The organism is Streptomyces sp. P9-A4, assembly GCF_036634195.1.
Lineage (GTDB): Bacteria > Actinomycetota > Actinomycetes > Streptomycetales > Streptomycetaceae > Streptomyces.
On sequence record NZ_JAZIFY010000002.1, the window covers coordinates 1 to 57,054 of the forward strand.

The 57,054-nt window shown below is 69.6% G+C and carries 48 protein-coding genes and 9 pseudogenes (1 of these 57 only partly in view); 27 read left to right on the forward strand and 30 right to left on the reverse strand.

Annotated features, from left to right (window positions below):
* Positions 1–86: 86 nt before the first annotated feature.
* Positions 87–470 (forward strand): barstar family protein, encoded by a 384-nt coding sequence (locus V4Y03_RS30690; RefSeq protein ID WP_332437308.1) that lies wholly within the window; start codon positions 87–89, stop codon positions 468–470.
* A gap of 13 nt (positions 471–483) precedes the next feature.
* On the opposite strand, the gene V4Y03_RS30695 is transcribed toward V4Y03_RS30690, so the two are convergent.
* The 3 genes from V4Y03_RS30695 to V4Y03_RS30705 form a co-directional block, all read right to left on the reverse strand.
* On the reverse strand, positions 484–1,692 hold the full coding sequence (locus V4Y03_RS30695) for a tyrosine-type recombinase/integrase (protein ID WP_332437309.1): 1,209 nt from the start codon (positions 1,690–1,692) through the stop codon (positions 484–486).
* 426 nt (positions 1,693–2,118) lie between these two features.
* Positions 2,119–2,433 (reverse strand): helix-turn-helix domain-containing protein, encoded by a 315-nt coding sequence (locus V4Y03_RS30700; RefSeq protein WP_332437310.1) that lies wholly within the window; start codon positions 2,431–2,433, stop codon positions 2,119–2,121.
* Positions 2,430–3,494, reverse strand: a complete 1,065-nt coding sequence (locus V4Y03_RS30705) for a tyrosine-type recombinase/integrase (RefSeq protein WP_332437311.1) — start codon at positions 3,492–3,494, stop codon at positions 2,430–2,432. The genes V4Y03_RS30700 and V4Y03_RS30705 overlap by 4 nt, the downstream gene beginning before the upstream one ends.
* Positions 3,495–3,639: 145 nt before the next feature.
* Here V4Y03_RS30705 and V4Y03_RS30710 point away from each other — a divergent pair.
* Positions 3,640–3,789 (forward strand): annotated as a pseudogene (locus tag V4Y03_RS30710) (ATP-binding protein); the annotation flags it as partial.
* A 111-nt stretch (positions 3,790–3,900) separates the two neighbouring features.
* Positions 3,901–4,119 carry a hypothetical protein gene (locus tag V4Y03_RS30715; protein WP_332437312.1) on the forward strand — a complete coding sequence of 73 codons (219 nt, stop codon included), beginning with the start codon at positions 3,901–3,903 and terminating at the stop codon, positions 4,117–4,119.
* A gap of 617 nt (positions 4,120–4,736) precedes the next feature.
* Here the strand turns inward: V4Y03_RS30715 and V4Y03_RS30720 are convergent.
* On the reverse strand, positions 4,737–5,477 hold the full coding sequence (locus V4Y03_RS30720) for a hypothetical protein (RefSeq protein WP_332437313.1): 741 nt from the start codon (positions 5,475–5,477) through the stop codon (positions 4,737–4,739).
* Between the two features lie 237 nt (positions 5,478–5,714).
* Between V4Y03_RS30720 and V4Y03_RS30725 the strand changes: the two genes are divergently transcribed.
* Positions 5,715–6,532, forward strand: a protein-coding gene (locus V4Y03_RS30725) for an IS5 family transposase (protein WP_443079898.1) whose coding sequence is annotated in 2 segments (ribosomal slippage) — positions 5,715–6,062 and positions 6,065–6,532 — 816 coding nt in all. Because the reading frame shifts where the segments join, the coding sequence is not laid out codon by codon here.
* 115 nt (positions 6,533–6,647) lie between these two features.
* Here the strand turns inward: V4Y03_RS30725 and V4Y03_RS30730 are convergent.
* The 6 genes and pseudogenes from V4Y03_RS30730 to V4Y03_RS33970 form a co-directional block, all read right to left on the reverse strand.
* Positions 6,648–6,941, reverse strand: coding sequence for a hypothetical protein (locus V4Y03_RS30730; protein WP_332437315.1), 294 nt, complete (start codon positions 6,939–6,941; stop codon positions 6,648–6,650).
* 558 nt (positions 6,942–7,499) lie between these two features.
* Positions 7,500–7,916: pseudogene (locus V4Y03_RS30735) on the reverse strand (NUDIX domain-containing protein); the annotation flags it as partial.
* Between the two features lie 101 nt (positions 7,917–8,017).
* Positions 8,018–8,827: a phosphotransferase family protein gene (locus V4Y03_RS30740; RefSeq protein ID WP_332437316.1), complete on the reverse strand. Its 810-nt coding sequence runs from the start codon at positions 8,825–8,827 to the stop codon at positions 8,018–8,020.
* Positions 8,828–8,846: 19 nt separating this feature from the next.
* A complete protein-coding gene (locus V4Y03_RS30745) occupies positions 8,847–9,752 on the reverse strand; it encodes an aldo/keto reductase (RefSeq protein WP_332437317.1) in 906 nt (301 codons plus the stop codon).
* Positions 9,749–10,957 carry a cupin domain-containing protein gene (locus V4Y03_RS30750; RefSeq protein WP_332437318.1) on the reverse strand — a complete coding sequence of 403 codons (1,209 nt, stop codon included), beginning with the start codon at positions 10,955–10,957 and terminating at the stop codon, positions 9,749–9,751. The genes V4Y03_RS30745 and V4Y03_RS30750 overlap by 4 nt, the downstream gene beginning before the upstream one ends.
* Before the next feature lie 397 nt (positions 10,958–11,354).
* Positions 11,355–11,723: pseudogene (locus V4Y03_RS33970) on the reverse strand (DUF6415 family natural product biosynthesis protein); the annotation flags it as partial.
* 103 nt (positions 11,724–11,826) lie between these two features.
* Between V4Y03_RS33970 and V4Y03_RS33975 the strand changes: the two are divergent.
* The 3 genes and pseudogenes from V4Y03_RS33975 to V4Y03_RS30760 all read left to right on the forward strand — a co-directional run.
* A pseudogene (locus tag V4Y03_RS33975) lies at positions 11,827–12,135 on the forward strand (helix-turn-helix domain-containing protein); the annotation flags it as partial.
* Between the two features lie 243 nt (positions 12,136–12,378).
* Positions 12,379–13,365: a DNA-binding protein gene (locus V4Y03_RS30755; protein ID WP_332437319.1), complete on the forward strand. Its 987-nt coding sequence runs from the start codon at positions 12,379–12,381 to the stop codon at positions 13,363–13,365.
* 52 nt (positions 13,366–13,417) lie between these two features.
* Positions 13,418–14,634: pseudogene (locus tag V4Y03_RS30760) on the forward strand (dihydrofolate reductase family protein).
* A gap of 78 nt (positions 14,635–14,712) precedes the next feature.
* Here the strand turns inward: V4Y03_RS30760 and V4Y03_RS30765 are convergent.
* Positions 14,713–15,099, reverse strand: coding sequence for a hypothetical protein (locus V4Y03_RS30765; RefSeq protein WP_332437320.1), 387 nt, complete (start codon positions 15,097–15,099; stop codon positions 14,713–14,715).
* 98 nt (positions 15,100–15,197) lie between these two features.
* Here V4Y03_RS30765 and V4Y03_RS30770 point away from each other — a divergent pair, with 98 nt between their 5' ends.
* The 3 genes from V4Y03_RS30770 to V4Y03_RS30780 all read left to right on the forward strand — a co-directional run bounded on the left by V4Y03_RS30770 (position 15,198) and on the right by V4Y03_RS30780 (position 21,469).
* A complete protein-coding gene (locus tag V4Y03_RS30770) occupies positions 15,198–19,934 on the forward strand; it encodes an RHS repeat-associated core domain-containing protein (protein ID WP_332437321.1) in 4,737 nt (1,578 codons plus the stop codon).
* A 15-nt stretch (positions 19,935–19,949) separates the two neighbouring features.
* Positions 19,950–20,630 carry an Lsr2 family DNA-binding protein gene (locus V4Y03_RS30775; RefSeq protein WP_317873695.1) on the forward strand — a complete coding sequence of 227 codons (681 nt, stop codon included), beginning with the start codon at positions 19,950–19,952 and terminating at the stop codon, positions 20,628–20,630.
* 227 nt (positions 20,631–20,857) lie between these two features.
* Positions 20,858–21,469, forward strand: a complete 612-nt coding sequence (locus tag V4Y03_RS30780; RefSeq protein WP_332437322.1) for a hypothetical protein — start codon at positions 20,858–20,860, stop codon at positions 21,467–21,469.
* 355 nt (positions 21,470–21,824) lie between these two features.
* Here the strand turns inward: V4Y03_RS30780 and V4Y03_RS30785 are convergent, their stop codons facing one another.
* Together V4Y03_RS30785 and V4Y03_RS30790 are read right to left on the reverse strand one after the other, a co-directional pair.
* Positions 21,825–22,289 (reverse strand): hypothetical protein, encoded by a 465-nt coding sequence (locus V4Y03_RS30785; RefSeq protein ID WP_332437323.1) that lies wholly within the window; start codon positions 22,287–22,289, stop codon positions 21,825–21,827.
* Between the two features lie 169 nt (positions 22,290–22,458).
* Positions 22,459–23,670 (reverse strand): hypothetical protein, encoded by a 1,212-nt coding sequence (locus V4Y03_RS30790; RefSeq protein ID WP_332437324.1) that lies wholly within the window; start codon positions 23,668–23,670, stop codon positions 22,459–22,461.
* Positions 23,671–24,171: 501 nt separating this feature from the next.
* On the opposite strand from V4Y03_RS30790, the gene V4Y03_RS30795 reads away from it, so the two are divergent.
* Entirely contained in the window at positions 24,172–24,570 is a 399-nt protein-coding gene (locus V4Y03_RS30795) for a hypothetical protein (RefSeq protein WP_332437325.1), read from the forward strand.
* Positions 24,571–25,153: 583 nt separating this feature from the next.
* Here V4Y03_RS30795 and V4Y03_RS30800 read toward each other — a convergent pair.
* Together V4Y03_RS30800 and mobF are read right to left on the reverse strand one after the other, a co-directional pair.
* Positions 25,154–25,501: a hypothetical protein gene (locus tag V4Y03_RS30800; RefSeq protein WP_332437326.1), complete on the reverse strand. Its 348-nt coding sequence runs from the start codon at positions 25,499–25,501 to the stop codon at positions 25,154–25,156.
* Positions 25,498–27,257: pseudogene (mobF, locus tag V4Y03_RS30805) on the reverse strand (MobF family relaxase). Before mobF ends, V4Y03_RS30800 begins: the two are co-directional and overlap by 4 nt.
* A 219-nt stretch (positions 27,258–27,476) precedes the next feature.
* Here mobF and V4Y03_RS30810 point away from each other — a divergent pair.
* The 3 genes from V4Y03_RS30810 to V4Y03_RS30820 all read left to right on the forward strand — a co-directional run bounded on the left by V4Y03_RS30810 (position 27,477) and on the right by V4Y03_RS30820 (position 28,766).
* Positions 27,477–27,671: a hypothetical protein gene (locus tag V4Y03_RS30810; protein WP_332437327.1), complete on the forward strand. Its 195-nt coding sequence runs from the start codon at positions 27,477–27,479 to the stop codon at positions 27,669–27,671.
* A 158-nt stretch (positions 27,672–27,829) separates the two neighbouring features.
* Positions 27,830–28,342 carry an NUDIX domain-containing protein gene (locus V4Y03_RS30815; RefSeq protein WP_332437328.1) on the forward strand — a complete coding sequence of 171 codons (513 nt, stop codon included), beginning with the start codon at positions 27,830–27,832 and terminating at the stop codon, positions 28,340–28,342.
* Between the two features lie 253 nt (positions 28,343–28,595).
* Positions 28,596–28,766, forward strand: coding sequence for a hypothetical protein (locus tag V4Y03_RS30820; protein ID WP_332437329.1), 171 nt, complete (start codon positions 28,596–28,598; stop codon positions 28,764–28,766).
* Positions 28,767–29,346: 580 nt separating this feature from the next.
* Here the strand turns inward: V4Y03_RS30820 and V4Y03_RS30830 are convergent.
* The 3 genes from V4Y03_RS30830 to V4Y03_RS30840 form a co-directional block, all read right to left on the reverse strand.
* Positions 29,347–31,518: a hypothetical protein gene (locus V4Y03_RS30830; RefSeq protein ID WP_332437330.1), complete on the reverse strand. Its 2,172-nt coding sequence runs from the start codon at positions 31,516–31,518 to the stop codon at positions 29,347–29,349.
* 29 nt (positions 31,519–31,547) lie between these two features.
* Entirely contained in the window at positions 31,548–32,213 is a 666-nt protein-coding gene (locus tag V4Y03_RS30835) for an ABC transporter ATP-binding protein (protein WP_332437331.1), read from the reverse strand.
* 108 nt (positions 32,214–32,321) lie between these two features.
* Positions 32,322–32,654, reverse strand: coding sequence for a hypothetical protein (locus tag V4Y03_RS30840; RefSeq protein WP_332437332.1), 333 nt, complete (start codon positions 32,652–32,654; stop codon positions 32,322–32,324).
* Positions 32,655–33,171: 517 nt separating this feature from the next.
* On the opposite strand from V4Y03_RS30840, the gene V4Y03_RS30845 reads away from it, so the two are divergent.
* The 10 genes and pseudogenes from V4Y03_RS30845 to V4Y03_RS30890 all read left to right on the forward strand — a co-directional run bounded on the left by V4Y03_RS30845 (position 33,172) and on the right by V4Y03_RS30890 (position 43,614).
* Complete coding sequence (locus V4Y03_RS30845; RefSeq protein WP_332437333.1) at positions 33,172–33,357, forward strand: hypothetical protein; 186 nt, start codon at positions 33,172–33,174, stop codon at positions 33,355–33,357.
* Entirely contained in the window at positions 33,354–33,743 is a 390-nt protein-coding gene (locus tag V4Y03_RS30850; RefSeq protein WP_332437334.1) for a hypothetical protein, read from the forward strand. Before V4Y03_RS30845 ends, V4Y03_RS30850 begins: the two co-directional genes overlap by 4 nt.
* 407 nt (positions 33,744–34,150) lie before the next feature.
* A pseudogene (locus V4Y03_RS30855) lies at positions 34,151–34,724 on the forward strand (SPFH domain-containing protein); the annotation flags it as partial.
* 152 nt (positions 34,725–34,876) lie between these two features.
* Positions 34,877–35,683 (forward strand): annotated as a pseudogene (locus V4Y03_RS30860) (serine/threonine-protein kinase); the annotation flags it as partial.
* Between the two features lie 318 nt (positions 35,684–36,001).
* Positions 36,002–36,673: a hypothetical protein gene (locus V4Y03_RS30865; protein WP_332437335.1), complete on the forward strand. Its 672-nt coding sequence runs from the start codon at positions 36,002–36,004 to the stop codon at positions 36,671–36,673.
* A gap of 574 nt (positions 36,674–37,247) precedes the next feature.
* Positions 37,248–39,251 carry an ATP-binding cassette domain-containing protein gene (locus tag V4Y03_RS30870; protein WP_332437748.1) on the forward strand — a complete coding sequence of 668 codons (2,004 nt, stop codon included), beginning with the start codon at positions 37,248–37,250 and terminating at the stop codon, positions 39,249–39,251.
* Positions 39,248–39,436: a hypothetical protein gene (locus tag V4Y03_RS30875; protein ID WP_332437336.1), complete on the forward strand. Its 189-nt coding sequence runs from the start codon at positions 39,248–39,250 to the stop codon at positions 39,434–39,436. Before V4Y03_RS30870 ends, V4Y03_RS30875 begins: the two co-directional genes overlap by 4 nt.
* Positions 39,433–39,957, forward strand: coding sequence for an NUDIX hydrolase (locus V4Y03_RS30880; RefSeq protein ID WP_332437337.1), 525 nt, complete (start codon positions 39,433–39,435; stop codon positions 39,955–39,957). Before V4Y03_RS30875 ends, V4Y03_RS30880 begins: the two co-directional genes overlap by 4 nt.
* A gap of 307 nt (positions 39,958–40,264) precedes the next feature.
* Entirely contained in the window at positions 40,265–40,537 is a 273-nt protein-coding gene (locus V4Y03_RS30885) for a GNAT family N-acetyltransferase (protein WP_443079916.1), read from the forward strand.
* Between the two features lie 1,187 nt (positions 40,538–41,724).
* Positions 41,725–43,614, forward strand: coding sequence for an SGNH/GDSL hydrolase family protein (locus tag V4Y03_RS30890; RefSeq protein ID WP_332437338.1), 1,890 nt, complete (start codon positions 41,725–41,727; stop codon positions 43,612–43,614).
* On the opposite strand, the gene V4Y03_RS30895 is transcribed toward V4Y03_RS30890, so the two are convergent.
* On the reverse strand, positions 43,580–44,185 hold the full coding sequence (locus V4Y03_RS30895; protein WP_332437340.1) for a hypothetical protein: 606 nt from the start codon (positions 44,183–44,185) through the stop codon (positions 43,580–43,582). The two genes, V4Y03_RS30890 and V4Y03_RS30895, sit on opposite strands and share 35 nt — an antisense overlap.
* Positions 44,186–44,544: 359 nt before the next feature.
* On the opposite strand from V4Y03_RS30895, the gene V4Y03_RS30900 reads away from it, so the two are divergent.
* Positions 44,545–46,068: a ricin-type beta-trefoil lectin domain protein gene (locus tag V4Y03_RS30900; protein WP_443079899.1), complete on the forward strand. Its 1,524-nt coding sequence runs from the start codon at positions 44,545–44,547 to the stop codon at positions 46,066–46,068.
* Positions 46,069–46,226: 158 nt separating this feature from the next.
* Here the strand turns inward: V4Y03_RS30900 and V4Y03_RS30905 are convergent, their stop codons facing one another.
* The 5 genes and pseudogenes from V4Y03_RS30905 to V4Y03_RS30925 all read right to left on the reverse strand — a co-directional run bounded on the left by V4Y03_RS30905 (position 46,227) and on the right by V4Y03_RS30925 (position 49,056).
* The gene (locus V4Y03_RS30905) at positions 46,227–46,352 is read right to left on the reverse strand and encodes a hypothetical protein (protein WP_317874051.1); all 126 of its coding nucleotides are present in this window, start codon (positions 46,350–46,352) and stop codon (positions 46,227–46,229) included.
* The gene (locus tag V4Y03_RS30910) at positions 46,349–46,543 is read right to left on the reverse strand and encodes a helix-turn-helix domain-containing protein (RefSeq protein WP_332437751.1); all 195 of its coding nucleotides are present in this window, start codon (positions 46,541–46,543) and stop codon (positions 46,349–46,351) included. Before V4Y03_RS30910 ends, V4Y03_RS30905 begins: the two co-directional genes overlap by 4 nt.
* 68 nt (positions 46,544–46,611) lie before the next feature.
* Positions 46,612–47,370 (reverse strand): annotated as a pseudogene (locus tag V4Y03_RS33980) (DJ-1/PfpI family protein); the annotation flags it as partial.
* A 43-nt stretch (positions 47,371–47,413) separates the two neighbouring features.
* Complete coding sequence (locus V4Y03_RS30920) at positions 47,414–48,604, reverse strand: peptidoglycan recognition protein family protein (protein WP_332437344.1); 1,191 nt, start codon at positions 48,602–48,604, stop codon at positions 47,414–47,416.
* An 8-nt stretch (positions 48,605–48,612) separates the two neighbouring features.
* A complete protein-coding gene (locus tag V4Y03_RS30925) occupies positions 48,613–49,056 on the reverse strand; it encodes a hypothetical protein (RefSeq protein WP_332437345.1) in 444 nt (147 codons plus the stop codon).
* Positions 49,057–49,400: 344 nt separating this feature from the next.
* On the opposite strand from V4Y03_RS30925, the gene V4Y03_RS30930 reads away from it, so the two are divergent.
* Positions 49,401–49,937 carry an NUDIX hydrolase family protein gene (locus V4Y03_RS30930; RefSeq protein WP_317874047.1) on the forward strand — a complete coding sequence of 179 codons (537 nt, stop codon included), beginning with the start codon at positions 49,401–49,403 and terminating at the stop codon, positions 49,935–49,937.
* A gap of 81 nt (positions 49,938–50,018) precedes the next feature.
* Here V4Y03_RS30930 and V4Y03_RS30935 read toward each other — a convergent pair whose 3' ends face one another.
* The 6 genes from V4Y03_RS30935 to V4Y03_RS30960 form a co-directional block, all read right to left on the reverse strand.
* Entirely contained in the window at positions 50,019–50,609 is a 591-nt protein-coding gene (locus V4Y03_RS30935; RefSeq protein WP_332437347.1) for a L,D-transpeptidase, read from the reverse strand.
* A gap of 74 nt (positions 50,610–50,683) precedes the next feature.
* The gene (locus tag V4Y03_RS30940; RefSeq protein ID WP_332437348.1) at positions 50,684–51,034 is read right to left on the reverse strand and encodes a hypothetical protein; all 351 of its coding nucleotides are present in this window, start codon (positions 51,032–51,034) and stop codon (positions 50,684–50,686) included.
* Between the two features lie 298 nt (positions 51,035–51,332).
* The gene (locus V4Y03_RS30945) at positions 51,333–52,541 is read right to left on the reverse strand and encodes a peptidoglycan-binding protein (protein WP_332437349.1); all 1,209 of its coding nucleotides are present in this window, start codon (positions 52,539–52,541) and stop codon (positions 51,333–51,335) included.
* Positions 52,542–52,845: 304 nt separating this feature from the next.
* Positions 52,846–53,823, reverse strand: a complete 978-nt coding sequence (locus V4Y03_RS30950) for a hypothetical protein (protein WP_332437350.1) — start codon at positions 53,821–53,823, stop codon at positions 52,846–52,848.
* Positions 53,824–53,961: 138 nt separating this feature from the next.
* Positions 53,962–54,642, reverse strand: a complete 681-nt coding sequence (locus tag V4Y03_RS30955) for a DNA alkylation repair protein (protein ID WP_332437352.1) — start codon at positions 54,640–54,642, stop codon at positions 53,962–53,964.
* Positions 54,643–54,936: 294 nt separating this feature from the next.
* On the reverse strand, positions 54,937–56,046 hold the full coding sequence (locus V4Y03_RS30960) for an acyl-CoA dehydrogenase family protein (protein ID WP_332437752.1): 1,110 nt from the start codon (positions 56,044–56,046) through the stop codon (positions 54,937–54,939).
* Positions 56,047–56,421: 375 nt separating this feature from the next.
* On the opposite strand from V4Y03_RS30960, the gene V4Y03_RS30965 reads away from it, so the two are divergent.
* Positions 56,422–57,054, forward strand: partial view of a lamin tail domain-containing protein gene (locus tag V4Y03_RS30965; protein WP_332437353.1) — the start only. 711 nt of this gene lie beyond the right edge of the window; 633 of the gene's 1,344 nt are visible here — the first part of the coding sequence; it begins with the start codon at positions 56,422–56,424; its stop codon lies beyond the right edge, outside the window.

A 57,054-nucleotide genomic window follows, 5' to 3' on the forward strand; every position in this document is an offset into this window, starting at 1 on the left:
CCGGCGAACCTGTGCCAGGCAGCGGCTGAACAGCACAGGTTCAAAATGGAAGGGCAAGCCGCCGGTCCGGACGTATCCTGCGGGCTGTGACGGTCATATATGTGTTGGATGGCACCCAGGTCAGGACGCTGGAGGATTTCTGGCGTGTCGTTGGCGAGAGCGTCGGCTGCGGGGGTTACTTCGGCCGGAACCTCGATGCCTTCGCTGACTGCCTCCGCGGTGGCTTCGGAACGCCGGATGACGGCGACTATCTGATCGAGTGGCGTGATCACGAAGTCTCCCGTCAGAATCTCGGACACCCCGAGACTGCGCGTCAGCTTGAGCTGATGCTCGGGCGATGTCATCCGACGCACAAGGCCAGCATGGGCGTCAGGCTTGCAGAGGCCCGTGCCGGACGTGGCCCGACCGTTTTTGATTGGCTGGTCGAGATCACCGAAGAAGAGCTCCCGGGCGGGCTGCGTCTTCGCTAGCTCGGCTACTCGGTCACCGGGCTGGCAGTCGCCCCTCGTCGACGTGGTCGGCGAGATAGATCAGCGTGGCCTGCGGGTCCATGCCGAACGCGGCTGCGACGAGCTTGGGGTCCAGAGTGTTCACCAGGTCGACGAGACGGGTGCTGCGGATCGTCCGGGGCGGGAATCCGCAGTCGTCGAGGACGTGGGAGAGATAGGCAGTTGAGGCCGGGCTTCGCCCGGCCTTTGTTCCTTTGGTGACCAGGACGTGCGGGTTGTCGGTCCGCCAGGCCTCGCGGTGGGCCAGGCACCGTTGCAGCACCGTCCAGGAGGCAGGGTCCAATGGAACAGGGTGGGGTCGCTTGCCGAGTCGCACCGTCTGGGCGATCAGATCCACGTTGGTGATCTGCAGCATGCGGACCTCCGAGCTGGAGGCTCCGTGCAGCAGGGCAAGCATGCCCACCAGTGCCTCGTGGGGGTGGACGTGCTCGTCGGTCGTCCAGCGGCGGAAGAGTTCGCGCTGCTGGTCAAGGGTGAGGGTCCTGCCGCGGAAGCCGTTCGATTCCTTCACGGTCAGGTTCCGGGTCGGGTCGACGAGCACGATGTGCTGGGAGCGGGCGAAGCGGAAGAACTGCCGCAGCACGGTCAGCCGTCGCTTGCGGGCCTTGGGCAAGGTGGCCAGGAACGCTTCGGTGTCGTGGACGTCCACCAGGGCCCAGTCGTCCTTGCCGCAGTGAGTCATGAGGAAGAGGGCCAGGTCACGCATGATGGTCAGGGCCGTTTCCAGGGTGTGATTGGTGCGGGGCCGGGTTCCGGCCCGACGGGCTCGGCCCTGGGCCCGCATGCGAGAGGCGTCGAAGTCCGCGATGGCTTGCCTCAGCGGCTCTGGGACCGCGTCGACGCGGCGGCGCCGTCGGTTCACGGCGAGTCGTTCGGCCTGGTCGGTGGGCAGGGCGAGCCCGCGGAGGGTGAAGAAGTCCTCGAGCGCGCGGGCGAAGGAGCCCATTGACCGTCCGGGCCTGCGGGATCGCTCGAGCAGTGCCTGGGGCGAGTTGGAGTGCTCGTCCTCCAGTAACCGGCCCAGGTCGGAGATGAAGCCGCAGGCTCTGGCGACGCAGTGGCGGGCCGCAACCTGGGCGACGAAGTCCGTGAGCCACGGGGGCGGGTCGGCGAGCCGGTCGTGGAGGTGTTCGCCTCTGATGAAGGGGCGGCCGGGGTGATTTTGCCAGCAGGCCGAGCACATGCCCAGTCCGGAATGGCGTCGCAGCTGCCCGCACTCGCGGCAGGTCCGTGGCGGGTGTTTCGGCGATCCCGGGTGGGAACAGGGCCCGCACCAGCCGGTTTCCTCGCGCAGATAGCCAGGCTTGCCGCAGCGGGGGCAGGGCTGCTGGGCTGCCAGCAGGTCGGCCTTTCGCCGGCAGTCCCGGCACAGCCGGTTCTGCGGTGATCGGACCGGGTGGCCGCACTCTTCGCAGACGCGCGAGCAGATCACGCACCGGCCTGTGTCCTGCTGCAGGACGCGATCGCGGCGGCAGGACGGGCACGTGGCTTTGGCGGTGTCTTCCTTCAGACGCCGCCAGCAGCGGCAGCAGTGCTGCCGATCGAGATATCCGACGGGGGCTCCGCAGGTGACGCAGTCGCGTTGTTTCTTGCCCATTTCGGTCGCGGGTCACAGGGGCGGCATCGACCGGCCCCGGGCCGAGGCGGCTTGCGGGAGCTCTGCGACGGGTCGGGGCGGGGCGATCGGCCTCTCAACGGGGGTGGTATCCACCTCAATCAGGTCGTTGGGCGTGCACTCGAGCGCGGTGCACAACGCGACCAGGGTGGTCATCTTCACCTGCGAGGGCTCCTTGGTGAACAGCGCGGACACCGACGCCGAGGACAGTTCCAGGCCGGCCTTCTCAGCCAGCAGTCGTCGCAATTCGGTGCCGGTCCAGACCTCGCGCTGGGCGGCGGCCATCCGCAGCCTCCATTGGATCTTCATGCGCTGGAGTCCTTCCCGGTCAGCTCGGCCAGGGTGCTGGCAACCGCCCTTTGATAGGCGTCCTCGATGAACGTTGCGGAGGGCCGGACATATCGCATGGTTGAGCTGACCGTCCAGTGACCGAGCATCTGCTGGATCGCGACGAGGTCAACGCCGCGTTCGTAGTTGTGGGTCGCGCAGGCCCGCCTGAGGGCATGCGGGCTGAACCGCTCGGTCACCGGGCGGCCTTCGAGTTCCATCAGATAGCGGAGCCGGTTGCGGATGGTTCCGCGATGGAGGCTGCCGCCGGACTCGTCGGCGAAGAGGACGGGTGAGTCGGGGAATTTGGGCCGTACGTCTTCCAGGAACCACCGCAGTACCAGGTCGAGGTTGTCGAGCATGGGCACCCATCGCGGTCGCGGGCCGGAGGTGTGGGCGCCTTTGCCGAAGCGGACGTGGAGTTTGCCGAACGAGCCGCGGGTGAAGTGCAGGTCCGGTCGCTCCAGCAGCGATGCCTCCTCCGAGCGGAGCCCAGCGTGATACAGCGTCCGGAACATCGCGTAGTCCCGGGCTGCGGGTCCGTACTTCCTCGCGGTGGCGATCCGCTGCTTCATGAAGTCGAAGAACTCGCTCACCCGTTCCGGGGTCGGAGGCGGCAGCAGGGCTGGCGAATCGTCCCCGACATGCCGTGAGGCATTGAACTCGTCGACCGGGCAGACCAGGCGGACGCCGAAAGCGGCTTCGATCTCGACGGACTTGCGGGCCTGGAGGAAACGGTGGAAACCCTTGAAGATCTGCACGTACTCGCGCCGGGTAGAGGTCTTGCGGCCCTGGACCGCAAGGTCACCGACCACTCGGTCGATGTCCTCAGGGGTTACCTCCCACGCGGGCCGGCCCAGCGCCGTCAACGTCCGCTCCAGCAGCCCAGTGTCGTTGTCGATCGTCACCGGGCTGAACCCGCGGGCCCGCCACGAGGCCACGAACGCCTCGACGCATAGCGACTGGAACTGCCACGGATCCCTCGTCGGCATCTCCTGCGGGACGGCCCCGCCCGCGATGACCTGCAGTCTCACCTCGCTCACCGGCACACCTTCCTCGCACCTGAATGGTCAAGGCAGCACCTTGAAAACACGGCAGCCACCGCGAGAACCAACGAGGACCGCAGGAGAGGGATACGGCCAGGTGGCAGCGGCAACCCGTGTGAGGGAACAAGTGCCAGCCCCAGATGGCTGGACCAAGACCTTCACCGACCCCCGCCTCTGCGCTGCCATCGTCGACCGCCTCACCTTCAACGGCACCATCATCGAGACCGGCACTGACTCCTACCGTCTCGCCAGCACCCGAGCCCGAGCCGAGGAACCAGTCAAGGCCAGCTGACATACGGCCGAATGATCGCCTGCAGGTCCGGCGGATCAGGGCAGGAACGCGTCGCATGTGTTCTGCGAGCTCTACGATCGTCCACGTCGTTCCGACGGTCAGGGGGGCTCGATGAGGCAGAAACTCGTAGAGCACATGCGAGGCTGGACCGCACGACGAAAGATCTTGGTCTATCTGATCGCGCAGTCGGTTCTGCTCGGTCTGATCATCATGATCGTCCACGCTTGGAACGCCGATGTCGCCTCTCTCGCCTATCTCGGTCCGTGGCTCGGCGCAGTCGTCGGCGGACTGATCGGCATCATCCTCGGATCGAAGAGGCCATCCCCGTGACCGCTCAGCCGCGCTGATCTCAGTAGCACCGGTCGAGCCACGCAGCTACATGCTCAGAAACATGCCTCGACGGCCAGCCGCCCAGGCAGTGCCGTCACTTCTCGTCGACATCCACGACTCTGTTGATCACCAACTGACTCCCGAACGCGTCGACAATCGCTGTCCCTAGAGATGAACGAAGCCAGCGCGGTGAACAACCGGGGCCTCGCTGCTCAGGTCGAGTACCTGGCAGGCAGGTGCGCCGACGTGCACGCTCTGAGAGACCTACTGACCGACCTCACCGCTTGATACCCGCACGGCCCAGCCCTCTGTGAGGGGCGAGGCCCTTCCGCCCATGCCTGAGCCCTCGGCGTCGCGGCGGCGACGCCGAGGCGACGCGCACCGGCGGAGTACTCAGGGCGGTGGTCACCTGGAGAGCTGCTGCCAGGGTCAGGTCGGCGGAGACATCCCCGGAGGCGAGGACCCTGGCGTACGGCCCCTGCCCGTAGGCGGCCAGGGCCGCCGCGAGTGTCACCACGGCCGTATCGGCCGGCCCCGCGCCCCAGTGGCTGATGCGGAAGACGCGTGAGTCGGGGCTGCTGGCGCCGTGGCAGTGACCGTCAGCTTTCGTCGGAGGGTTAGGGGCTGGCTTCGTCGGTCGTCGTCTCGTCGTCGATCAGCCCGTAGGGAGGCTGGTCCTCGTTGCGGCTGTACCGCACCACGACGTTGTCTTCCACGAGCGTGGGCGGGCTGTTGTCGACGATGATCACCTGGGCACCGGTCCCCCGTTCAGCCAGCCAGCCGGTTAGGTGGCGGTAGAAGTCGTCGATGGCAATTGCGTCTGCGATCACCGCGTCCCGGGTGCCGCCGTGGCCGAGGTTCTTCTGCGGGCTGTCAATCATGAGGAATCCGGGGTGGGCGGCCGACGTTTCGACGGCCACCTCGAAGACGGCCAGCTGCCAGGCCAGAGTAAGGAGCGTCCGGGCACCGGACGATGCCTCGCGGTAGGAGTCGCCGCGCACGTGCGGAACGAGGTTCGTGTCGATCATCGGCTGGCTGAGTTTCGGGTAGCGCCACTGCCGCAGCAGCTCGCTGTACCGGCCGCTGATACGGCCGACGACCAGGTCCCGGTCCTGCGCGGCATCCCCCAGCCGATCGAGTTCCTCCCGCAGACGCTCGATCTGCGCCTCCTGCCGTTCCACCAGGGCGGCGCGCTTCTCCCGGCCGGCCTGGAGCTTCGTCGCGTTCTCGGCCTGCTGGAGATGACGGAGGACTTCCCTGGGGCACACCGAGGAACCCCACAGCAGCACCGCACTCGGCAGCCCGGAGGACACCAAGACGGCGCGCTGCGACGGCGATGAACCGCCATCCAGCGCCACCCTCGTCCGCTGACGTTGCCGTCAACTACTGCCGTCACCCCACGCAGAAGCCCCGCCAGGACGCACCTGGCGGGGCTTCAGTTTGCTTCTGTCACCCAGCGAAGAAGGCGTGGCATCGGGCAACGAGGCTCACACCGAGCCAGCGCGAGAATGGCGCGACGCTCCGACAGTTCGGAGCTAATCACCTTTAGAGGATGTCTCACGTGGTGCTTCGGTGGTGCGGCATGATGCTGCACTGTGAGGGTTGATCTGTCGCGTCGGCTGGTTCCGGACGAACTGTGGGAGCTGACAGCTCCGTTGTTGCCGAGGTTCACGTCGCGTCCGCAGGGCGGTGGCACTGTTCCGGTGGACGAGCGGGCGGTGTTCACGGCCGTGGTGTACGTGCTGACGAGCGGGTGTGCGTGGCGGTATCTGCCGGAGTCGTTCGGTGTTTCGCCGGCTACTGCGCACCGTCGGTTCACTGCGTGGACCGAGGCCGGGCTGTGGCGCAGGCTGCACCGGGCGGTGCTGGACGAGCTTGGTTCCAGGGGTGAGCTGGACTGGACGTCCGCGATCGTCGATGCCGCGTCGGTGCGGGCGAAAAGGGGGGCTCGCTGACGGGGCCGAATCCGGTCGATCGCGGTAAGAAGGGCAGCAAATTGCACGTGCTGTCCGAGGCCCAGGGGCTGCCGCTGGCCGTCGCGGTGTCCGGTGCGAACCTGCACGACAGCCAGGCGTTCAAGCCGTTGATCCTCGGTATCCCCGCCGTCCGCTCCCGGCGCGGACCACGCCGGAGGAAGCCGACGAAGGTCCGCGCGGACAAGGCGTACTACTCCGCGGAGCACCTCCGCTGGCTCCGCGGCCGGAACCTCATCGCACGGATCGCCCGTCCCGGTATCGAGTCAGGCGAGCGGCTCGGCCAGCACCGCTGGAAGATCGAGCGGTCGATCTCCTGGCTCTTCGGCTACCGCCGCCTCACGGTCCGGTACGAGCGAAAAGGCAGCCACTTCCTTGCCTTCCTCGGCCTCGCCGCAGCTCTGACCTGCTACAAGAGACTCGCGAAACTCACCACGTGAGACATCCTCTTAATTCTCTGCCGACAGGGGAAGTTACCCCTGCCACACATTTGGCCACTCATCCTTTGCGAGCGCGGCACTGGCGAACGGGATAGCTTGCAGGAATCAAGTCAAGTTAATCACCGGAGATCCACAAATATCCTCTGCGCCTGACCAACCCGTCTAGAATTGACTTAAATTCCGCCGCATCGCTCTTTGCGACGAAATTTCGCTCAATCAAGAGGTCAATTTCACCAATTACCCGCATCAACTGAGGAGAGTTGAACATTGTGTCACCATGAAGATGAACTCCCGCCAGAAGGGTATCGGCATCAACGTGCGGCAAGATCGCTTCAAGGTAAGCCCCCGCCTCCCTACCTGCATGCACCCGCTGATGATTCTGATCTTCGATGTAGACCGCAAGGCCCATTAAAACTCCCACTCTATTTCGTGGGGTCGACTCGCAAAAGACCGAGCCGACCCCACGAACAATCACCTAGGCACTGCCGGCTTCGGAATAGGGTGCATTGTGATCACGCCGCCGTACTTGTCTTGGACGACTCGATACCACGTCGTGGGCAGCCCACCGGCATCGTCCGATAGGCGGCCGATCACAGTACCCGCATTGGCGTCGCGCTCAAAGTTCCCGTTCGCATTCGGGCCATGACACTTGCATCGATTTGCGTTATCCACCAGGTCGTCCAGGTCCACGTCCGAATTGAAGACGCTCTTGTCAGAAGTGACCTGACGCCCTCCGGGCATGTGCTTACCCCGCACGTACGCCTCAGAGGCATCATCGAGCATCGCATCAATACAGTTTGCATTGTGAACGAGTACCGGTGTGGCCCCTGCCAGCACATAGTACGTGTGCTGCGCGGACCCCTCTACCTGCTTTTTCGCAGGTCAAGTGCGGTTTGCTGGTCCGGTGAAGTGCGTGGGCGTCTGTGGTTGTGCGGGGTTGTTGCCGTCGCTACTGCCGTCAGGCGGTTCAGCCCAGGTACGGTTTCTCGCGCTGTTCCAGGAAGTGCTGGAGCCTGAGTCGTTGGGTGTGGTGCATCGGCAACTGCTCGATCTCTTCCGGCGGCACGAACCGGAGCTCACTGGACTCGTCGGAAATCTCCAGCCGACCGCCGGTGATACGGGCGGTGAAGCAGACGTTGAACTGTCGCCGGACCTCGCCGTCGGCATAGGCAATGATGTGTTTCGGGTCGGTGTAGGTGCCGACCAGGCCAGTGATCTCCACGTCGAGGCCGGTCTCCTCTTTGACCTCGCGCACGGCCGTGCCTGGCAGGGAGTCGGTGAGGTCCATGCCGCCTCCGGGCAGGGCCCACAGGTCGTTGTCGCGGCGGCGCTGGAGGAGGATGCGCCCGTGGTCGTCGGTGACGACGGCGGAGGCAGCGACGACTGAAACCTCACTAGGCCGTACTCTCGCTCGACGAGGCCATCTCCAGCTGGCGCATGCCCCTCGCGCACCTTCCCCGTGACGACCACGGCTTCTGAGCCCTGTCACTCTGAGGGGAAGGCGAACCTGCTGGTGATCTCGTCGACAAGACGGTGCAGCGGGGCGGTGAGGTCGGGGTGGTCACCACGCGAGGCAGCCTGGAGGAGATCGGCGGCAACAACGAGGAGCGCGGTGCGGCCGGTGTGAGTATCGAGAATGCCAGCGAATGCCTCTCGGATGCGGGCGGCGGTGGCCGGTGTGAGGAGTGCGTAGGAGTACAGGAGCGCGGCGTCCCAGCCTCGGGGCGCGAGGCCGAAGCCTTCCCAGTCGAGGATCGTGGCGCCGGCCGTGAGGTTGGCGGTGTGGAGGTCGCCATGGGCACAGGTCCAGTCGGTGATCTGGGGCGCGGAGCGTCGGGTGAACTGAGGGACAGCGCGGTCGATCCATTGCTGGCGGACGCTGACCCGGTCGGTCGCTGTTGCGGCGACAGCACCGAGGTCTTCACGGATCTTCTTGAACCAGATGTCGGGCAGGTCGAGTTCGTGGTGGAGGACGGGGCCGTTCGGGGAGAGGACGGGTTCGTCGACGAAGGTGGTGAGCTCGGCGCGGTAGGCGTGTGCGTCGGCGGTGGCGTCGTGAATCGAGTGCAGGGTGGGCTTTCGGACGGTGGGGAACAGGAGCGCTGCCTGTTCCTGTCCGGTCCAGGTTCGACCGCCTTCCTTCCCGTCGGGGGCGGCCTGGAGACGGAGCCAGCAGGCGCCGTAAAGGGGGTGGTCGGCGCGGCGGCCGAGAGTGCGCCCCTGATGGCCCCAGGCGGGTGGGCCAGAGACGGTGGTGCCGAGGGCGGCCGCGGCCCGGGCGTGGGCGGCGGTCATGCGCTTCTCGTCGGTGGGGTCAGGCGGTGGCGAGTACACGAAGAACGCTCCGCAGGGTGGTGGCCGGTACGGGGTCGTGAGCGAGCGCCGTGAGGGCGCGGTCCCAGTGTCGCGGATCGGCAGTGGACACAAGGACGCGTTCGATGCCGGGGCAGGAGGCGACTGCGGCAAGCGCTGCTTCGGCGATCGTGGTCCCGGGGCGGATGAGTCCGGCGAGTTCGGCGCCGCCGTCGAGTCGGGCGAGCTCGCCGCCGTGCAGGGGTGCGGAGGCGTGCACGTGCCAGCCGTGGTCGACGGCGTGGGCAATCGGTCCGCGCCCCAGGAGTGCTTGTGCGAGGGCGGTGGCCTCGATGAGCGAGACGGGGAGCTGGATCGTCGTCAGGTGGTGGTCGTGGCTGCCGGCCGCAATCTGGGCGAGGCGGTTCAGGGTGGCGACGGTGAAGCGGCCGTCGGTGAATCCGTTCCAGACGGCGACGCCGTAGGAGGCGATCCGTCCGCAGGCCACCTTCTCCTCCAGGATGGCGAAGGCGTCCCGTAGTCCGGCCGCGAGCTGGTCGTCGGGGAGGTGCTCGGAGTTGTGGACGAACATGGTGTCGAGCCGGGCCCGGCCAAGTTCCGCGCGGGCCCGTTCCACCTGCCAGTCCACCACGGCGGGATCAAGGCTGTGCCGGGCGTCGGCAGGTATGGGGATGCCGTCGGCGGCGGCCGCTCGGATCTCCTTGGGGGTGAGGTAGCCGGTCTTGGTCGCAACCCGCAGCCGCGGGTGCGCGGCCAGCGCCGGGGCGAGGAGCTGGTGGGCGGTGCCGTCGCAGTAGTTGGGGGCGGTGTCGACCCACGGCATGGGGGCATTGGCGGCGTGTTCGGCGGCCTGGTTCATCCGGTTGGCGGGGACGCGGTAGGTGCCCAGTGCGAGGGTCGCGGTCATCGGCGCTCCCCCGGGCGGACCGTGGCCGCCTGCGCGGTGAGGAGTTCCTGGACGACGAGCGCGACGTCGCCGACCGGGAGCCGGCTCGCGGCGGCAAGGTCTCCGAGCGGCGTCCATGCCGGCATGGCGGCGAGGAGCATGTCGAGGAGCGGGTGGGCGGCCGGGTCGAGGTCGATCTCGTTGCCAGCCGCGGTGAGCCGGACCAGGCTCTCGCCGTCGGCCATGACGCAAGTGGTGCGGGCGCGGGCGGTGGTGAGGCGTACGAGCAGACCGGGTTCGGCGGGCACATAGTGGATGTGCGGAAGCCGCGGAAGCGAGGGGCGGAGCCGTCCGAGGTCTTCGGCGTCCCGGGCGGCCGTGTAAGCGTCGAGGAGGCCGGGGGTGGCGAAAAGGGTGTCGAGTTCCGTGCGCAGGTCGGTGAGGTAGTCGGCCTGGTCTTCGGCACTGGCGTGGAGAGGAAGGTCGGTGCGGGCCGTCGTGCTCGCACGGAGCCGGTCAGCTGCCCAGGTGATGAGGTCGGCGCCGGTGTGCGGGGCGAGGCCGCACGTCAGGTGTAGGGATGCCTCGCCCTGGTCGGCGGTGACCGCATGCCACCAGCCGCGCGGTACATATAGCACGTCTCCCGCGCGCAGGGTGAGATCGGCGAGTGGCCGTTCGGGCGGGGGTTCGGGGGTGGTGACATCCCGGTACATCGGGCGCTCGCGGGTCGGCCCGAACAGGCGCCACCGCTTCGCGCCGGCGATCTGGATAATGAGGGTGTCGTGGTCGTCCCAGTGGGTGCCGAAGCCCTCAGTCGGCGTCCAGGAGGCGTAGGCGTTGACCTGGACATGAGTGCGCAGGTGTTTCTCCAGGGCGGCGGCAAGGTCGCCGACCGGCTCGTGGAGTTCATCGACCGCGTCGAGGACGAGGGAGGCGCCCTCGGCGAGCCGCTCGTGGAGCTCCGCCGGGTAGATCCGCTGCCACACGGTGGCCCGGCGGCTCGTGACCGGTACGGCGTAGCGGTGTGCCGGGAGGGTCTCGCCATCGGCGGACAGTCGCAGTCGCGGGGGCTCCAGGCAGTGGGCGGCGATGAGGTCGCTGAGTGTGTCGTAGGAGAACAGGGCGCCTGGGTCCGTGACGGCGCCGTGCAGGTGCAGGTAGTCGCGGGTATACGTCTGGGCCAGGAAGCCCTGGCCCAGACGTTCCGCGATGAACGGGACGGTCATCACGCGGTGTGCGGCCGGTGCCGCCGCCGTCCGACGGGATCACGCCCCGGCTGCGGGCCGCGGCGATCGCGCGGCGCGCACGGACCAGACCGCCCGGCTGCCCGTTCTCGCGGGGCTGCGGGGTGTTCGAGCTCTTCATCTCGATCGGCCTCCTTCGTGGGTCGTGCGGACTTCCCGACCGCGGGCAGGCACACCGCCTTGTAAGGGGATCGGTGTGCGGGAGTGTGTGGATGGGCCTCGCCCCTGCCTGGCGGGTCTGGGGCCCAGGCGCCGTTCCCCCGTTCCCCCCGGGGGCTATGTCTTCGCCGGTACAGAGTCGGGCCGGGCGGCGAGAGCGCGGTCGAGTGCCCTGTGCAGGGCGCGCACGAGGCGGGCCGTCGATTGCGCGGCGGTGAGGGGGGGCACGGGGGCGGTGTGCCGTGTCGAATCGGCGTACGGCCTCGGCGCAGGACGCGTATGCAAGGGGTACGGCCGGGTCGGTCTGCGGCAGGTGCCCGCACGCGGCCTTGGTCTCCCGGATCAGGAGACGGCCGTAGCCGGTGAGCTGGAGGGTGATCTGGTCGAGGTCAGCGGGCGGCAGGATGGTGGTGTTGCGTCGCCAGGTCAGGACGGCGTCGACGAGCCGTTCGTGCACGTCCCGGTCGAGCGGCACGGAGCCGTCGAGAAGTGTCTGGGGGTCGTGGACGATGCCGGCATGCGGGCTCCTGTCCGATCCGCCCCGCCCGGCGCGGGCGGGACGGGTGGAGGGGGTGGCCGGTTCGGTCACGTCGGCGCCTCCAAGTCGGTTAGCTGTAGTGGGTGTTCGGATACGGTGTGACGGCTCGCATCACCCATCGAAGCCGTGGGCAGGCGTGGTGGCCATGCGCGGCATGGGGCCCGGTGTGCTGGCCCCGCTGGCCCCATCGCGGTCATGGCGAAGACGCCGGGAGCAGAGCATCGGGGCAGGTGGCTCAGGGAAGGGGCAGCGGCCGAAGCAGCTGACGCCCGGGGCCGGCCCGTGGCACCGGTGGGGACACGAGTTACGGCAGACCCGCATCGCCCGCGGGCTCTCCCAGCAGGAGCTGGCCGCACGCGCTCTGATCGACCGGTCGCACCTCGCGCGCCTGGAGCGCGCCGAGGGGCCCGTCCCCCGTGAGGTCGCGGTCGCCGTCGACCGGGCCCTGGATGCCTGCAGGGCACTGGTCCGGCTCTGGGAATGGGCGCAGCGGCAAGCCTCCCACTCCCCCGCTGTCAGCGTGCCAGAGGACTTGGGGCTCGGGATGTCCAGAGCTGGGGTTCGGGGTCATGGGGCCAGTCGCGCAGCGGATGGGGCCACGTCCCTCGATGATCTGGTCGCAGGCTTGTCCGGGCAGGCAGGCTCCGATCATGGCGACACGGACACGGTCGTCGTGCCCTGCCGTATCAAGGGAAGGATCCTGTTCGTGCCTGTGCCCCGCCGCGTCGTCCTGGCTTCCGGGCTCGCCGGCCTCGCCTCGACCGCGCTGCCCGCCACGACGGCGTTCGCCGGTACGCTCCCGGGTGACATGGGATCGCCTGTCGAGCACTATGCGCAGCTGCGGCGTGTGCTGATCCAGACGGACAACCTGATCGGTGCCCGGCACGTCCTGCCCGCGGTCCAGCAGCACCTGGCCCAGCTCATTGCGCGCCGCCGCACCGCCGGGGGTACGGATGCGGTGCGGTTGTTGTCGCTCGAGACCCGCTTTGAAGAACTCGCCGGGTGGCTGGCCCAGGACATCGGTGACGAACGCTCCGCTCACGGCCACACCGCCCGAGCGCTGGATGCTTCCCACATCACCGGCGACAGCGCCCTGACCGCGTACATCCTGGGCCGCAAGGCTCAGCTCGCCGTCGACACCGGGCACCCCTCGGATGCCCTTGGGCTGGCGGCCGCCGCCCGGCGTACCGCCCGCCCTGGCAGTCGGGTCGAGGTCATCGCCGTCATGCACCAGGCGCATGCGCACGCCGTTCTCGGTGACGGGGCACGGGCTCTCGGGGCTTACGACTCCGCGCTCGCGCTCCTGGGGAGCGCGGAGGTGGACGGGGTGTGGGGCTCGTGGCTGGACGAGGCTTACGTCCACACCGCCCGTGCCCGCTCGCTGGCCGCCCTCGGATGCTTCGAGCAGGCCGCGCGGGGATTCGACACGGCGATCGCCGAACTGCCCGGCGCCTACCGGCGCGACCGCGGCGTCTATCTCGCCCGCGCGGCCCGGGCCCATGCAGGAACCGGCAACATCCCGCTCGCCGCCCGGATCGGCCTGCAGGCCGTGGGGGTCGCCGCGGAGACCGGATCGGCCCGCATCATCGGCCAGCTCGACCTCCTCGACCACGCCCTGTCCACCACCGCCGGCGAGCAGGGCGTCGCCGAGTTCCGGGACGCGCTGGACCGGATCGTCCTCCACCCCGCCTGACACCCATCCACTCGCACCGCTTTCCCACCCCGCGCCGTACTGGAGCCGCCCCGTGTCACCCCGCCCTTACGTCCTGCTGTCCGCCGCCGTCTCTCTTGATGGCTACCTCGACACCCGGCCGGGCGAGGACCGGCTGATGCTCTCCAACCCGGCGGACTTCGACCGCGTCGATTCCGTGCGCGCGTCCGTCGACGCGATCCTCATCGGCGCCGGAACACTGCGCGCCGACAATCCCCGGCTTCTGGTGAACTCGCCTCAGAGGCGCGCCGACCGTCTCACCGCCGGCCTTCCCGAGTACCCGCTGAAGGTCACGATCACGGGCACCGGTGACCTCGACCCGGAGTGGAAGTTCTGGCACCACGGCGGCGAGAAGCTCGTGCTGGCCGTCGGCAGCCAGGCAGCGGAGAAAGCCGGCAAGGCTCTTGGCGGCCTCGCCACCATTCAGGGCGTTCCGCAGGATGCCACCTGGCCGGTCGCCCTTGACGTCCTCGGCGAGGTGTACGGCGTGCGGCGGCTGATGGTCGAGGGCGGCGGGACCATCCACACCCAGCTCCTCAAGGATCATCTCGCAGATGAGCTGCAGCTCGTCATCGCCCCGCTCCTGGTCGGGCAGAGCGACGCCGTGCGCATGCTCGGCCCCGCCCACTACATGGGCGGACCCTCCGCACGTCTGCGGCTCCTGGAGACACGGCAGATCGGCGACGTGGTACTCCTCAGGTACGCCCCCAAGGACATCAGCACGGAGCCCCGATGACACCCATCCCCACACCCGACCCGGCCCCCGGCCCCACCGGCCACGGTCGGCCCGGTGCCGGGCACGAAGCCACCCCTGCGGACCGGGGCTGGCTCGCGCTCGCCTGCGAACTCGCCACCCACTGCCCGCCGTCCAACACGGCCTTCAGTGTCGGAGCGGTCATCGTCGCCGCTGACGGAACCGAGCTCGCCTGCGGATACTCACGTGAGAACGACCCCAACGACCATGCCGAGGAAGGCGCCCTCGCCAAGCTTCCTGCGGGCGAGCCGCGTCTGGCCGGCGCCACCGTCTACAGCTCGCTGGAGCCCTGCGCGAAACGCGCCTCGCGGCCCAAGCCGTGTGCCGAGCTCATCAAGGATGCCGGGATCCGTCGTGTCGTCACCGCCTGGCGCGAGCCCGATACCTTCGTCCCCGGCGCCGACGGCACCGAACTCCTCCAGCACTCCGGCGTCACCGTCGTCGAATTGCCCGAGTACGCCGACGCGGCGAAGGAACCGAACCGGCACCTGCTGTAGACGGCCTGGGGAGGCGGTAGCGGGGGGCAGGGCCGGCGGATCAAAAAGATCTTGTGGTGTCTGTTAACAGGCATCGGTTCAGCCGCACCTCGATGAGAACCCTGCTGACGCTTCGGTAGGGCCCGGCAGGTGGGGCGTGGGCCAGGCCGGGTTCCACCGCCAGGCCGCCCACCGGTCGGCGTCTGCGAAGATGCCGGTGCGCGAGGCCAGCATCCCGAGGACCTGTTCACGGGCGGTATCGACGGCTTGGTGCTCGGTGTCGGTGATGATGCCGAGCCGCCGCACGTGCGCGTATTCGTCCTCGTCCTTCCACTCGTAGTGGTCAGGTCCGGCGTCGATGAGCAGGTCACCTTCTGGGGGGCCAGTCGCATGTGCGACGACGTTCACGGTTTGCTGCGCAGGTCCCGTGGGATGCGCAAGCGTGTGACCTGTTTCGTTCATCGGACCGCGGATGTTTTGCGCCATCCATCCGGACAGGTTGCTTTAGCGGATTACACGTCATCCAGGCGCCGTGGTAGGACTGTTTGGCTGGCTGATCATCATCTGACGGGGGATTTCACGTCATGGCTGTCACGGTGCCGGACTGGGCTGACACGCTGCTCGACCTGGTGGGGGTCAACTGGCCCAACGTCGACGAGGACGCCTACCGGGAGATGGCCGACGCGCTGCGGGAGTTCGCGGACGACCTGGCCGATGACGGTCAGCTCGCCAACAACCACATGGAGCGCCTGCTGTCGTCGGGGCACGGCGAGGCGATGGACGCTCTCAACGCTCACTGGACCAAGGTCAAGGGCAAGCACCTCAAGGACATGGTCTCCGCGGCCCGCACGATCGCGGACGCGCTCGACCTGGCGGCGGGCGCGATCGAAGTCATGAAGGGGAAGGCAGTCGTCGAGCTGGGGGTGCTTGCTGGCCAGACCGGTCTCGCCATGGCGCTGATCCCGGTGACCGGTGGTCTGTCCGCACTGCTCGGCGCCGGAGCCATCGCGTTCACGAAGAAGCAGCTGCTGAAGCTCATCACGGCCGCGATGGAAGAGGCCGTCGGTCACATCGTCTCGGTGATGACCGAGCCGGTCGTGGCGGCGCTTGAGAACATGGCCGCGGACCTGGTCGTCCAGGTGAGCATGGACGCGCTGGGCGTCCAGAACGGTGTGGACCTCGACCAGACGAAGCAGGCCGGCAAGGACGGCTTCGACGACGGGGTGCAAGGCGCCAAGGAGGGTCTGAACCTCGCCTCCGCCGGAGGGGGTGGCGGCGGCGGCCCGGGGGGCAAGGGCTTCCACATCGAGCATGACGAGCACGACAACGCCGGTACGAAGCTGAACGGCGTGAGCGTCGGCATCCATGGCAAGACCGCCGGCAAGCTCACCAAGGCGAAGGGCGCCCAGCGCCGCAACAAGGGCCGCGACGACATCGCCGACGCCCTGGACCCCGTCATCGAGAAGGCCATGGGCGCTCTCGTGAAGTCCGCCAAGACCATGGGCGACCATGTCGGCGAGACGCTGCCCAAGGCCGTGAAGCGGATCTCCACTGACCACAAGAACAACGACGACGCCATCCGCGACCGTCTCGCGCGGCAGCGCAAGGGCGGACACGATGACCGGGATCGGGGTAAGAATCCCGGCGATCGTGGTGGCAGGGACAAGGACGCGCGTCTGAAGCCTGATTCGCTGCGCGAGGTGAAGTCCGACCCGCGCCGTCATGGGATCGAGCTCGGTAAGAAGAAGTGCGCGAACGACCCGGTCGACGTGGCGACGGGTGAGATGACTCTGCCCCAGACCGACCTGTCCCTTCCCGGAGTCCTTCCCCTCGTCCTTCGCCGCACCCATCTGTCCGAGTACCGCTTTGGCCACTTCTTCGGCCGCAGCTGGGCCTCCACCCTCGATGAACGCCTCGAGCTCGACGTGCCCGGTGCCGGGGCGATCTGGGCACGCGAGGACGGTTCCACCCTGGTCTATCCCCGTCTCCCCCTCCCGGACGGCACCCCGGTCCTGCCCGTGGAGGGCCCCCGGATCGCCCTGGTCCATGGCGGTCAGAGCGAGGACGAGACCACCTACGTGGCAACCGACCTTCACACCGGGTTGACCCGCTCCTTCACCGGTAGCCCCTACCGCGCCTCTCCCGCTTACTGGCTGACCAGGCTGACCGACAGAAACCACAACCGGATCACCTTTTCCCGGCGCCCGGACGGAAGCCCCACCGCGGTCACCCACGACGGCGGCTACACCGTCCAGCTCAGGGCCGAAGGCACTCGTATCCGCGAACTCTCCCTGCGCACCGCCGAAGGCCCGGTCACTGTCCTGGGATACGGATACGACAGCCTGGGCAACCTCACCGAGGTCACCAACTCCTCCGGCCTGCCCATGCGATTCACCTACAGCCCGGAAGGACGGATCACTTCCTGGACCGACCGGAACGAGGCGACGTTCCGGTATGTCTACGACGCAGAGGGTCGCGTGGTCCGTACCGCCGGCCCCGACGGCTATCTGTCGTCGGCGTTCGCGTACGGTGTCCACCCGGAAACCGGCGACCGGGTGACCCGGTACACCAACTCGCAGAGCGCGACGACCACGTACGTCGTCAACGGTCTTCTCCAGATCACAGCCGAGATCGATCCTCTCGGTCACGCCACACGTTTCGAGTTCGACGCCCACGACCACTTGCTGGTCCAGACAGACGCTCTCGGGCGCTCCACCCGCTTCGAGCGTGATGAGCACGGCAATCTCGACGGGCTTGTCGCGCCGGACGGCGTGCGGACCACCGCCACCTACAGCAAGCTGCATCAGCCTGAGGTGATCACCGAGCGTGCCGGGGTTTCCCGCTCCTACGGCTACGACGAGCGTGGGAACCTCACCGTGTCCGTGGACCCGGCCGGCGCGCGCACGGAGTACGCGTTCACCCCCCGTGGGCACCTGTGTCTCGTGCGGGATGCGCTGGGAGCCTCCACGCGCATCACGACAGACGCCGCCGGACTGCGCCTACAGCTCACCCGGCCCGATGGGTCGACCGCTTCGTGCACACGCGATGCCTTCGGACGTGTGGTCGAGGTTGTCGACGCTGAGGGCGGAGTCGTCCGGCAGGGTTGGAGCGTGGAGGGCAAGCTCACCTGGCGTGAATTGCCGGACGGCAGTCGCGAGGAATGGACGTGGGACGGCGAGGGCAACCTGGTCTCGCACACGGACCGGATGGGCCGGACCTCCACGCACTCCTCCGGTCCTTTCGACCTGCTGCTCGGTACTCAGACGGGCGAGGACAGCAGTTACCGCTTCGCCCACGACACAGAGCTGCGGCTGACTGCGGTCACCAACGCCGACGGCCTGGTGTGGGAGTACAGCTATGACGCTGCGGGCAGGCTCGTGGCCGAGAAGGATTTCGACGGCCGCATGCTGACGTACGAGCGCGACCCCTGTGGCCGTATCGTCCGGCGGACCAACGCCGCGGGCCAGAGCCTCAGCTTCGACCGCGACGTCCTGGGCCGAGTCACTCGCATCCAGCACAGCGACGGTTCAGCCTCGCACTTCGACCACGACGAGAGCGGCCGCGTCGCACAGATCGTGAACGCGCACTCCCGCATCCGGCTGGAGAGAGATCCTCTGGGACGCGTCGTCTCAGAGACGGTCAACGGCGCCACCCTGTCCTTTGCCTACGATGCCCTCGGTCGCCGCGTGGCCAGGCGCACGCCTTCCGGTGCTGAGAGCCGCATGGAGTACGCACTGGGTGGCCTCGCCTCCTACACGGCCGGGGACCATGTCTTCCGGTTCGAACGCGACGCACTCGGACGCGAGACCGCGCGGTTCGTCGACGATTCCCTGGAGATGCGGCAGGACTGGGATCCGGTCGGCCGGGTCACCCACACGGCGTGGGACAGCGGCCGGTCGCCTCTGTTGCGCAGAAGCTACACCTACCAGGCCGACGGCGTGCCGACGAGCATCGAGGACAGCCTGACGGGGCGCCGCACCTTCGCGTTGGATGCCGCCAGTCGCGTACGTGAGGTCCAGGCCCGCGGCTGGACGGAGCAGTACGCCTATAACGCTGCCGGCGACCAGAGCCGCACCGCTCTCTCCGCCCAGGCACCGGGTCAGGCGGCCGCCGGCGGCCGACACTACGAAGGCACGCGTCTGGCTCGGGCGGGACGCACGCGCTACAGCTATGACGCGCAGGGCCGTCTCACCCTCCGGCGAACGAAGACGCTCAGTGGCGCAACGCTGACCTGGCATTTTCAGTGGGACGCGGAAGACCGGCTCACCCAGGTACAGACACCCGAAGGGGACCGCTGGCGCTACCTCTACGACGCTCTCGGGCGCCGCCTGTCCAAGCAGCGCCTCGGCCGGAACAACGAGGAGGTCACGCAGACCACGACGTTCTGCTGGGATGGCGCGCAGCTGGCCGAGCAGCGGGATGAGGACGCGACCCTGGTGTGGGACTACGCCGGAGCACAGCCCCTCGGCCAGCGTGAGACGAAGACCGACGGCACGCAGCGGGAAGTCGACCGTCGTTTCTTCGCGATCGTCACCGATCTCGTGGGCAGTCCCACGGAGCTGGTCTCGCCTGACGGGTCACTGGCCTGGCGTGCCCGTAGTACCGCCTGGGGAGCCACCCAGTGGAACACGAACAGCACCGCATATACCCCGTTGCGGTACCCGGGCCAGTATTTCGACCCCGAGACAGGTCTGCACTACAACTTCAACCGCTACTACGACCCCGAGGTAGGCCGGTACCTGTCGCCCGACCCTCTGGGTATCGCTCCGTCGATCAACCACTACTCCTACGTCGTGAACCCGTTCGTACTGTCGGACCCTCTGGGCCTGGCAGCCTGCGAGCCGGATCCCACGTGGGGAGGCCAGGTCAGGTGGGTCCGCGACGAGCACGGGCGTCCCTACGAGATGCACGCGGTGATCACACGCAACATGCTCGACGAGGGCACGCACGCCCGGAACTCGATCATCCCTCCCGGGTACCAGTCAGACAAGGGACAGGCCCGCGGGCACATGCTGGCGCGGCAGCTCGGCGGGTCCGGCGACCACGACGACAACCTGTTCACGATCTCCCAGAACCCGACGAACACGCCGGAAATGAGCATGTTCGAGCAGCGTGTGTACGACGCTGTCTACGACCACGACGTCGTCCAGTACAGCGTGTACCTGGAGTATGCAGATGACGATCCCGATTCACCTCCCTCGCTCATCCAGGTCGAGGCGTTCGGCACGAAGAAGGACCGCGACGGAAACCTTCTGTTCGACGATGGAACCTTCTTCGACAACCCCGCCCACCTCGAGCCCCGCCCCAGACGCCGTCCTTAGCCAGCGAGGAAACAGATGACTTCTCTCACCGCGCTGACCGCGCTGTGCCCGCCTCCCGCTGTCGTTCCTCCTGCTCCCGACTGGCCACAGGTCGAAGACGCGCTGGGGAAGGGGCTGCCCCAGGACTACAAGGAGCTCATCACCACATACGGGCCCGGCCAGTTCTGCGGATTCATCACCCTCTACCAGCCACATGCCCCCAGCGAATGGGCCGATCTGACCGGCCCCATGCCGACGCGTCTACGGGGACAGATTGAGGAGGTCCGGCAGGCTGCCCGACGCCCCTGGCAACTGCCGCACTCCCCCGAGGACCTTCTCGCCATGGGAGTCACCGGCAACGGGGACTACCTCTTCTGGGTCACCCAGCCGGCCGGCACCCCGGACGACTGGACCGTCGCCGTCAACGAGGCCCTGCGCGCACCTTGGTTCACCTACAACGGCTCCTTGACCGAGTTCCTCGTCAGCGTTCTCAGGGGGACCACAAGCGTCCCCATGTTCCCCAAAGATCTTCTCGACCGCGGTCCCGCCTTCACCCCGTCGACTCTCGAAAGCAACGCACCGGCCGCAGCCGCCCGGACGTCAGTCAGCACACGCGCCGTCCGCGACTGGGCCAACGCCAACGGATACGACCTGCCCGAACGCGGACGCGTCCCGATCGAGATCATCGAGGCATGGAAGCAGGACAATCCCAGCTGACACACGCCGACCCGGCCTCCTTGCCGTGACAACCACGCCCTCTACGCCCGGATCAATTGGGCAGGAACGTGACTCCGGTGGTGATCTCGTCTGCAAGGTAATGGGGACTGCGGCCCATGGGGCCGGTCCCCATTCCTGTCGCACGTGCCAGCGCTCAGGTGGGTCAGCCGATCTTGCGCCATGTGCAGGTCCTTGCGGTGGTCGTACAGTGCACGTATCCCCGGAGCGTGGCCATACGACCGCGTCGTCACTCGGCACCCGACGGCCTGGCGGCCCTGGCACGCGAACTGCTCTGGGAAGAAGCTGCGCAGGCGCTGTCAGGGTTCCGCGTACTACTGGCCCACCAGGAAGGGTCCGATCGCTCGGCGGAGACGGTGCATGACCTGCACACTCTCATCTCCCTGATCCGCAGTGCGGATCCCACCAGAGCCAACCCAGAAGTCGAGCAGCGCATCCTCCATCTGGCCCACATGGAGCACCTGCCGCACACAGACCGCATGGACCCGGCCGACGAGCTCGCCCGACGCTGGGACGAATTCTCCTGCTACCTCCAGTTCATCGGCGCCCTGCCCGAAGTCTTTGCACGCCGCAACTACGCCGCCCGCAAAGCCGCCTACACCGGCCCCACAAAACCCCACGGCGACCTCCAACGACTCGCCGAGGCCCGCCTGGAAATGACCGTGTCCCCACACAGCGCCCGCAAGATCCTCCAGCAGTTCCGAACGCAATGGGCGCTCCGGCCCGCAACCATCCCTCCAGCCACGCAGCACTCCACGCTCCTCGTGACAGGGCTCCAGCCCGAAAGTCGCGTCATCGTCCCCAGCAGCAGGACACCATGACCGGCGTCCTCTCCGGGTCGGAGACCCTGCCGGCAGTCGGTAAAAACTCTGCCCGGGCAAGGACCCGACGAAAAATGCACTGGAACTCTTCCATAGCTGCCATGAGGCCGGCAGGACAGGTTCGACGGCCTGCCCACCATCCTCGAAGGCCGCGCGACGCGGTCGTCTGCGCCCACCCCGAGGTCGACTGGGAGCAGCTGCGCACAGTGGAGAAGGGCCGACGCTCTCCCCTCGCGGCGCTGCGCCCGGAGCCGGCACCCGTACCGGCGTAAGCCTCCGAGGTCCTTGCACCCGCCCGCGCCCCACGCCGTCCGGAAGGGCGGCCCGGGACGCGGGCGTTCTTCTTGCGTGGCGCTCACGCGTGCCCGGCAGCAGGCTCCCACAGGGGTCGGGCGAGCCCGGTCCCGTCGCAGTGGAAGCACCGGCCGCCTCCCGGCGTGCTGCGGGCACCGATGGTGCGGGCGGCGTGGCGGAAGAGCCGGGTGAGGCCCGCAGTGTGCGCCGCGTGGAGCGGGAGTTCCTGCCGTCTGCCGAGGGTGACTTCCAGCGCGACGCCGGGACCGGAGAAGTGGGCCTGGAGGCCGCCGGTCATCGAGCGCAGCGTCTCGTGCAGTTCGTGCATCGTCACCGCCCCGGACAGCTGGACGCGGGCCGCGAGGATCGTGTCGGCGGCTGCGGCGAAGGACAGGAGTCCGGCCGGGCGTGCGAGCGGCCCGACGCGGCCCACGGGGTCGGGATGGGTGTGCTGGAGCTGGGCCAGCGCGTGCCACAGGCTGCCCGGCAGATCCTGGGGCGCGGTCTCTTCTCGGGTGCGTCTCATGAGCCTGTCTATGGCCTGGGACTGGCGTGCAGCCGGGTTCGGTCTTTCCGTCCCGTACGGCGACGTCCCGACTTCACGGACCGTCCCGCCGGGCGGGCGGGGCGGGGCCGGGGCTGGGCAAGCCACCCATCGGGGCGGCTTGCCCGGGCTCCCCTTGGGCTTGCCCGGGTCAGGTCCGCCGGCGGAACCAGCCGCGGCCCCGGTCCGGCTCGGGGCCGTCCTCCGGCTCCGGCGGCGCGGCGGCCTGGAGGCGTGCCGCTTCGGCGGCGGCTTCCTCGCGGGCGACGTCGTCGGCGTGGCACGGGCCGCACACCGACTTGTCCCCGGCCCGTACGGCGGTCCGGTGCACGGTGATCTCCTCCCAGCGTTCGTCGGTGACCTTCCGCCCGCACCGCGTGCACACCGGGCGCTCCGCCTCCCGCTGCGCGGCGCGGCGCCGCTTGTCCTCCGCGTCGGCGCGGGCCTCCTGGGCTCGGTAGAGGTCGTGGCCGTCGGGGTTGTCGAGCGCGTCCGTCAGCGTCTGGTCACCCGTGCGTCCCAGCCGCCGCCACACCGCCGCGTCGGCGCCGTGCTCCTGGAGCTGCTCCAGGGTGGTGACGACGACGGGCACCGCCTGGCGGTAGTCCCGCGCGGTGACCGCCTTCTCGTAGAGGGAGTCGTACCGGCGTGGTACCCAGTAGCGGCGGCCGGCCTCCTCCAGCGCGGCCACCGCGTTGTCGACCTTCGCCTCGGTGGTGTCCGCGAACACGAACGCCACCGGCACCAAGCCCTCCCGGCCGGTCGGCGGGTAGACCCGTCGCCACAGCCGCTTCTCCTGGTCGACGTGCTCGATCGCGTCCGGCCGCGAGCGGACCGGGTCCACGGTGCGCTTGGTCGCGTCCTTCGGCAGCAGCCGGCCCCGCTCCCAGTACCGGTGCAGCTTGACCACCAGGTCGTGCGCGTCCTCGCTGCGGCGGTCGATCTCCAGCAGCAGCACCGGCACCCCGGCCTCCGGCGCCCGCACCACCAGGTCCGCCCGCTGCACGTAGCCGGTGCCGAGCCGGTGCCCGATCTCCGTCTGGAAGCCGAGCCGGTGCCCGATGCCTGCGACGTGCAGTTCGGCGGCGGTCGAGGTGACCGCGGCGGCGTGGTCGTCGTAGCTGGCACCGAGCAGCTTCCCGGTGACCGGGTCGTACTTCTTCTCGCGCAGCGCCGAGACTCGTATGCCCTTCGGCTCCAGCAGCTGCTTCGCCTCGCCGTGGCCTCGCTTGGTCAGCACCCACACCTGCCGTTGGTCGTCCCGGACCAGTTCGGGCCTCACCAGGTGGTGGTCTTCCAGATCCAGGAGGTTGTCCCGTACGAGCTTGTCGTGCTTGTTGTCCGGACGGGTCAGCTTCCACAACTGGTCGGGCGTAGCCCTCTGGAAGATCCCCAGCGCTTGCAGCAGCTCCCGGCGTCGAGGTCCGGTCGAAGTCCTCCGGTGCTCAGGACGCCTTGCTACATCTACATGAGGGATGTCGGCGCTGCGGCGACCCCCTTTCCGCCGGGCCTGACCTGCGAAAACGCCCGGCCCTTGGCGTCGGGGCGCGGAGGGGGTCATGGAGGGGTCCACGGAGGGGGCCTCTCCGGTCTGGTCAAGGTGCTGCTCGGGGTCGTCTGCGGACACAGGATGCTCCTGAAGGTGGGGCGGGCCTATCTCGCCATTCACCTTCTACTGGTTGGAAATTCGGGCTTCGTGTGACGCCGACCTCGGAAAACCCCTCCGCCGTGACCGCATCGTGATCAACCGGGAGGGGGAGAGTTCTCCCCCGTCAGCGGCCGGACTCTGTCCACAGGGCCGCCATTCGAGGGTGTCTTCGAGGCCGCCGCGATCAGCAGGGCGGCCCGAACGTGAGGAGCCGTCATGCCCGAGAACACCGTCACCACCCCGCTCGCCCCGATGGATCCGCAGGACATCGCCGACGCCTTCGCCTACATCCGGGCGTTGCAGGCCAGCGACATCGACACCGCCTGCGCGGTCGCCAAAGACACGGGCCCGGAGCTGCACCGGCTGCTCCTGGACGTCGCCGCGCGCGTCTTCATCCCCATCACCGCCGCGGACGACCACGACGGGGAACCCTGCGCGCACTCCTTCCTGGCAGCGGCACTCGGCCGGCTCCTGCTGGAACTCCTCTGCCATAGCGTGTGCCTGGCCAACGCGCCGGGCATCGCCGACACCATCACCCGCTTCACCAACAACATCCTCACCGAGGACACGGCGACGTCGCCGACGTCCTGCGCCAGCTGGAGGCCGCGGGGATGAAGCAGGCGATGGAGGCGCACCCGCCGCACCGCACCACCGCGTAGCCGCACCTCCGGGACGGCGGTGGTGCGGTGCGGCGCGCATCCCCGGCGCACCACCGCACCACCGTGGTGCGCTCCACCGGCGCCACCGAACCGCGCCGGGGCGCGCCACGGCCGGGCAGGCTCCTCTATCACACACCCCCTTGACCGCGACCTGATCGCGAGCCGAAACCGGCGATGTCAAGGGAAAACGTCGCGGTAGCAGAGCTGGACAAGGGGGTGTAGCGGAGCCGGACAAGGGGGCGCGCGCGTCCGGCCGCACCCGGACAAGGGGTCGCCGGCGGCGGGGCGCACCGGTGCGGTGCGGAGCATCGAGTGCGGCGCACCGGCGCGCGCGAGAGTGCCGGGCATCGTCGGAGTGGTGCGGTGCCGGACGCGGTGGCGCACCATCGCGGTGCGCACCACGGTGGAGTCCACTCAGTGGAGCCCACCGGGTGGGACCCACTCAGTGGAGTCCACCACGGTGGAGCCCACCCGATGTCGTACATCGCCACTGGATGCAGAACATCGTGGCTCCACTCAGTGGACGATGCCCGGCACCGTCACCACAGCCAGGCGTTGGAGTGCCGCACCCGGGACAGGGCGCGGGCGTCGCGGCGGGCGGCGGCGTTGCCGATCCGGTTCTGCCGGGGGCGGAGCCGGCGCGACTGCGAGGCGGCGAGTCGGCGCTTGGCGGCTTCCTGGAGTCGCTTGCGGTGCTTGCGCAGTTCCTCCTTCTTCGCGGCCTTCGACTTCGGCTTCCGGGGTCGCTTCCAGATCGGCTGCCAGCCCTGGAGCTCGTCGGGGCGCAGCTCCTGGTCCTCGGTGAGCGCAGCGGCCATCTTCTCGCGGGCGGCGCGGGCGCGGGCAAGCGCGTCGTCGGGGTTGGGGCGTTCTTCCGGGGTGTTCACGTGACTCCTCCTGCGGTTCGGCCCGGCGTGTGCTGGGTGCCGGGTTGCTGGGTGTGCGGCGGCGGGGCCGTCGTCGGGGTGGGCTGCGGGCGGGGGCCGTGGGCGGCTTCGCGCGCCCGCCGGCTGTCCTGGAGCGTGGCGGCCACCTTCGCGGCGGCGGCTTCCAAGGTCTGGCGCGTCCGTTCCACCGTGTCGACGCTGGTCTCCGGCTCCAGGAGGCGGCCGTCCCTCGGGCCGGTACGGAACGGCCGCAGGTGCGACCTCGAGGCGGCGGGCACGGCGACGGCGTACGGCCGGGTGCGGGAGCCCAGGCGTTCCGCACGGCGCACTGCGTGGACCCGGCGGGCCAGGGCGTCGGCGGCGAGGCGGGCTCGCTCGTACGGCGGGGCGGTCCGGTTGCGGGTCAGCGGGCGCAGCACGGCCTGGTCCTCGGTGTCGCGCGGGTACAGGGCGCGCAGGTCGGCGGTCATCCTCCGGCCGCGCCCGACGGGCCGGGTGTAGTCGTCGACGGCCGCCTGCACGATCCGTTCGTCCAGGCCCGGCTGGTGGGGCCGGCCGCGCAGGACGTAGGCGAGGTGACGCCGGGCTTCGGCGAGGAGGTGGTGGCGTGCGAAGGCGCCGCGCATCACGTACACCACGGCGACGACGTCGACGGCCGCCAGCGCGATGTCGACCGCTGGCCGCACCCGCGCCCACACCACCGTGGCCGCCGCCCGTGCCCGCTCGGCCAGCCGGTCGACGAGGTCGGCGCCGAACGCCCGGATCGCAGAGTCCCGCCATCGCGTCCGCAGCTCGGTCAGCGACAGCAGCTCGGTGCGCTTGGGCGGGCGGGTCTGGTCGGCGGCCTGGCAGGCCAGCGCGTAGCCGGCCCGCTCCCCCGGCGCGTGCCCCTGCCGTTCCTCGTACCTGGCGGTCAGGACGGGCAGCGCGTCCTCGATCTGCTGGCGGCGGGTCGACTGCCAGCCGATCAGCCGCCGGTCGATCCCCGCGATGTCCATGACGGGCCGGCGGCCGGGCGTCACCTCGCGCGGCTCCCACGCCCACCCGAGACGGGCCGTCACCTCCTCCATGAAGTAGAGGGTGTAGAGGGTGTCGGCGGCGACGATGTGGGCCATCAGCGAGTCCGCCGACAGGTTGCCCCACGTCCCGTCCGGCCGCCGGGCGCGGATCGAGAGCACCGCGTGATCGTGGAGCAACGGCTTCGACTCGGCAGCTCGGGACTCATAGTGCCGGAACACCGCGACGATCAGCCCGTCCCGGATCGGCTTGCGGTGCTTGCCGCCGCTCCCCCACCGGATCTGGGCGACCGATTCCTCGATCCACGCCAGCGTCTTGTCCCGGGCGATGTCCTGGCACAGCTCCAGAACCCGGCGGTGCTCGTCGTCCATCAGGGCCCACGCGAGGTGCGCCGTCGGCGGGGCCGGAACACCAGGTCGAAGGCGAGCCAGGGCGTGCGCTCCTTGGCCTTGTCGGTCTTCGGGGAGCGGTTGTGCTCGATGGGCCTGCCCAGCACGGTCGCCCGCCTCGCCTGGTCCGGGCTCATGCCCTGCGCCAGGCGCTCGCGCTCGATCCGGTCGGCGTCCGGGTGCCGGCCCTCCCCCAGGAGGAGTTCGGCCGGCCGCTCGGTCACCACGTCCCCGGCCGCCAGGCCGAGCGCGGCCAGGCCCCCGCCCTTCCACACGCCGGGCGGGACACCGGCTTCGTCCTGGGCGGCGCGCAGCGGCGTGCCCGCGGGCCGGTGGCCGTCACCGACCATCACGCCACGGGTGAGGTAGCGCCACCCGTTCCCCGGGCGAACTGGCGACATGCTGATCATCGGCCCATGGAACCCCGGCGTTGACCTGCACAGAAGCGTGATCCGGGGTCGGTCCCGCCGGGCGGGAGGGCATCACCAGATCTTTACCGGAGCGCCCGCCAGGCGGGCCGCCGGGCCAGCCCGAGACGGTAAGCCGCCGGTGTGTGCACTCTCCCGCCCATGACTATCACCAGGTATGGAGAGCCCTGTCCCCTCTGCCGCACGCCGCTGCTCCTGGACGTGCTCCAGGTGCGCTCCGCGCAGTCCGACTTCCCCACCGCCGAGCGCGTCACCGGGCGTCGCTGCCCCGGCTGCCAGGCGGCCCGGTTCGAGCAGTGGGTGGAGGTGATGCAGAGCCACTACGGCGACGCATGACGGTGCCGTGCGAATACTGCGCCTCGGCTACACGAGCGGAGGCGCAGTGCATCGTCTGGCGCCGGATGTCCTGCGTCGCTGAACCTTGCGTTTCCTTGCACGCGAGGTTCAGCGACGCAGTTGGATCTTGCATTCGGCTGCCTGCGATCGTGGAGCGCATGAATGAGTACGTGGAGCACGTTGACGAGCGGGACCAGGTCTTGGCGGTGGTCAGACGCAGTGATGCCGTTCGCCGGGGCTGGTTGCATCGGATCGCCGTGACGGTGTGCAGGGATCGCGAGGGGAGGGTCCTCGTACATCGCCGCTCTGAAGAGGTCTCACGGTTCCCAGGGCACTACGAGGTGGTGGCCGGCGGTGCCGTCACCGCAGGCGAGTCCTACCAGGAGGCCGCAGCCCGTGAACTGGCCGAGGAGCTGGGCATCCGGGTACCAGTCCGTTTCATCGTGAAGTTCCTGAACCACAGCGGCCTCAGCCCTCACTGGCTCGCGGTCCATGAGGCTGTCGTACTCGCCGACCTGAAACCCGATCCAGACGAGGTCATGTGGCACGGCTGGCTGTCGGAGTCCGAGCTCCGCCAGTTCATGCGGCAGCACCCGTTCACTCCGGACAGCCGCGAAACTCTGAGCCGCTATCTCACCGCCGTGTCCGGGGCCGTCGAAGATGCAGAGTAGGTATGCACAGCTGTGCCGCCGGTAACGCAGGAGACCTTTCACGTTGCTGGTCACGGTCATGGACGGGTGCAGTTTCCAACTGCACTGGACACCACTGAGCATCACCACGCGCCAAGGAACGAGCGCCGCCCACAGCAGCCCCCGGTTCTCCCGGATCTCGAACTCCATCGCATCCCCTGAGCTGGGGTGTTGCAACGACCACTAGAACTCAAGCCCGCCGGGGGCTTCGTCGTGCTGCCCGGAGGAGACCGCCGTGCCCACCTTCCAGACCCTCCCCCGCTTCACCGCCGACCTCCAGCACCTCACCGCCGCCCAGCGCCGGCGCTTCCGCCGCGTCGTCCTGGACGCCTTCGTCCCCGACCTGCGCACTGGCCGCCAGTTCCGCCCCGGCTTACGCGAAACGCGCGGGTTCGCAGATTCCTGATCCTCAAATGACGGGAACCCGCGCGGGCAGCGCGTGGCGATCACTCGCAGAATCTGCGAGTTACTGCGGAGATCTCACGCCATCGAGTGAACGGCCCCAGCACCCCGATCAACCACCCGAAATGCGACCTCGACGCGCCATGCGGCCGCGAACGAACCCGTACGTACTCCACCAATCAAGGGCGTACGCTGCGCCCCCGGCGTCTACGAGCTCGGCGCCGCATCGGTGGGCACAACATCTTCGCCGGCTCTGGTCGAGCAGGTCGTCTGCGGGCCGCCGGGCCACCGGCCGAGTTCGGTGATCAGGACGACGCCGTCGTCAACATCCTCGGCCTGCCACCCGTGGATGTCCAAGAGCAAGCCGTCCAGCGGACCGTCGACGAGCTCGGCAGCAGGCCTGTCCTTGAGAAAGCCATAGGTCAGGGAACGGTACGGCTGAGGATGCTCGTCGTGTCGTCAGTGGTCGCGGACAGCGGTTCCGACTGCTGCGGTTCTGATCTCTTTCTGACCTCAGGTTAAGGCTTGAGGTCAGAAAGAGATCGTCGATCACTATCAGGTCGCGAAACGGACCAGCGTGTGTTTCAGTCCGCTTTGGGGCGCCAGGAGGCGCTCTGTCGTACCGCTGCGACAGCTCCCCAGATCCAAACCAGCACGGCCAGCACAGCAGCCCCCGTCACCGCCGCGTACATCATCGACCAGGACAGTTCGAAGCTGAGGCTGTCGGCGGCGTTGGTCAGCGGGGTGGCCAGCCACACGTGTGCGGTCAGTCCGGCTATGCCGGCGAGGGCGAGCGGTAGCAGCAAGGTGAAGGCGGAGACGCTGAAGAAGATTGTCCTGCGTCCGGTGAGGACGCTGAGCGCGGACATGCGGCGTGCGAAGCGCAGGAACTCCGAGAGGTTGCCGATCGCGATCGCCGCTGCGACGAACAGGACTCCGGCTGCTCCGAAGAAGAGGACCCACCGGCTCTGCAAGGCGAGGAGGTTGGCTCCGAACAGCCAGTTACTGCCGATCGTGCCGATGGTCGGTGATGTCGCCAGCCGAGTGTTGGCCAGCGTTTTTACGGCGGGTACGGACAGTTGCTTGCCATCCGCGCCCAACAGGATCAGAAGCTGTCCTCCTGGGGTGTTGGGGCGCACGGCAGTGGCCCGTGCGGTGAGTCCATGGCCTGCTCCCCTCGGGGTGTGCCAGTAGCCCAGTTCACGTACTCGGGTATCCAGGCGTGCGGGATCGATCAGGGTGCTCTTCGATCCGCAGGGCAGGGCCAGCTCGGTCAGTCCGGCGCAGGGGCCGGCGATCTCGGCCGTGCCCGTGCTGCCGTTTACTGTCAGCCAGAGAGTACTGGTGCCGGTGGGCAGTGATTGGAGGAAGGCGTCGGTCCGTGTTTTCGGCCCCTGGGGCGTTTCCATGACTACGACGCTGCTGCCCACGCGCGCCTGCGTGGCGCGTGCTTCGACGGCCGGTCCGCTGTTGCGGCTCTGCCAGAGCTGGACCTGTCCGATCAGTACGAACGCAATGATCACGCCGGAGGTCAGACGTGCCGTGGTCCCGGGCCAGGCTGCCGTCCAGCGGCCGGCGACCAGGGCGCCGGACCGTCCGAACCGGTTGCCTGCGGCGGCGATGGCACGTCCGGCTCCCGCGCAGGCCAGAGCGAGCAAAGAGGGGAGCGTGGCGACGGTTCCCAGGACTCCGATCGCATAGACCAGCAGTCGGGTGCCGCCGCCGGGGGTGAGTTCGGGGCCGCGGACCGCGAGGAGCAGCATCAGCGGGCAGAGGTAGGGCCACCAGCGCGGCAGCCGTGAGGCGGACAGCTTCGGACGGGTCGACTTGCCGCGCTTGCGCTGGTGCGGATGCATCAGGACGACAATCAGCAACATCACCAGGAAGGCGGCCACGGCTGATCCCAGGACTGCCCAGGACCAGTTGCGCAGGTCGGTTGCCGAGAGTTCGTAGGCGATACCGGGCAGGGTGAGGTCGGTCAGCAGGGCGGGAATCATCAGCAGCGCGCCCAGCAATGCCCCGGATGCGGCAGGCAGGAGTGCCTCGCCGATGTTGAGGGTGGCGCGCACGCGCCATCCCCCGCCGAGTACGTCGAGCAGTTCGGTGCGCTGGTCGCGGGCTTCCGCGCCGGCCCTGGCGGCGGCGACGGCCAGGGCGCCCACCGGGAGAACCAGCATGAAGAGCATCAGGACGAGCAGCATGTAGGGGGGTTTCACCGCGAGCAGGTCGCCGAGCGCGGCCGGTGCGGCCGCTCCGTACCCGGAGATCGGGGTCATCGACGCGCGGTCCAGGACCCCGGCTGCGGGGCGTGCGTAGGCCAGGCGTTCACCCGGTGTCGCGAGGCCGGAGGTGTCGATGGTGCCGGCCAGGCGTCCGTAGCGTTCATCGATGTTCTCGGAGGCGCCTGCTTCGAGCAGGGCTTTGGAGAGCACGGCTTCGCCGGGTGCGGGCCAGCGGGTGACGCCGGGGGGCAGGGGTGCGTCATCGGTCAGCGGTTCAATGTAGATGACGGAGAACTGCCGCATCGCTACGTCGTCGAACTTGTCCGCCCACAGCGCGCGGGCTTGAGGTGATGCGGCGGAGGCGACCGGGAGCGGGGTGCGGGCTGCGGCGCGTGCCTCACGGCCGTCGTAGGTAGCGAACACCGCAGCGACGGCGGCGAAGGTCAGCGTCAGCGCGAGCGCGGCAACGCCGAGCGCCACGTGGCGAATGCGGCTGGCTGTGCCCGAACGTGCCGCCGCCCAGCCGATGCGCATCAACTGCCCCCACAGGGAGCGGCCCGCGCTCACAGGAGCTTGCCGTCGGTCAGAGCGAGTGTGCGGTCCGCGCGGGAGGCGACATCCCGGTCGTGGGTGACTGTGAGCAGCGCACACTCCCAGCGTTTCGGCAGGCTGAAGAGCAGGTCGGCCACGCTGTCCCGGTTCGCCTCGTCGAGTGCTCCGGTGGGTTCGTCAGCCAGGATGAGCCCAGGTTTGTTCACCAGTGCCCTTGCCACAGCCGTACGCTGACGCTCGCCGCCGGAGAGTGTGGCGGTGGCTGCGTCGGATCGGGGCACGCCGAGGTCGTCGAGCAGACGGGCCGCGTCCGCGTAGGCGGTGGCGCGCGGGACACCGGAGAGCAGTGCGGCCAGGGCGACATTCTCCACCGGTGTCAGTTCAGGGACCAGTTCGCCGAACTGGAACACCACACCGATGTGCGAACGGCGGTGCTCGGCCAGCTTGCGCCGGTTCAGGCCAGCGAGGTCCACTCCGGCGACCTGGACATTTCCCCTGTCAGGCTTGAGCAGCCCGAGCGCGCAAGAAAGGAGTGTGCTTTTCCCACTGCCGCTCGGCCCCATGACGGACACCGACTCCCCGGCGTTCAGGGTGAGGTCGAGATCGCGCATCAGGGTTCTACCGCCGATCTCGTAACCTAGGGAGTTCAGTTGGAGTACCGCGGAATGGCTGGCCATGTGTGTCCTTGCGTAATGCGTGTGGGGAAGAACGACGGCCGGGGGCCACCGCCGTAGGCGATGGCCCCCAACACTCAGAGGCTGTTCAGCAGAAGCTGCGGCCGAGGCCTACGAACGCCAGGAGTCACAGCTATCCGTCTCGAAGTCCAGGGACAGGCACGCCTGGATCTTCGTGACGGCGGTCCCGGCCGGGCTGTAGACGGTCGTGCCGTTGCCGCTCTTGTTGTGGAGCGTCTTCATGTCACTGACGCTGCTGGTGCGGAAGTAGTTCACGTAGACGGAGTCCCCGTCCGCTATCGTGTCCGAAAGCCCGACACTGGTGTTGGAACCGTAGCTCCATGCATGTGCGCCGGTGGCGTACGAGTCCAGCGTCTTCGCCATCGCCGGCGAGCTGCCGAGCACAGCGCCTGCGCCGATGAGAACGGCGACGGCCTTCATCATGATCTTGCGCTGAATCAGCGCATCCCCTTCCCTATGAGAAACCCCGGCTGTCTACAGCTCAGGGCATGGGTAAGAGTGGCGCCCCCCTCGCCCGGCAGCAGAGTGTAACGCCTTCATCACCCTCGGCTGCGAAATCGAACTTATGTGCACGCTTCACTTCGAGGCAAGATCAATTCCTCAACTATGTTAAGTCGCCTGTCACTTGCCATTCGCATAGGCGTCAACTCGCCTCATACATGAGGACATGCGCGCCCAGATCCTGGAGCCCGCCTCGCAGCTCCTCGTGGCGGCCCCGCCTACGGATCGCTTTCACCCACTGTCCGATCTCGCCTCCGCCTGAGGCTCCACACCTCGCTGGTCCGCGGCCTGGCGCCGCCGGCCCGGCTCAGCGGGCGGGCCGAGTCCGCACGGTCGTGATAGACCCCGACCGTCAGGGACCACGGCATCCTCACCGCGCCCTAGAGTGATCATGAGGTGTCAGCATCACGCGCGGGCACCTACTTTCGTTGGGCGGGACATGAACCACACCACCGGCCTGGACTCACTGGCCGAGCAGGCGGTCGTCGTCGCGTGCGAGCTGGCCGACGCCGCCGGTCCCGACAAGTGGAGCGGCGGTGCTGTCGAGGACGCGGTGACCGCGCTGGGGTCCTCGCCGGGGCGCTGTCCGGGCTCGGTCCGGAGGCCGCGGAGCTCCTGGAGGTGATCCCGGCCGCCGTCGCCGCGCTGCGCGAGCACGTCGAGCAGCAGATGCCCGCGACCGCCGCGCCGTCCGGCCGGGCCGGGCGGGCGGGCGGAGGACCCGGTGGTGGTGAGCACCCGGCTGCGGGCGCTCACCTCGCACGGACTGGCAGGGGCCGGGTCCACCAGATCGGGCCCGCGCTGCTGACTGTCACCCTGGACGCCGCCCACGCCCAGGCCCTCGCCGCACTCCTCACCGCCCACCGCGATTTCCCCCGGCAGACACCGGCCGTCGAAGACGACGGGCGGTGGGGCGCGGGACCGGCCGAGACGGCCGCCGCTCAGCTCGCGGCCGACCTGACCGCGTACGGGCCGGGACGGACGCGAGGGTCCTCACGTCCGGGCAGATGACTAGCGACCTCACCCCGGCGGCCGCCCGGCAGGTGACTAACGCACTCGGCACCCGGACCGCCCCCCCTCCCCCACCGTGTCGTCCGCACCGGCCCGCCGCCGCGACTCGGGCACGGCTGGAAGGGCATCGATGCGGCCCGTTGAGCCGAGGACGGCGTCCGCAGCCGTCATCAGGCCAGAGCGTACGGGCGTCCAATAGGCCGACCGTCGAATCCCCCGGCCACGTCCCCTTGCCCGCCAACACCTATGCGCTGTAGGGCAGTTCTGGAAGACTGCTACCTCGGGGGCAGGTGAGCCGAGGGGGGCTTGGACCGGTGGACATCGCACTGTTGTCTTGGACAGCGGGTGGCGTAATCCTTCTAGGAGGCTTCCTCGGGTGCGTGCGGATCGTCCCCGAGGCGACCGTGGTCGTCGTGGAACGCTTCGGCCGGTTCGCCCGCATGCTCACTCCAGGGATCCATCTCGTCGTCCCGTTACTGGAGCGGCCCCGCAAGCGGATCGACCTGCGCGAACAGGTCGTGCCCTTCCCGCCGCAGCCGGTGATCACCCAGGACAACCTCGTCCTCAACATCGACACGGTCATCTACTACCAGGTCACCGACGCGCGGGCCGCGACCTACGAGGTCGCCAGCTACATCCAGGCCATCGAGCAGCTCACCGTCACCACCCTCCGCAACATCATCGGAGGCATGGACCTGGAGCGGACCCTGACCTCCCGCGAGGAGATCAACGCGGCCCTCCGGGGCGTCCTCGACGAGGCCACCGGCAAGTGGGGCATCCGCGTCAACCGCGTCGAGCTCAAGGCGATCGAGCCGCCGACCTCCATCCAGGACTCGATGGAGAAGCAGATGCGCGCCGAGCGCGACAAGCGCGCCGCGATCCTCACCGCCGAGGGGATCCGTCAGTCCGCGATCCTCAAGGCCGAGGGTGAGAAGCGGTCTGCGATCTTGCGGGCCGAGGCGGAGGCCAAGGCGGCGAGCATCCACCGCCTTGCTGAGGCGGACGACGCCCGGTTCCTTGCTTCCCTGGCGCCCGTCTCGCCGCCGGACCAGCCCGCGCGACCGCTGGCGCCCGTGATCCACAAGCCCCTGCGTGGCGACGATCCGCGACGGGTGGGCCGATACCAGCTGACGGCCCGGCTGGGCGAGGGCGGGATGGGCACCGTCTATCTCGGCCTGTCCCCCGGGGCCCGGAAGGTTGCCGTGAAAGTGGTCCGTGAGGGCCTCGTCAACGACCCGTCGTTCCGCCGACGGTTCGCTCGCGAGGTCGACGCCGCACGCAGGGTCGGCGGCTTCCACACCGCACCGGTCGTGGACGCGGGCCCCGACGACCCCCGCCCCTGGCTGGTCACCGAATACATTCCGGGCCCCTCCCTCCAGGAGGTCCTCAACGTCCACGGCCCCCTGCCCACACCTACCTTGCGGGCTCTGGCCCTCGGGGTGGCCGAGGCTCTGGAGGCCATCCATGCGTGCGGCATCGTCCACCGTGGCCTCAAGCCCGGCAACATCCTCATCGCGGCCGAAGGGCCCCGCGTGATCGACTTCGGCATCGCACGGGCGACGGAGAGCACCGCGCTCACGGACACCGGCTTCGTGATCGGAACGAGGGGGTTCCTCGCCCCCGAACAGCTGGCGGGCGCGCCGCTCACCCCTGCCGTCGACACCTATGCGTTCGGCATGGTGCTGTGCCACGCCGGCGGCGCAGTCGGGCCCGCCGGGGGGACGCTCATCGACAGCGCCGCACGGCTGCTGCCGACCGACCTCGCGGCCATCGTGACGGGCTGCCTCAGCCACGATCCGGCCGGGCGGCCGTCGCCCGCCGAGATCCTGCACGAACTCAGCGGGCACGACGGCGAAGCCCCGACAGACTGGCTGCCTCCTGCCGTACGCACGCTGGTCGGCCTGCACCAGGCGTCCACTCCCCCCGGAGTGACCTCGTAGGGCGGCAGCGGCATCGGGCGCTCCGGCCCTGGGGCAGGGCTGGAGCTCACCGGCCTCACCCCGACGGCCGCCAGGCAGGTGACCGACGCGCTCAGCAACCGCCCCGTACCCACCCTGCTGCGTCATCCGCACCGACCCGGTCCCTCGGGCTCGGTCACGGCTGGAAGCGCCTCGACGCGCGGCGCTGACTATGAGGGCTGCGTCCAAGGGGCCCGAGGTCTGGGGTGCCTGGTCCCAGCCGGGCACGAGCGCCGACTTGTCGGGGCGGGCACTCATACTGCCGTAGGTGGCGTCCTCGTCCGCTTCGGCTCCGGCGGCGTGGTCGGCGGCCTCGTGGTCGATCTCGCCGCGGTAGCCGCAGTGCACGCACCGCAGGTCCTCGTCGAGTTCGCCGCGGTGAGCGCGGTGCAGGTCGAGGGCGGAGTGTACGGGCACCCAGGCGAGCCCGGGGCACGGCTCACCGTCCTCCTCCTCGTCCTTGCGACTGGGGCAGGTGACGAGGGCGTCGAAGCCGACGTCGCCTGCCCAGTCGCTGTCCTGGCGCAGCGCGAGGACAAGAGAGTCGGCGGATCCGGCCCGCAGCACGGCGATGCGGTCGCCGTCGGCGAGGACGGAGCCGTACTTCCAGGTGGCCAGGCGGGCGATGTCGGGGCCGAAGAAGCGGCGCAGCAGGAGCTCTTCGCCCAGGCCGTCGCCGCCGTCCCAGCCGAGCTCCGCGCTCTGCTGCGCGGCAGCGCGGGCGAGGAGCAGGGTGAGGAGCAGGGTGAGGCGGTCGAGGCTGGAGGCGAACACGACGTGGTCGAAGCCCTCCTCGTGGTGCAGGAGGGGGTGGGCGTCGGTGGCGGCGCAGTGCTGGGCGTGGACGGTGTCCTCGGGCACGCGGCGCTCGGCGGGCCTTTCGGCGTTGCGCTCACAGACCGAGAGCGCGGTGGTCATGAGGACGGCACCGGTTGCGGTTCGGGGTTACGGCCGGTCAAGGACACGATGTAGGCCTGGACAAGTGCCAAGCCAATGTCGGCGAGGTAGGCGGTCTCTGTGTGACCGCCGTACTTCATCTGATCAGCGGTCAATGCCTTCGGGACGCCTTGTCCCCGAACCCAAGCCTTGATCTGACGCTCGAACGCCCATGCATCCCTGGTGAGGTCGAGCGAGCCCACCTCGGGACAGGGGCTGGCTCCGGTGGTGCTCTTCCCCGGCAGGCAGGAGGGCAACTGCCGAGGGGGTCGCCGAAGAGCCTGGGCTTCCCTTCTCCCACCCTCGGCGTTTCGGCCACACCAGCGTCGGTCACGATCCTGTTCCCGTACGGATCGGTGCACACGGCACGAACTCGTCTTCGCCTGCCTTCGGGGTTCGAACGCCGTCCGAATCGCATGTGCTCGACACCGAGCATTCCGTCGTTGAGCCGTCCGACACCCCAACTCGTCTGCCTGGAGGCCGCGATGTATCCCCTTCCTGTGCTTCGGACCGTACTTCTTCCCGTGCCTCGGCCCCTGGCCGCTTCGATGCGGCTTCAGTGTGTTGGCGGTGGCTTTTGTACGGCGCGTCCGGATGCGAGGTGGGTGGCATGAGTGCCGCTTCGGACAAGGTGTCGGACGAAGCGGGTGCGGAGGCTCCTTCGGCGTCCGAGCAGTTGTTGTTCGGCGGTGAACTCGCGTACGACCACGGCTGGAATGTGCACCGCGGTACGTGGGTGAAGCTCGGTATGTGGAGCATGGCCGTGAACTTTCCCCGGCAGGTCGGCGTTGCCGTACGGCTGTCTCGGCAGGCTGACCGGAGGGCGCTGTACACGGTGGCCGGCAGCGAGATCGGCCGCGGTGTGGCGCAGGCGCTGTCTCTGGTGGCGGTGAACTCCTTGCTGACCGAGTTGTTGGCGTCGGGGGTCTTGTCCGACCGGCTGCGGGCGGCTCTACCGGCGTTGGTGTTCGTGTCCGTGATGGCGGTCGTCTCCTCCCTGCTGAAGTCGGCTTCCACCGCTTCGACCGGGGTTCTGGAGCCGAAGGTCCAGCGTGTCGCCACCGAGCGGTACTTGGGCCTTGTCGCGCGAGTGGAGATGGACGCGATCGAGGACGACGCGTTCCACAAGCTGATGGACTCGGCTCAGTGGGGCGCCGACGCGGCGCGGCGGATGGTGGGCTACTGCACGGCCGTGGTCGCCTCGGGGATCTCCCTGATCGCCGCCGCGAGCGTGCTGACGGTCCTGCACGTGGTGCTGCTGCCGCTGCTGGTCTCGATGGCGCTGCCCAGCGCGTGGGGTTCGCTGACGATGGCCCGGGCCAGATACACGAGCTGGCACCGGTTCGTCCAGCACGCCAGGGCGGCGCAGCTGATCAGCCGGCTGCTGATCGATCAGCAGGCGGCGGGTGAGGTCAGGGTCCATGACGTGGGTCCGTTCCTGCTGGAGCACTTCCGGGGGATGGCGGAGACGAGCGAGCGGGAGCAGACGCGGCTCGCGTGGGTAGCGGCTCGTACGGGGTTGTTCGCGGACGGGGCCCGTGGTGTGGCCACGGTGGCCGCCTACGCGGTGCTGGGCCTGCTGCTGTGGAACGGGCAGATGGCGCTCGCGGTCGGCGGAACGGCGGTTCTCGCGATCCGGGCGGGGTCGGCGAGCATCACCGACCTGGTGCTCCGGGTCACCGACATCCAGGAGGAGTCCCTGTTCGTCGCCGACCTGGAGCGGCTGTGCGTCGAGGCGGAGCGGCGGGCGATTCCGGAGTCGGGCGTGGACGTGCCGGAGGACTTCGACGCGATCCGTTTCGAGAAGGTCTCCTTCACCTATCACGGCGCCGACGAACCATCGCTGCGGGAGGTTGACCTGGTCATTCCCCGTGGCAGGACCGTGGCCCTGGTCGGGAAGAACGGGTCGGGCAAATCGACTATTTCGAAACTGTTGTGCGGCATGTATATGCCTTCTGCGGGTCGGGTCATGTGGGGAGAGGTCAATGCCGCCGACGCCTGCCGGGCCCGGATCTTCTCCCGGGTCGCGATGGTTGCGCAGGACTTCCAGAGGTGGCCCTTCACCGCCCGGGTCAACATCGGCATCGGCCGCAGCAACGCGGCGATGGACGACTCGGTCATCGAGGCCGCGGCCGCGTACGCGGGAGCTGACGAGGTCGTCAAGGGGCTCCCCCGCGGCCTGAACACGCTGCTGGCCCGCGGTTACAAGGGCGGGCAGGGGCTCTCCGGTGGGCAGTGGCAGAAAGTCGGGCTGGCCCGGGCGAAGTTCAGGAACGGACAGGTCCTGGTCGTCGACGAGCCGACCAGCGCCCTGGATCCGATGGCCGAGCAGCGGGTCTTCGACCAGATCCACCAGCTCGCGGGAACCGGCCAGACCACTGTTCTGATCACTCACCGGCTGCACAGCGTCCGGCACGCGGATCTGATCTACGTCCTGGAGGAGGGGCGGGTCATCGAGCACGGGACGTTCGAGGAGCTCATGGACCCCGCCGGCGGTACGAGTGCGTTCCGCGAGGCGTACCAGCTGCAAGCCAGTCAGTTCCTGTCGCCCGTGGTTCCGGGACAGTCCACGTCCGCAGGTGCGGGGAACGTAGCGGAGGGAACGACCGCGTGAAGGTTCGGGGCAACGAGGGCGCCTGGTTCTTCGGCTCGACGATCGGCTCGTGGTTCCTGGGATTCGCCGCCGGGTTCCTCGGCCGGTGGCCGTGCCTGACCTTCGAGCAGTGCGTCGTCGGCTCGCCGGTCCTGTGCGAGCGGCGCGACGCCCTCCTCGCCTGTCGCGAAGGAGCCGGCGCGTGAGCGGCCTCATGCGGCACACCGAGCCGCTGGATGTTCACCTGCTCGCGATCCGTGACGGGGAGAACGGGGCCGAGGTGCTGCTCTCGCGCCGAGCCGGCGCCGTCTATGCCCGGGGCCACTGGCATCTTCCGTCCGGTCACCTGGACGGTCCGCACGAGGACGTCGTCACCGCGCTCGTCCGGGAGACGAGAGAGGAGACCGGCCTCCTCGTCGACCCGGCCGACGTCCACGCGGCCGTCACCGTGCACCATCGCTCCCCTGGCGGCGGCGCGCGCGTCGGGTTCTTCTTCGAGGTCCGGCGGTGGAGCGGCGTACCGAGGGTCATGGAGCGTGAGGTGTGCGACAAGATGGAGTGGCTCGCGTTCGACGCGCTGCCGGAGCCGATGGTCGCGTACTGCCGGGCGGGGATCGATGCGTACCGGGCCGGGGCCCGGGTCGCGGTTCACTTCCAGGAGCTCGGCGACCCCATCGGGTATGACCCGAGGGTGGACCGGGTCCGTCTTGTCCCCGGGACCGGATAGGGACGGTTACGGCGTGGGGCGTCCGTACGCCTGGCTGTGGCGGGCCGCTTGGAGAGGACCCGGTCCGTCTGGAGCTGGGAGATGCGGAGTACCTGCGGGCGTGGCGAAGCACGCTCCGCTGCTGCCGCCGAGATCATTCGGCTCCGTTCGGAGTTGATCCTCTCGGAGCCTCTCGGAGCCTCTCGACGCGGAGTGGTTCGGCATCTGCCGGGATCAGCTCGCCCTGCGGCTGGGGATCGGGGGTGACGCCCGCGCCTACGTCGTCGATGCCCCGCCCGGCGGGCTCGCCGCGTGCGCGCTCGCCTTCATCCACCCTGTCCTGCCCGCCCCGGGGTACCCCGGGGGCCTGGCCGGACGGATCCACGCCGTCGCGACCGAACCCGGTCATCGGCGACGTGGCCACGCCCGGACCGTGGTGGCCGCGCTGCTGGAGTGCCTCGAACGCGATGGGGTGACGCTCTTCGATCTGCACGCGAGCGTGGACGCCGCGCCGCTGTACGAGCAGTTCGGGTTCCGGAGCGATCCCGCGCTGATGCGGATGGCGAGGCTTTCGTCCCCGCCCGAGGGGGAGGGGGTGTGAGCGCGGACGGATGGCTGCCGCCGACGGATCGCTGGTCTTGAGAGTGTGCGGATGGCTGCCGCCCTAGGTTGCCAGGCAGCCGCAGCTGAATACCGCGCCGTTGTTCGTCCAGGCCCGGACCGAGCTGTTGTTCATCCAGGCCTGGACCGAGCCGTCCGCGGCCACCGACAGGCCGTCCGCTTGGCCGTCACCGTTCGCCTCGACGAAGACAAGCTGCGTCCTACGGCTCCGAGGGCCGGGAAGTGGGTACCGAGGGTCGTCCCACCGCCGTTGCCGCCCCCGTTCAACCAGGCCTTGGCCGACCCGTCGGGCACCAGCGCCTGCTCGTCCGCGCAACCGTCCGCTACCGTCGGGCAGTCCGCGTTGAGGTCGACCCGGTAGTCGCCGAGTCCGGCGCTCGGGGGCGCCGGGCGCACCGACACCGTTCGCTCATCCGGTCGGCGCGGGCAGCCGTTTCGATGCCTCCGGCGACAGCGGTGGCCATCTTGCTGTAGCCGGTTGTTCGGGTGGAGCCGGTCGGCCGTGCCGGCGTTGCCGGGGCCGATTCGGCCGGCTGGTCAGGCCGGGGGCCGTGGCGTGGTTCGGCCCTTGTGTTGCCATGGCTGCGCCTCCGGTCCGGAGACTTTCGTCTACCGCAGACCCGGTCCCGCTCGTGTCATGAAGTTAGTCACGTCCTCCCGGGGCTCAAGGCCCCACGGATTCGGGCAATCTCTTACTTTTGGCGCGAATCCGTGACTCGGATTTCAGCGGGTCTTGAGATTCCTATGAGTTTCCTTTGACCCTTCGACGTCGGCGTGGCATGTTGTTCAGGCGCGCCCGCACCACTGGCTAGCTCCTTTTGAAATCAGGGCCTGGAAACGTTGACGAATCGCGATGACGGAATCGCTGCGGCGAGATTCCGGGTTGCCCCGAATACCGGGCTGCGAGTGACGTCGAAACCTGGCGGAACTCGAGTCATGGTCGGGTGACCTGCGCCGTAGCGCGCACGAACCGGCTCAACGTTCAGCCCCTGCACTGCCAGTGCCTTCACGCACACCGCAAGTCCATGGTCGAACCGACCTCGTTCATAACAAGTCCTCTGTTCACATCGGAGCGTTCTCGTCATGTCCCCCGCATCCACCCAGGGTTCCATAACGTCGGCTTCCGGTGAGGCGAGTCCCGCGCCGAAGGCTACGGAGTCAACTGCTGTGGCCGGCATTCTGCGTGACGCACCGCAGGACGACGCGAGCGGACCGCGCATCCTTGTTCTGAGCGACTCGACCGCTGCGGTGAATCCCAAGCAGCATCCCTTGCAGGGCTGGGGTCAGGCGCTTACCGAGCTGCTCGTCGGGCACATCGAGGTGCTCAACTTCGCTCTGTACAACGCCTCTAGCCGCAGTTTCTTCACCCACCCCTTCATTCGAGTGCTCAACGAGGCGCGCCCGGGCGACATCGCGCTGATCTCCTTCGGGCACAACGACCAGAACATGATGGAGCCCGACAAGTACACGAGCGCCGATGAGTTCCGGGCGTACCTGGAGCTGTACGCGGAGACGCTGCGGGAGCTCGGGGTGTCGCCGGTGTTCGTGACGTCGCTCGCGCGAGGGACCTTCCATGCGGACGGGCAGGTGTCCAACGGACTGCGCGAGCGCGCCGACATCATGGTCAAGACCGCCTCCGACGTCGGCGTACCGCTGGTGGACCTCAACCGGTGGTCCGAGGAGCTGTGGCAGGATCTCGGTCCGATGGCGGCCGTACGGCTGCTGGGCTGGTTCGAGCCCGGGCAGCACCCCGAGCATCCGCAGGGCAAGCGGGACTGGACCCACCTCAACACCCGCGGCGCGCACGCCACAGCCGCCTGGCTGCTGGCCCAGCTGTCCGACAACGACCTGCTGACGGCGGACGTCATCCCGCAGCGAGCGGTGGATGCCGTCCTGACCGAGGACGAGCTCGGCGCCTTGAAGAACGCCGCCGCCGAGCAGGAAGCCGCCCACCTCCGGGCCGAATCGTGGCTGGGCCAGCGGCCCGAACCGCAGCGCAAGCGGCAGTGGTCGTGGCGTGCCCAGCCCGAGCCCGAGCCGGAGCCCGTCGCCCCGCGACCCGTGACGATCACGGCCCCTCGCGCGCAGGCGATCGTCGGCCCGCTCGTGTCCCTGACCGGCGCCTGCCCGCCGGACACGGACACCCTCTACTTCTTCGTCGGCACCCGCTGTATCGGCACCACTCCTCCTGGCCCGAACGGGGCCTGGAGCTGGCGTCGCGAAAGCGGTTGGCCGGCCGGTGAGCACACGCTGCTCGTCGCCGCGGGGCGCGGCGAGGACCTCACCAACACGGCGACCGTCGACTTCGTCGTGGTCACCCATGTCGAGCCCCCGGTGATCACTACGCCGTCGGACGGTTCGTACACCCACCCCCGGCCCGAGTTCCGCGGCACCGCCCAGAAGGGCGTGCGCGCCGTCCATCTGCTCGACGACGGCGTCCGCGTCGGCGAGTCCCCCGTGGGCGCCGACGGTCAGTGGAGCTGGAGCCCTCCGCGGACCTGGTCCCCCGGTCCTCGCAAGATCGAAGCCGTCGCCTGGGTCGCCAGCAACCATTCCGAGCCGGCGACCGTACGGATCCAGGTGCACGGGATACCCTCCGGGCACCTCGCAGAACAGCTGCGCCGGCAGGCCGATGCTCCCTTCACCGAGGGCACTCATCGCCCCCCACTGCTTATCTCGAGCCAGCGGACCGCGCCCGCCTGCGACCGGCTGGAGTCCTCGGTGGACTTCCCCGCCGCCGACTGGGCCCCCATCACCTTCACCGTGCCGTCGTCCGGCGCCGCCTACGTCACCATCTCGGCGGCCCTCCACACCACCGCGGGCCCCTCCGCCACCGTATGGGCGCTGTGGCAGGCCAGCGGCGGGTACACCCCCGCGAGTCCTGCCCGCGGGCTCTCCGCCCACGGTCCCAGCCGCGTCTACGCCTCTCGCCGTCACCTGCTCAGCGGTATGAAGCCCGGTGAACGCGTCACCATCACCCCGCAGTGGAACATCAACGCCGGCACCAAGGCCCAGGTTCATTTCAGCGGCGGTCAGCTCCTTGTCGAGCCCGCCTGACGAGCGGGCTCGCGCGTAGTCGGCGCGGGCGACAGGCTGCTCCGTGGCCGTCGAGCGCGCCTTTGGGGGCGGGGCTTCGGTCCAGGAGTGCCGCCCCCTTCCAGGGGCGCTCTGTCGGGACCGGTCGAAGTGTGGGCCATCGCGCCGGCATTCGTTCGCGCATGTCGGCGGTGAGGCCGCTCACCTCGCTCGGTGAGGTGTGGTCGGTGGTCATCCGGTTGACGACGCCCAGCCGGTGGGCGAGTCGTTGCCTCGCCGTCGCCGTGCCCCATTCCCAGTCCTCATCCGGAATCCGGGCGAGGTGGTCGGTGCCGTCGCGGTGTGCTCGCTGCACCAGTGTGTCGCCGCGGAGCAGCCAGCCCGCTCGGCCGGCGAGCCGCGGGGCGGCCACCTCGCGGGCGTAGCGCTCGTCGGTGTCGGGGCCGTCGACGGCCTGTTTCACCACCGCCGTCCTCTCCGGCAGTTCGACGCGCCACACGCGCGAGCGCGGGCTGCTGTCCAGGCTGCGGGAGCTTCTGGGGGTTCCCGGCTCCGCCCGCAGTTCGTCCCCGAACGTCAGTGGTGACGGCATGGGTTCTTCCTTCCGCGCGGCCTGCTGGGACCGCGTTCGGCGGGCGGCCGGTTGTCATGGCTTTGTTCTCCGTCGCATCGCGGACGAGGGTGATGCCGTACGGGACGATCCCGGCCACCCGCATCAGCCAGTCGGCGAGGCCGAGGAAGACTGCGTGCTCCGGCGGCGGCGATGCCGGTGCGCGCGGGCTGCCGGGACGAAGTGCAGTTCGCCGGTCGGCACGGCCCCCGGCTGGGCGCCACCAGGCCCTGGCGCGACTCCCGAGTTCCGGAAAAGTTGAGCGCTTGTCATGTCCGGGGCCTTCCCAGGGCGCTTACCGGCTAGTAGATACCGGGGGTAACACCAACCCGGGAGGCTTCATGTCACATGCCAGGCCACGTATGAGAGCCTGCGCCGCCGCAGCGGCGGCGGCTCTCTGTCTCGCCACGCTCGCCGTACCCTCCGCGAACGCCACCCCCCTCGCAGCCGCCACCCCCGTCGCGGTCGCCGACGCCACGCCGCTGCCCGCCGAGCTCGAGCAGATCCGCGCGGCCGAGGCCGTCAGCCTGTACGGCAGTCCCGAGGAGCGCCCGCAGGCCGAGCGGAAGAGCTCGCTCGTGTCGATCGGTGACTCGGAGATCTCCGGTGAGGGCGCCGGCGCGTACTGGCCCGGGACCGACGGTCCGACGAACTGGTGCCACCGCTCACAGGACGCCGCGATCTACCGGACCGGCATCCCGGCCGACGCCCCCACGAACATCGCCTGTTCGGGCGCGGCCACGTACCACGTCAAGGTCGGCGGCGTGAAGCAGTACGCCGATCAGCTGGTCCAGAGCGACCACCTCGCGATCAAGGCGCGCAACACCCGCGTCAAGATGGTGGTGGTCGTCGTCGGCGCCAACGACGACGTCCAGTTCGGTCCGGTGATGACGGACTGCGTCACGCGCTGGGTCCTCAGCCAGGGCACCTGCGAGCCGAAGTACGCGCCGGGCTGGCAGGCCCGTGTGGACGGCATCGTCCCGAAGGTCTCCGCGACCGTCACGGACCTCAAGAAGGTCATGCGCGACGCCGGATACACGGACGACGCGTACAAGCTCGTCCTCATGAGCTACCCGTCGCCGATCAGCCCCGACATGGCGGACAACCCGAACTTCCCCGGGAAGCTGCCCGGGGGCTGCCTCGGCTACGACTCCGACGCGGCCTGGGGCCGCAACACCGCGGTCCCCGTCTTCGAGGGCGGCATCCGCAGGGCGGCCCAGCTCTCCGGCGCCGACTACCTGGACGCCTCCCGCCTGTTCCACGGGCACGAGGTGTGCACGGAGCAGACGTGGGCGCGCGGCTTCTTCTACGACGGGTCGTTCCCGCCGGACGAGAACTCCGTCCGGCAGTCGTACCACCCCAACGCCACCGGCCACGCCGCGTTCGCGTCCTGCTTCACCCAGTTCTACAACTCCGGTCTACGCGAGGCATCGTGCGCCGATCCGGCCTCCACCAACGCACCGAAGCTCTACGCCGGAGCATGGGACGACATGTTCGAGCCGATCAAGAACGCGGCCACCGGCCAGTGCCTGGACGCCGTCGGAGGCTCCTCGCGCAACTACACCGCGGTCGTGGGCTGGGACTGCCTCGGTGGCCGCAACCAGACCTGGTGGTACGACTCCGAGCGGGGCTCGCTCCACGTCGGTCTGTCCCACGACCGGTGCCTGGACTCCCGTGACATCGCCGCTCCCACCGCCGCCATCCTGTGGAACTGCCACGGCGGCGCGAACCAGAAGTGGACGAGGCCATCGGACGGCACGATCCGCCCGGCCACCGCGACCGGCCTGTGCCTGACCCAGCCGGTCGCGAGCAAGGCCGTCGCGCTCCAGGCCTGCAACGGCTCGGCCGCGCAGCGCTTCATGTAGCCCGAGTCCGCGCCGAAGACGCGGGGCCCGGCCGGCGGCCCTGCCGTACTGACCGTCGGTCAGGGCCAGGTCGTGCAGGGCGGAGGCGATGAACAGGGGCCTCCGTGTCGAAGCCGCGCCCGCGTTCGACGAGCAGGGCCGCCCCGAACCGGTAGTTGCTAGCTGTGCGCCACCAGCGTCGGAGGGGCGGTACTGGTCAGCAGCTCGACGGCCGCGCCGGCCAGGGGCGAGTCGGGCAGCGGGGCGAGCGGCACGTGGTCTTCTTCCGGGGTGGTGGGGTTCATCGGACGGGAGTGGTCGTCGGACGGATGGCGGTGGCCGTCGAGCGGAATCGGCGGCGGTACTCGGCCGGCGTGGCGCCCAGCCGCTGGCTGAAGGTCCGGTGCAGCGTCTCCACCGAGCCGAGTCCGCTGGTGGCCGCGATACGGGGAAGGCTCCCGTCCGTCTCCTCCAGGAGCCGACGGGCCGTCTCCAGTCCGTCGCCTCAAGATGCGCGGCGGGCGTCCGGCCCGTGCTGCGGCGGAACACCCGCGTGAACTGGCGGACGCTCAGGTTGGCCTGCTCCGCCATGACGTGCAGCATCAGATCCTCGGTGATGTGGTCGGCCATCCATCGGAGCAGCGCCTCGATGCGGTCGTCCGAGGGGACCTGCCGTGAGATCGGAACACTGAACTGGCTCTGCCCACCGGGGCGTTTGATGTACATGACCAGCACACGGGCCACGGCGAGCGCGAGGCGCCGGCCGTGGTCCTCCGCGACCATGGCCAGCGCCAGTCCCGTCCCGAGGTGACGCCCGCGCAGGTCCATACCCGTCCGGCCTTGATGAAGGTGTGCGCCGGAGCAGATCGAGCCGACTCGTCCGGCCTTCGATGCCGCCGTAGGCACCCAGTCGGTGATCACGGGTTCGACGACCGGCTCGGCCCTGCCCGCGACGAGCTCGGTCGCCCCGGCGACGAGCAGGGTGTCCACGCCGCTCCCCACCTCGTCCAGGGCAAGGCCGGCGACCAGCCGGACCCCGCTGGACGTGGTCAGTTCCGCGCGCTCGGCGGCCGCGATCTCCACCCGGTAGCCGGGAACGCCGGCGGGCAGCATCCGGGAGGCGACCGAGAACACCTCGGCGGGACCTGTGGCGTCCAGCAGGTCTACGCCGGGGAAGGCCGTGATGACAACTCTGCGGGTTCTGGGCACCCCGCCACCATCACTCCGGGCTCCGGAAGGCCGTAATGACGCAGTTCTGTCAGTTCGCGCCATGGCGCGGGCACGGAAGGGCCACCGGCCGTCGCCGTCGCGGTCGCGGGCCATGAGGTCGCCCGTCCGTGCCAGGGCAGTTCCCCGGGCGGCTGCGTCAGTTCGACTGCGCCGTCGGCTCCGGCACCGGCGGCTGCGGGACTGCCAGCTGGCGGATCGTCGGCAGGTCCGCGTACAGGTTTGCGCCGGGGCACTCCGTCGGGTAGCCGTCGCGGTGACCCGAGATCCGGTTCAGGGTGACCACCTGGCCCTTCTTGTACAGGCCGTTGTCCGCCGCCGCGACGAGGTTCACGGTCCCGGCGGGGTCGTACCCGTACAGACCGAGCTTCCACGCGGCGACGCCCGCGATCGCGTCGAGTACCGGTGCCGTGCTGACGGCCTCGTTGTAGTTGCCGAGGACGGCGATGCCGGTGGTGTCCGTGTTGAAGCCGTACGTCTGGGCGCCCAGGACCGGCTTGTCGATGCCGCCCGCGCGGCCCTCGAAGACGGTTCCGCACTTGTCGACCAGGAACTGGTAGCCGATGTCGTTCCAGCCCTGGCCCTGCACGTGGTAGAGGAAGATCGCGCGGATGATGGCGGCCGACTGGTCGCAGGCGTAGTCGTTGGTGCCGGCCGTGTGGTGGACGAAGACGGCCTTCGTCTCGGCCGTGTACGTCGGAGGGGCCAGGACCAGCGACTCGTCCGCGCCCCAGCCCGAGCGCGGGGTGACGGCCGGCTGCCCGTTCGCCGTGAGCGTCGTGGAGGTTGGCGTCTCCGCGCGGGCCTCATCGGCCATCGGGTCCACGAGTTCGACCCGCAGGCCCTTGGGCAGGCTCGCCCGGGTGCCGGGCTCGGCGGTGACCCGTACCTGCACGCCGTTCGACGGACCGGTCCACAGCGGCTGGGTACCGGCTCGTACTCCGGGGGCGCGGCCGTCGAGGCCCGTTTCCGGGGTTCGTACGTCCAGGTCGAGCGTGCGCCAGGCGGACCAGGCGCCGGTGCGGTGGTCACGGGTACGGACCTCGGCCGTGCCGCGGAGCTCGGCCCGGGGATCGGTCCAGGTGAGTCCGATCATGCTGAAGGGCTCGGTGGTGCGGGCCGGCAGGGCGCGGCGTACGGGATCGGTGCCGTCGAACCGGATGCTCCGCAGTCCGTGCCCGCTGCCGTCGGCGGCGGGGGACGCGGGTACGGGCGTCGGGGCGGCTGCGGTGGTGGTTGCGGTGAGGCCGGTGGAGGCCAGGACGACAGCGGCGAGTCCGGCCACGGTGGCGGCGCGGCGGCCGGTACGGCCGAGGAGCTGGGGAATCACGGTGTTCCTTAGGATCTGGTGGGGACGGGGCTGGGGGTCGAAACGGGGGCGGCGGCGTCGGGGGCCGCGCTCGCGCAGGTGCCGCGCCCGAAGGCGCCCTCCGCGGTGGAACGCTGGACGTGCCGACCGGCGACGGTGAGACCGCAGCTGGCCCGGCCGCCCTTCTCTCCGAGGGTGACGCTGACGGCCGGGGTCGTGCCCTGCGGCAGACGTACCGTCTTCCGCCACGGCAGGCGGACGTTCCTGACGATGTCTTCGGCGTCCGCCTCCCGGTAGGCGATGTCGGCGGTGCCCTCTCCGAGGACCTCGTACGCCACTTCGGTCCGTGCGGTCGCGGGTGGCCTTCCGGCCACCGCGTTCCCGTGTCCGGGCTCGGAGGTGTTGTCGGATCCGAGGGTTCCGTAGGCCGTGAGCGCGCCGCACAGGGCGAGCAGGCTCGCGGTGGCGGCCACGAGGATTCGGCGGCGCTTCCGTGAATCCGTTGCGGAACCGGGGACTTCTGGTCCGTCCGGAACCGGCGGACCTTCCGTGGACGACATGTCGCTCTTTCGTTCGGCGGCTGATTGCGCTGCGTTATACACCGCCGGGTTCCCCGGATGCGAGGGTGCGGAAGAATCGGGCGAATTCCCTCGTCACGCGCCCTTCGGCCACCGACATGCCGTCATATGCCCGCGTGATGACGGAGTGCGACGCTGCCGCCCGCCCGTTCGGGCACGGCCTCGGCCCGTTCGATTCCCACCCGGCTGGCAGACACGTCACCTGGGCCGACACCCCGCCCGGAAAGTATGATGAGGCGATGTCTGACATGACCGAGACCACGCCCGGCTGGCTGACCAAGGACGAGCTGGAAGTCGCCCGTGCCCAGATGCCGATCCTGTACGTCGAGGCCGTGCCCGTGCGCGTGGACGACAGCGGCGAAGTCACCAGTATCGGAGTACTTCTGCGCATCGGCGCGGACGGAACGATAAGCCGCACCCTGGTGTCGGGGCGTGTCATGCACCACGAGCGGGTCCGCGACGCGTTGCTCCGCCATCTGGAGAAGGACCTCGGTCCCATGGCCCTCCCCCACGTCCCGGCGTCCTTGCAGCCCTTCACGGTCGCCGAGTACTTCCCCACGGCCGGCGTCACCGCCTACCACGACCCGCGTCAACACGCCGTCTCCCTCGCGTACATCGTTCCGGTGACCGGCGACTGCCGACCTCGGCAGGACGCGCTGGACCTGGTGTGGTTCAGCCCGCAGGAAGCGGCGTCCGCCGCCGTGCAGGGCGAGATGCCGGGCGGTCACGGGATGCTCCTGAAGCAGGCGCTCGCCCATGTGGGGCACATCTACTGAGACACCTGAGCGTTCACCGCGAGGGGCGCCGGTTCCCGTCGGCTCGACGACGGGAACCGGCGCCACTTTCGTCCGTCCGGGTCAGGACACCACCCGCAGGTGGGTCGGCCAGCCGATGTCGTCGCGGTCGAGGAGCCGGAACATCTTCTTGATGTCCGTCGGGTTCAGCTTCACGCAGCCGTTGGACTTGTAGTCGCCGGCGCCGTCCCAGCGGCGGGGTTCAGTGCCGCCCGCGCTGCCGTCGCGGTTCATCTCGGAGTGGATGAACATCTCCGTGCGCGTCAGCGTGCCCTTGGAGCACTTCATGTCCTCCAGGTGGATCGCGTAGCCCTTGATGAGGTTGCCGTTGTACGTGGGGGTCTTGAGCTTGATCTTCCAGTTGCCGTTCGGCAGCCAGCCCCTGGCGCGTACGCAGTCGTCCGTGACCTTGAGGCCCGATCCCGCCCGGTAGGTGGCCCAGAGCTTCGTGCCCTTGAAGACGGAAAGCCGCGAGTCGGTCGGGTCGCTCCGGTTCTTGTCGAAGACCAGGGTGGTCGGCGCGTCAGCGGGCTTCTGCGGCGCACCCGCGGGCCCTTGTGCGAGGGCGGCCGGTGCCAGGGCCAGGACGGTGGCCGCGGACGCGGCGATCACGGCTCCGCGCAGACGGCGTCCGTTGCTGCTGCTCATGCTCATGTCTCTCTTCCTCGTGCTTCCCGCGCGACGGGGGGGACCCCGTCGTGCGGGTGTGGGGGCGGGCGGTCGGGCCGTCAGACGGTGGCGAGGCGTACCTGTGCCGTCTTCGTCCCCTTGAAGGTGAAGGAGAACTGCTTGCGGACACCGGAGTTGCACGCGGTCTCCGCCTTGTACTCGCCGTTCCCGGCGTTGATACGGACCTTGGCGCACTTGCCGTCCATGCTGGTGTCCTGGAGCCAGCCGGACACCGTCACGTCCTTGCCGGAACAGCGCAGGCTCCAGCTCGCCGACGCGCCGTTGATCACCGGGGCGGCGGAGGACGGGCAGCCGGCCGCGCTCGCCGGGGTGACTGCGCCCAGGGTGAGTCCCCCTGCGAGTACGGCGGTCGACAGAGCGGACGTGATGGTCTTGCGGACAGCGGACATGGGTGCCCCCTTCGGGCAGACTGCTGGCGGGAACGCGGACCGGGACGAGGACCTGGACGCGTCGCCCACCGAGGGGGCGTGCTGTCCGGGGTGCCGGCCGCAGAACCAGCATTGCCGGGTCGGCCGGGTCCGGGGAAGCCGATCCGGCTGCTGACCGAGGCACATCGATGCACCCTGCATGACGGGGCTCTGACCTGGGATTATGTAGCGCTGCATGAAGAGCGTGCCGAGGAGACGGCATAGCGGGGGCCGCTGGACCGCGCTCGGGCCGCCCTTGCCCTCCCCGGGCGCCGATCCCTCACGCGGGAGCGGAGGGCTGTCGGCTGCTCGTGACCCTCTGGTAGTCCGGCGCCTTGACGGGGGGCTGTTGTCCGACCAGCAGGGCCAGCCAGGTGTCCGCGTCCACGCGGCCGGTCTCCGGCAGATCGTGCGTGCGCTGGAAGTACTTCAGGTCCTCCGTGGTCACCGCGGTGAACCTGCCCGAGACCGCTGTGCCGCCCTGGCCCACGTTGTTCAGCAGCTCCTGTACGGCTCGTACCTCGAACTCACCTGAACCCGGCCGCACGTCCATGACCAGCTCGGGCCAGGTCTTCTCGCCCACCTTGCCGTCGGCCTGCAGATCGTGCCGTCGCTGGAAGTCCACGACGGCGTCCCAGGTGTCCTGCCGGAAGAAGCCGTCGGCCCGCACGTCGTAGCCGCGGGCGTTCAGGAGGTACTGGAGGGCGCGGGCGCGGGTGAACTGGTCTTCCACGCCCATGCGCAGCAAAGGCCACTTGCGCGGCGCGGCGCCCGCCGGTACCGCACCGGCCGCACCGGCGGCCGTGGCCGCGGGGTCCTCGGCGGAGAGGCGGTCGTGGACCACCGCTCCGGCGATGAAGGCCAGGGCGACGGCCGACACGAAGAGGGCCGGGAGGAGCCGGCGGTTGCGGCGACGGGCGGGGGTGCTGCGGGCGCTCGGGGCGGAGGCTTGATCGGGTACGTGGTCGGGTGTGTGCTCGGCGGCTTGCTCGGGTGCGTGCTCCGCGGTTGCCGCTGCGGATCCGGGCCTTGATTCGGCCCCGGCCCCGGTGGCGACGGCTCCCTTGTCGGCGGGTGGCTCGGAGGTCGGACCGGCCATTACGGCGCTTCCGGTCGTTCCGGCGGTCCGCTCGGTCGCTTCCGGCGGCGCGGCGGGGGCCTCGCCCCCGCCCTCCGCCGTCCGCTGTCGGCTGTTCTCCCGCCAGGCGGCCCGGCAGAGCGCCCGCGCCTGTTCGAGTTCCGCCGCGGGGGCACGCAGTTGGGCGTGCAGATTCTCGACCACCCGCAGAGGAGCGGTCGACGCGTGCCTCGGGTTCAGGTAGCGCGACAGGGTCGTCTGGTCGACCCCGAGCCTCGTGGCGAGCGCCTGCTGCGTCGGCCGGGCGCCGCCGGTCGTGCTCCCGGCCTCTTCCCACCAACGGCGCATCAGTTGTGCCAGTCGGGTCCCCGCACTCCGCTGCCCGTCCCGGGCGCCTCGCTCGTCCGTCATGTACGTGTGCCTCCCCGGCCTCGTGCGGAAGAGCCGGGCCTCGTCACCGCCTGCGTAGCGGCATAACAGCAGGTCAGGTCTGTGCATGACAGCAGGCGTGGCTACGTCGGCCTCGGCGGCGCCGATCGTAACGACGTGGCCGTGGGGTCCGGCACCGGACCTTGCGGGTCGACCGCGCTCCCGTCCCGCCACCGCGCGGCGGCTGACGAGCCTACGTTCACCTGAACGAGTGCGCGGGGCGGCACGGTCGCGGAGTCGGCGGCTCACCCGTAGGGAGGAACGAGGCCGGCCGCCTCGCGACGGGTTACTGCACGTTCAGCCGGAACGGGTGGGAGAGGTCCGTCGGGCAGGTGAAGACGCGGAGTTCGCCGAAGCGGCCCAGGTTAAGACCGGGGTCCTTCCCGCTGTCCAGGGTCAGCAGCAGGCGCATCCGGGTTCCGCACGCGGCGCAGTCGATGGGCACGAGGTCGGTGAGGTGCCAGCTGGGCCAGCCCCCTGCCTTCCAGCCGGGCAGGCAGGCGAGCGTGCGGGCGTACTCGGTGTCACGTGCTTCGGCCCACTCCTGCGCCGTTTCGACGAGCTCCTCGGGGAGTTCGTCCTGCTCGGGTAGATCCACGACGCGGAACGGGTCCAGGAGGCACGGGTTCGGCAGGTAGACGTCCTCGGCGTGCTCCGGCTGCGGCGGGTCGTCGCGGATCGGGCCGACGGCTCCCCCGGCGCGGAACCGCAGTTCGACGTTCGGGCCCCAGTAGTTCCGCTGGCCGGGCGGTTCGGAGTGGTCGTCGGGGCACCACAGCAGCTGAAGCAGGTCCGTCCCTTCCGGCATGGGCAGGACGGGAACGTCACCGGCGCGGAGCTGGAGCACGGGGATCATGGGAACGGGTACGGCGGGGGCTTCCGAAACCGTCCGGATCCGCTCCCAGGTGATCATGTCGAGCGATCCGGCACCGTCCATGATCCGCCGCTGCGCTTCGGCGTCCTCCTCGCTCATCACATACGCGCCACCGCCCCGCGCGCGGCGCCGTTCCTTCATCCGGCGGTCGCAGTCCTGCCAGATCTCCTTGTCCTGATCCGACAGCTTCTCCCGCTTGTGCACCACGTGCGGTGCCCGGCACACCGGCCACGGCTCGTCCCTCGGCCACAGCAGCGGGCCGCCGACCGAGTTGTCGTGCGGGCCGGGGGCACCCGCCGCCGGACGGAGGAGTACCGCGGGGCGGGCGTGGGCGGCGAAGGCCGGTACGTCCGCGATCAGTGTCTGCGGGCCGGGCAGGTCGATGTTCACGTTCGTGGTACCCCCGGGGAATTCGTACGGATGGTGGTGTCATGCGAGGAAGGAGCCGCGTACGAGGAGCCGCACGTCGGCGCCGTGGTGCGGCTGCCGACCCCGGGTCCACCGGTTGCCGGCCCCTGCGGCTGTCGGTCAGACCGCCGTGCTGTCCTGCTGCCTGCGCACCATCTCGGTGATCCAGACCGGCGCGAACGGCGACGTGCAGCCCGGGGGCGTCGGGTAGTCCTTGAGCACCTGCAGGCGCTCGCCGATGCCGATCGCGCGGGCGCGGTGTTCCGGGTGCTCGATCCCGATCCGGGCCAGGCAGTGGTTCATCGCCCACTGCAGGCGCTCCGGGGCGTCCCGCATCCGGGCCTCGATGATGTCGAGCAGTCCCGCGAGGTCGAGGCCGTCCGGTTTCTTGGCGACGCGCTCGGTGGTCAGCGCCCAGCCGGCGCTCGCGACCACGGGATCGGCATCGGCGAGCCACGCGAGGCGCAGTTCCTCGGCGTGCGGGTTCTTCTTCACCACGTAGTTCACGAGCCAGTCGTGCACCTTGGGCGTGCGGGCCTCGCGCAGCATCGCGTCCAGCTCGTCGCGCCCGAACGCCTTCGGGCGGCAGATCAGGAGGGCGAGCAGCCTCGCCGCGGTGTCGCCCGTCTCCCAGAGGCGGACCGCGAGGTCCTGCTGCGTCTTGAGCCGCTTCGCGAGCGCGCGCAGTCTGCCGAGGTTCACACCGTGATCGTCACCGTGCCTCTCGTTCACCGCGCGTGCCTTCGGGTCTTCGAGGGCGGCCAGCTCGGCCATCACCTCGGCGAGGGTCGTCTCGGCCATCTCGGCCTCCTGTCCGTCCTGTACGAAAGTCAGCCTACGACGGAGGCCGGCCGGAGCGTGGAGCGCACCGGCCGAACGAACGCGTGCCCCGGGTGCCGCACTACGGCCCCGGGACGAGCATGCTCGTCACCGAGTTCCTGGCGCCGCACATCGTGCTCCGGCAGGGGCTGCTCCAGGGCACCCACTATCCCCGGCTCGCCGGCCAGCTCGCCCGGTACCTCGCGCGCTCGCTCAGGGCTTCGCGAGCGGGTTCACCACGCTGTGGGAACAAGCGGACCGGCTTGCCCTCTCGGCTCAGATGCCGGTGAGCGTGATGCCCGCGGTGGCCTCGCGCAGTTGTGGGGTCTGGGCCTGGATCAGGTGGAAGAGCGCCTCGCGGGCGAGCCGGCCCGCGGTGTTGCCGTACTGGACGGCTCGGCCTCCGGTCGCCGCCACACAGGCGGTGGCGGCCCGGACGCCGATGTCCAGGGCTGCGGCCCGGATCTCGGTCCGGGCCGTCAGCTCCTTGTCCGGCGGGAGCTCGTCACGCAGGGCGTAGGCCTCGGTGCGGAGCCGGGCGGCCTGATCGGCCAGCCCGTGGGCGAGGGTCTCGTACGCGGCCCCCGCCCGTGGCGCGGCGTCGAGCAGCAGGTCGACGGCCGCCCGCAGGTGGCCGAAGACGGCCGGGTGGGCGTTCGCGTTCTCCGTGTCGTAGGCGAGCGCCCAGTCCTGCCTGGGTTCCAGGGAGATCACGTCCTCGTGCGGCACGAGGACGTCCCGGACCTCCACCGCCGTCGTGTGTGTTCCGCCCATCGCCCACAGCGGTGGGGAGTCGACGGCGACCAGCCCGTTCCGGGCTTCCGGCCCGCTGTCGACCCGTGCGAAGAGGGCCCGGTCGTCGGGAGTGACCGCGCCCAGGATCGCCGTGTCCGTGATGGTCCAGCCGGTCATCCAGGGCATACGGCCCCGCAGCCGCCAGCCGCCCTCGACCTGCACGGCGGTCACGGGCGGGCTGGGATGACGGAGGTACGCGAAGCCGGCGGTGGCGTGTCTCCCGCCCGCGACCAGTTCGGGCAGCCAGCGTTCGCGCAGCTCGGTGTTGTCGCTCTTGGTCAGCGCCTTCACCATCGCGAAGTGCTGGGTGTACACGAACCAGGTCGACGGATCGACGGCCGAGAGGATCTCGTGGACCTCGCGCACCACCTGGTCGTGGGTGCACCCGCTCCCCCGCGACGGCTCGTATCCGACGAGCCCGTACGCCCCTCGCCGGGCCAACTCGTCCAGGTGGGCCGGGGGAACACCGTCCAGTGCCGTGCGCTCCGCGACCGGGCGCAGCTCGGTGACCGCCGCCTCGGTGACGGCGGCGACCAGGCGTTCCCGGGCCAGTCCCGGGTCCGTCTCCAGGGCCGTGCCATGTCCCGGCATCGTTCGCACCAGCGATCACCTCGTTCTGGGGCCGTCGTTCGATTCTCCGGTCGGGGGAACACTCCCCCGCCACGAGCGGGTGCACGCGGCCCAGTACGCGCCACTTCGCGGTGGCGGATCCGGGCCGCGGGGGCGTCGGCGGTGCTCGTACGCCCCTGCCGCTTCGGCGCGCTCCCGTGCGCCCTCCGGAATGCTCGTGGTTCGTCCACCGTTCATGGCACGATCAGCCGTCGGAGGCCGCTCGTTCGGTCCGTGCCTGGAGCGTCGTGCCGCCCTGTCGGAACTCTTCCCTGGACGGACATCGTGACCACACGTATACCTGGGTGGGGCCGTAGCCTTCGCCTCGCTCTCACCGCCCCTCTGCTGGCCGCCGGTGTGCTTCAGGCGACGCCGGCCCACGCGGCCCCGGCCGACGACATCCGGATCAACGAGGTGGTGACCACCGGTGGCGTCGAGGACTCCGTCGAGCTGTACAACAAGGGCGGCGCGAGCGTCGACATCTCCGGCTGGATCCTCAAGGACGACCAGAGCGGCTCGAAGTACAAGATCCCCTCCGGGACCTCGCTGGCTCCCGGTGCGTTCCGCGCCTTCGACGTGCACGGCTCGTTCGGTCTGGGCTCCGCCGACAAGGCGCGCCTCTACCTGCCGGACGGCAGCACCCTCGTCGACGGCTTCACCTGGACCACGCACTCGGCGCCCTCCTGGTCGCGCTGCCCCGACGGCACCGGCGCGTTCAAGTCCGCCGCCCTCACCCTGGGCGCCCCCAACGACTGCGGCGGGACCGGCGGCGGTTCGACCACCCCGGTGGCCTGGCCGGGCGGCACCGCGGTGGCCACCGCCGACGGCTCCGACGTCTTCGGAGAGGACCTCAGCGGCCTCCACCAGGAGGGCGGTGTCATGTGGGCCGCGCAGAACTCCGGCAAGCTCTGGCGCCTGGTGGGCGACGGCTCGGGTGGCTGGAAGCCGGACACCGCGAACGGCTGGTCCGCAGGAAAGACCCTGCGCTTC

Coding starts and splice junctions, on each gene's coding strand:
- V4Y03_RS30895 (WP_332437340.1), bottom strand. CDS start 44,185: ATGCCGTCACCACTGACGTTCGGGGACGAACTGCGGGCGGAGCCGGGA.
- V4Y03_RS30955 (WP_332437352.1), bottom strand. CDS start 54,642: ATGGCCGAGACGACCCTCGCCGAGGTGATGGCCGAGCTGGCCGCCCTC.
- V4Y03_RS30900 (WP_443079899.1), top strand. CDS start 44,545: ATGTCACATGCCAGGCCACGTATGAGAGCCTGCGCCGCCGCAGCGGCG.
- V4Y03_RS30835 (WP_332437331.1), bottom strand. CDS start 32,213: ATGGCCAGCCATTCCGCGGTACTCCAACTGAACTCCCTAGGTTACGAG.
- V4Y03_RS30940 (WP_332437348.1), bottom strand. CDS start 51,034: ATGTCCGCTGTCCGCAAGACCATCACGTCCGCTCTGTCGACCGCCGTA.
- V4Y03_RS30695 (WP_332437309.1), bottom strand. CDS start 1,692: ATGTGCTCGGCCTGCTGGCAAAATCACCCCGGCCGCCCCTTCATCAGA.
- V4Y03_RS30775 (WP_317873695.1), top strand. CDS start 19,950: ATGACTTCTCTCACCGCGCTGACCGCGCTGTGCCCGCCTCCCGCTGTC.
- V4Y03_RS30905 (WP_317874051.1), bottom strand. CDS start 46,352: ATGAACCCCACCACCCCGGAAGAAGACCACGTGCCGCTCGCCCCGCTG.
- V4Y03_RS30810 (WP_332437327.1), top strand. CDS start 27,477: ATGACTATCACCAGGTATGGAGAGCCCTGTCCCCTCTGCCGCACGCCG.
- V4Y03_RS30750 (WP_332437318.1), bottom strand. CDS start 10,957: ATGACCGTCCCGTTCATCGCGGAACGTCTGGGCCAGGGCTTCCTGGCC.
- V4Y03_RS30700 (WP_332437310.1), bottom strand. CDS start 2,433: ATGAAGATCCAATGGAGGCTGCGGATGGCCGCCGCCCAGCGCGAGGTC.
- V4Y03_RS30765 (WP_332437320.1), bottom strand. CDS start 15,099: ATGGCGCAAAACATCCGCGGTCCGATGAACGAAACAGGTCACACGCTT.
- V4Y03_RS30845 (WP_332437333.1), top strand. CDS start 33,172: ATGAACCACACCACCGGCCTGGACTCACTGGCCGAGCAGGCGGTCGTC.
- V4Y03_RS30830 (WP_332437330.1), bottom strand. CDS start 31,518: ATGCGCATCGGCTGGGCGGCGGCACGTTCGGGCACAGCCAGCCGCATT.
- V4Y03_RS30715 (WP_332437312.1), top strand. CDS start 3,901: ATGAGGCAGAAACTCGTAGAGCACATGCGAGGCTGGACCGCACGACGA.
- V4Y03_RS30840 (WP_332437332.1), bottom strand. CDS start 32,654: ATGATGAAGGCCGTCGCCGTTCTCATCGGCGCAGGCGCTGTGCTCGGC.
- V4Y03_RS30870 (WP_332437748.1), top strand. CDS start 37,248: ATGAGTGCCGCTTCGGACAAGGTGTCGGACGAAGCGGGTGCGGAGGCT.
- V4Y03_RS30960 (WP_332437752.1), bottom strand. CDS start 56,046: ATGCCGGGACATGGCACGGCCCTGGAGACGGACCCGGGACTGGCCCGG.
- V4Y03_RS30935 (WP_332437347.1), bottom strand. CDS start 50,609: ATGAGCATGAGCAGCAGCAACGGACGCCGTCTGCGCGGAGCCGTGATC.
- V4Y03_RS30730 (WP_332437315.1), bottom strand. CDS start 6,941: ATGGGCCTTGCGGTCTACATCGAAGATCAGAATCATCAGCGGGTGCAT.
- V4Y03_RS30745 (WP_332437317.1), bottom strand. CDS start 9,752: ATGACCGCGACCCTCGCACTGGGCACCTACCGCGTCCCCGCCAACCGG.
- V4Y03_RS30945 (WP_332437349.1), bottom strand. CDS start 52,541: ATGACGGACGAGCGAGGCGCCCGGGACGGGCAGCGGAGTGCGGGGACC.
- V4Y03_RS30740 (WP_332437316.1), bottom strand. CDS start 8,827: ATGACCGCCGCCCACGCCCGGGCCGCGGCCGCCCTCGGCACCACCGTC.
- V4Y03_RS30930 (WP_317874047.1), top strand. CDS start 49,401: ATGTCTGACATGACCGAGACCACGCCCGGCTGGCTGACCAAGGACGAG.
- V4Y03_RS30795 (WP_332437325.1), top strand. CDS start 24,172: ATGCCCGAGAACACCGTCACCACCCCGCTCGCCCCGATGGATCCGCAG.
- V4Y03_RS30770 (WP_332437321.1), top strand. CDS start 15,198: ATGGCTGTCACGGTGCCGGACTGGGCTGACACGCTGCTCGACCTGGTG.
- V4Y03_RS30785 (WP_332437323.1), bottom strand. CDS start 22,289: ATGAGACGCACCCGAGAAGAGACCGCGCCCCAGGATCTGCCGGGCAGC.
- V4Y03_RS30815 (WP_332437328.1), top strand. CDS start 27,830: ATGAATGAGTACGTGGAGCACGTTGACGAGCGGGACCAGGTCTTGGCG.